We start from the raw sequence: 55,289 nt of genomic DNA, 5'->3' as shown, positions 1-55,289 counted from the left end.
CCATGCGCACGCCCGGAGCCTCAACTGGGCCAGATCCGGAAATATGGCCGGGTGGAGGGCCGGTGCGTCCTTGTGCCGACTCGTTGACCGGGACCGCACTGGCTGCCGCCATTCGCTCGGCCTGTTCCGCGCGACTGATTTTGTCAGTCAGTGCGTTGAACTCAGCTTCCAGGGCGGTGAACTGAGACAGTTGCTCGGCGGACAGCGCCTCGCCATCGGCCTCAAGTTTGGCCAGCGCTTGAAGCGTGGTGTTGATCTTGGCGCGTTCGCTACGCAGTTGAAGTACAAGGGACATGCTGCCTCCTGGGCATAAAAAAACCCGCACAAGGCGGGCATCGAAGACTGCCGCGAACGCGGTCAGATCTGGGTTTGAAAATTCAGTGCTGCGGCACGCACCGCAAGGCGGCCTTGCTGCCGGTTGCTTCGGCTCAATGCCACCGAGTTTGAGAGGTCATCAACCGCCTGTTGCGGGCTTTGCATCCGATCTGCCAGGCCTGCAGCGATACCGGCCTGGCCTCGATACAAGCCAGCTTCGGTGGCGATGACCTGCTGCACCGATAGCCCGCGATACTCCGCAATCGCGTTGACGAACAGTTGATAGCTTTCCTGCACCACGTCGTTCAGGTACTTGAGCGACTGGTCGCTCAACGGCTCGTGAGGGCTGAGGTCGTTTTTGTGGGCACCAGCAAACACAGTGGTCACCTTGACACCCATGCCCTCCTCCATCTTGGAGCGGTCCATGTGACTGGCGATGACGCCGATTGATCCGACCCCACTGGTCTGGCTCACCACCAGCTCGCTGCACGCGGCGCCGATCAAGTAGCCGCCGCTGTAGGCCATGAAGTTGACGATGCCGGTGATGGGCTTCTGCTGGGCCATGGCGCGAATGTCCGCCGCCAATTCAAACGCGCCAACAGCGGAGCCGCCTGGGCTGTCGATGTCCAACACGATGCGCTCGACCATCGGATCAGCAACAGCGTTGCTAATCTGAGCCCGTAGCGTTTCGTAGCTGGTCATGGTTTCGCACATGCTGACGTGGCTGCCACGGCTGACTAACACGCCGCTGACCGGAATCACCTCGATGCCCGTGCGTGCGATGGCCGTCCGACGCTCTTCCTCACGCAGGGCGACTCGGTCAACTTCATCGTCCGACCACAACTTCGCAGCACCCTGGCTGCCAATGTTGACGATGTTCAAGCTCATTGCCTGATTGGCCCAGCGAACGCCCAGGTCCAACATGTCAGGCGTCACCAACAGCGGCTGATTGAACAGCAGGCTGGAGGCTCGCAGGTAGTTTTTCATTGCGCGAGAATCCTCTCTAATTCAGCGTGCTGCAGTTCGAGTTGCGCTCGCACGTTGGGGTTGCTCAAGTCAGCGGCGCCCTTGCCTGCGTCCACCATGTTCAGCGGTTGCAGGTAAATATCGCCGCCCGGTACCGGGGGCATGTTCTCCAACCGGCGGATGTCGTTGACGCTGAGCCAACCCCACTGGCGCCCAATGGCGTAGGCCTCATAGCGGCTCTTTTGGTCACCGCGCAACAGGCCGGACAAGTTGAACTCAATGAAGTATTCGCGCCGGTCAGCGGGCAACAGGAAGTCGCGCATCATCGACTGCTCATGACGCTTGACCCAGGGCAACAGGGCGAACACCACGAACTGAATCATCAACTGCTCAAGGGTGTTGTAGTTCGACTTTTCCAAGTCGTTGACCATCGGCAGCGGTATCTTGTAGATCCGGGCAATGTCGGTACCGGTGGTTTTGAGGATGCCCAGCACCTCAGCATCGACGTTGTTCATAGAGACGGGCTTGAAGGTCATACCCTCTTGCAGCAGGGCAACCTTTTTGGCGTTGTCCATGCCGCCAAACTTTTGCCCCCACTGATCGACAATCTTGTCGATGCTGCCCTGATCCTTGATCGCCGGGGCTTCACGTGGCCGCTCGATCACGCCGGAAACAGTCACGCCGTTGGCAAAGCTTTTGCCGGTGTATTGGCGTACTGCCTGAGCCAGGCCCAACGATTCAGCGTGTACCTCGATGGGCGACAACCCTACGTAATGGTTGGTACTGAACCAGCGCACGTGGTGAATCATGCGCATTGGTACCGCTTCACCGCCGCTGATCCGGTAATAGGGCAGCATGTCCCCGCCCCTCAGCACCTGCACCTTGTCGTTACTCAACGGCCACAGGGCCACGACGTTTCCATCGTCCCGACGATCAATGAAGCTGTAAGCGTTGCCACGTAAGCCTGCAGCGCCTTGGGTGCACTCCAGGTATTCATACGGCGTCTGAAACCCGTTCGGCTGGTACCGCAGCACGTCATATGCAGGGTGATTTATGGCAGCTTCCCGCTGGCCCTTGTCCATTCGGCGGTACATCTCGCACGGTAGCTGGCCCATGGTTTCGGCCAGCAGCGTGATGCAGTTCTGCAGGATCGGCAGACCCAGCGCTGACTCAGGCGTGACCTTCACCCCCGAACTGTTGCGGCCACCGCCCAGAAGGCCACGCCAAAAACCGCTGTTGCCCTCTGTCAGATTCCCACGCCCCTCGCCGAGCACGCTTGAAAAGAACATGCTCAGCCTCCTTGGGGTTTGGGTTTGGTTTTCAACACAGCGGCTGCGCGATCTGCCAGGAATGCCCAGGCCATTAAGCCAACGCCTGCGACGATGCAGGCAACCGGCGAACTGATCATGGCGACGCCGCCCACCAGCAGACCGAAGCCCAGCAGACCGGCCAACCATGAAACGATGACCAATTTCATATACCTGCCCCTTCGTCGTAGATAGATTTACCCGTCGGGCCGGCAGCTTTGCTGCTGATCCCAACGGCCATGATGGAGGCGACGATGCCGTCAATCCGGCCCGTCGCCTTGGCCTTGTCGGCCTTACGGTTGTTGGCCGGGTCCGAAACGATCACCGCGTTACCGGCGCACCAGGTCATGACCGGGTTGCCGTCGTGACGCAGGGTTTCGACGGTTTCACTGTCGACGACCTCCCATTCAGAGGGGTCAAGATCGATGGCTTCCTGCTCGGGCGCCAAGCCCAGCAGGCGGCGCTCAAACTCATCCACCGCAGGCCCCATGTCCTTATAGCCTTGGCCGAAGCCCACCATTTCCGGCAGTGCAATGTCGTACTCAGACATCAGCTGCAGCAGGTCTTCAATGCGCCACCGGTCATAGGCGATGCGCTCGACATCGAAGTACGCACAGATAGTGACCAGCCGACGCAGCACATGCAGCTTGCTGATCGCCCGGCCCGGAGTGGTTTCAAGGTGCCCCTGCTTGACCCACATGGCGTAGGGCACCTTGTCGCGGTCTTCACGCCCCTGCAGGTCATCGTCTGGAATCCAGAAGTACGGCAGCAGCCGCCAGTGCGGATCGTGTGGGGCGGGCCAGAAGATCAGAACGAACGCAGTCAAGTCCGTGGTGCTGGCAAGGTCGAGCCCGCCAACACATCGCCGGTTACGCAGTAGCCGCATGGGCACGCGTTCTTCGGCCTGCTTCCAGACGCCCCAAGAAATCCACGGCGCATCGGCTTGCGTCCACTCGCAGAAGTTAAGACGGCGCACTACCGACTCCTGCGCGGGCAACCCTCGGGCCGCCTGGACCTGCTCACGCAGATACTTGCGACCGGGGATGCCATCGGTTTGCCCTTCGACGATGTAATCCAGCGAAGGATTGACCTTGGGCCAGCAGGCTTCGTCCTTGAACGGGTCGTCGCCCTCATCCAGCGAGCAGATGAACGCGAAGAAACTGTCGTCATCCTCAATGCCCGCGCAGATCCGCACACCCAGGTCGTGGTACTGACCGCAGACCGTCTTTTTGTCAGAGCCGCTGTTAGTGATCATCACCACCATGGCTTTGCGGCGGTTCTTGGTACCGGCGCGCATCATGTTTACGGTGGTGGCGGTCTTGTGTTCGTGCAGCTCATCCAGCAGGCCGATGTGCGGACGCGGGCCGGACTGGCCTTCGTCGGCACTGATCGGACGAAAGAACGAATTGGTGTTGGGGTAGAACAGGTTCCAGACTTTTTCGTCGCGGCCCGACTGAAGCAAACGCTTGGACAGCAACGGCGACATGTTCACCATCGACACCGCATCACGGAACAGGATCATGGCCTGATCGCGTTTGGTCGCAGCGGCGTACACCTCGGCGCGTTGCTCGCCATCGGAAACCAGCCCGTACAGACCGATGCCGCCCACCAGCGGACTTTTGCCGGACCCCTTGCCCGTCTCAATGTAAGCAAGACGAAAACGGCGAAAGCCGTCCTCGGTCATCCAGCCAAACAGGCTGCCCACCACAAACGCTTGCCACGGGGCCAACAGAAAGGGCTTGCCCTCATACTCGCCGCCGTTGAGGCACAGCACGTCTTCAAAAAATCCTATTGCCCGATCTGCCAACTCTTGAACCCAGATCAGGCCACGGGCCTGGCCGTGCTCCACATCCCGTAGATGTCGCTTGCAGGAGTTACGAACGTTGGGACCGGCGACAATTTCCCCAGCCAGCACCGCGTGGGCAAAGCTGGCAACCCGGTCATCAACTGAAGTATTTGTTTGCGGCGTCTCGTTGCTCATGTGGGAACAGCTCACCTTGACCTTGCGGCAACGTTTTCAGGTTGCGCCGAGCCATCGGCGATAAACCAAACTGGGCACCTGCCGCGTTAGCGCGTTTTTCGGCGTCATTCGCCAGTTGGCGCAGGACGTGCATTTGCTGCGCGCCGGTTTTGAATGTTTGAATATCGCCACCCAACTCATCATCGGATGCCGCATTGCGCTGGGCGATCAGTCGTTGGTAACGACGCCAATCCGCAAAAGCCTGGCAATACGTCGCCAGCGCCATGGAATCCAGATTTGAAACGAGGCCCAGGGCGATCAGTGCGGGAGTCAACTGCTCCCACTCAGCAATGGCTTCAGCCGACAGCACATCCGGCATCGGCGGGGCTTCAACCGGGAAACCAGGCGAAGCGACTTCAGCCAACAAGTCGCCCACGTTTTCCCGACCTCGATTGCCCTGTAAAAGTTTGAGCGCCGCTGGTTTGCCAGGGCGACCCGAGTTTCCGTTTCCGGCCATAAATACCCCTGCCTATTGATACCCCCCCTCCCTCATTTTTCCCGACTTTGCGAAGAGAGGGGGGCGAGCGGTCTAGAACGATGTCCAAAAAAAGTTTTTCACCCCCCCTGCCCCTGGGTGGTCAATTTTTTTGGCTACAGCCTTTCTCGTATTTTTGGGCTTAGAAAAATACTCGCTTAAAAAAATACTAACGGCGCTAAGCCCAACGGTCACCGGTTCCAGTGGTGACCGGGGTCGGTCGGTCGACCGTCAGCCCCGCAGCCAGGAAGCCGGCCCGTCTTCTCCATCCGTTGCTTTGTCGAGTCGTGGCAGAACTTGCACAGGCTCGCCCAGTTCTTTGGGTTCCAGAACAGCTTCCATGCTGCCTTGATGCGCACCGGATCGCCGCTGTCCTTGGCGTCCTTCAGCTTGGGTGCGACCTTGTGGTCAACGATTGTTGCTGCCACCGGGCGCAGATCACTCGAACACATCGTGCAGTACGGATTCGCCCGCAGGTGCGCATCGCGTGACTTTTGCCACTTGTACCCGTAGCCCCGTTCGGTGCTGCTGCCGCGTCGGTCATCAGATACCTTGCCCATCAACCCATCTTCCAGACACGGGCCAGATTGCCGTTGCTCTGGCACACCGACCCAACGAACACCGCCAGCACGATCACTAGCGGCCAAGAGTTCGGCGGCATGACCAACTGCCCCTTGCCGATGTACACCACTGCGGATCCCGCCGCGACCATCACCACCCAGGCAAGACAACTCATGCTCCGTCGGAACCGGGCACCGCGCCGGCGGAAAGTGAACAGGCGAACGAACAGCGCCACGCACAGCCAGAACGTAGCCTGAGTGAGTACTTGCGGCATCAGTTGACTATCCATCCTGCCTCCCTTGCTGTTCCGCAATGAGGCCGCGTCGCTTGATGACGGCCAGCGCGACGGTGACAACCACAACCGACGCACCGAACGCTGCCGGCCCGGTGTACTTGAAAGGCCTGGTGCCGAACAACTCAACCTCGGCCATGCCAGGGGCGAACATGTAACCCATCACGAAAGACACCAGCAGGAAGAGAACACGCTTCCAGACCGGCAATTCCTCAGTAGTGGTGAAGAACACCAGAGACCCAGCCAGTGCGCCGATCACCGCGAGCATGTCCACGCCCGCCAACAGACCGGTAGCCGCCAGTCCCACACCACCGGCCACGACAACAGTTGCCGGCTCGCTCATGCTGATTCTCCTTGCAGACACCCATCGGGCCGATAATAAAAACCCCGCCGAAGCGGGGTTAGGTGACCGGCTCGGGGAGAACCGGGTGAAGCTGCACAGCACGTGCTCAGTCCGCGATTCAGGCGCAAATCGCATATCGTGGTGACTTTTTACCTGTCTCCGGAAAAACCGAAAAGAGGTGATTTTCGGTAGGTCAGCAAACGACACGAATGTGACCGCGATCTGACCTCAACACGACAAAGCACGACGACGAACGGTCAGAAGGATCTAATCCTTGCCACTTGAGAAGCACGCACCAGATCAGTCGCCGGCGATCTGACGCGCCGATTGCGATCACGCATTGGCGCAGTGCGTACCGTCAATATCACCAGCACCTGCTGGTGCAGCGCATGGACCCAGTTCCTGTACGTCCGGTCGGCGTCTTCCCCGAGTCCTAGATAGGGCAACTGCGACCGAACCGACAACGAAGGCCGAGGCAGGTAGCGATTGCGCGCCAGGGTCACCAACAACGCCCCCTTTTCGGACTGGCGCTCAAGCTGGGCCAGAGCTGCCGCAACTTCCAGTGCCGCGTGATCCATGCCGCCACCTGCCGCCATCATCAAGTCGCGAGATCCCGGCGTACCCCGAGGGGCAGAACCGCCCCACTCGATGATCGTCGCCATCGGGCTGCCCAGACCGCCGCCCTCACCAACCAGGTTGAACTGATTGCCCCAGTGCTGCATGAGCTCTTCAATTTCCTCGATCATCGTTCCTTCCCCCCGAAAAACCGAACCCGACACAGAAAACCTTCAACCTGACACAAACCCAACACACCAAAATCCCTTATAAAACATTGCTTTAAAACTACTGTGTCAGGTGTGTCAGGTGTGTTGGGTTTTTCTTCACGCATGAAAAAACGAATTAAACGTTGATGAAGTGTCATTGTTTCTGCGCGTGCGCACGCCTGCACGCGGGTAAAACCTGACACACCTGACACACGGGTACGGAAACCCTCGAAAACCGTGGGCTGTAGCTGTGTCAGGTTTCGCAATTCAACCTGAAACACAGGGAACACACCTGACACACTTCTGGTCATCATGCGGCCACACTCCCCCGGTCAGCGAACTTGACGTGTTCCCAGCTATCCACGCTCCAGCCGCTGGCCTTGGCCTGCTCTCGCCATGTGGCAACCGCCGTTCCCAGCGCAGCTGCGGTCAAGGATGGGGCCGGGGAAGGCGCCCGTTCTACACCGGACCACGGAAAGAAGAACGTACCGAATGACCGGCGTGCGCCTTCCATCCAAGGCACCCGGGGCACCTTATCGACCTGGGTCGAAATGAAGCCGCTGAACTTCGTGTGGCTCAGCGTGTGTTCCTTGTTGCGATGGCACCACTCCAGAAACAACGCATAAAGGTCACTGCTCACGCACACCGTAAACGGAGCACCAAGCATTCCGTATCGCCATTCCCGCAAGAACGTCTGCCAACTCGCCATACTCAGCTCTACCAGACGCTGACGCGCTGCCGTATTCGGCGGTTTAGTGCGCTCATCGAAGTCACCGAGCGGATAGCTCAGCAGGTAGTCATAAAGCGCCTCGACACCACCATTGGCCAGCTCGTGCTTGACCTTCTTTTGTTCGGCCTCGGGTAATGGATCCTTGGGCCACATAACCAACATCCGCCGATCCTTCTCCCCGATCGGCCATGGCATAATTTCGTTCGACAAGAACACCGCGTTCATATGGTTGGCTTCCTCCCAACCATTTACGAATTTGGACTCCATCCGAACCGTCTTACCAGTGACCATGTGTTTGATCTTGCCGACCTGATTGTATCGCTGATCCCGACTGACAACCTCTTCAAACACACCGTACAACTTGTTCGACTGCCAAACCGTCCAGTTCGACTCAAGCTGTGCCTGGCCAACCGTTGCACCGCAGTTACCATAGATCCGGCCCATGATGTCACTGAATAGAAGACTCTTGCCGCTGCCTTCCTCTGTCGAGTGAAACAGCACAGCCGTATCCATTTTGGCGCCGACATTTTGCAACGGGAAGGCAAGCCACTTCGTCAACCAGTCCGCCGCGTCTCGATCACCGTTGCACAGAAAAGTGATGATCCACTGCAAGGTCTTGCACTTGTCGCGGGCGCTGTCGGGCACCAAGGGCAGCCCTTCAAAGGTGTTGATGTAGACCTCAGGGTCTTTCGTCATGCGAGGGTCGAAAACGATGTGCTCCATATCCACAGTGCGGCGGTCAGGACTGTTCAACCACATACCGTACGCATCGCCCAGCGACATCTTCAACGCGCCCTCCGGAACGCGTCGGCGCTTCTGCACATCCCACGTGTCCTTCGTCCCGTCGATATAGACATAGCGCTCAACCGGAGGCATGCCCTCCCCGCTGACCTGTTTGAACTTCGCCTCGGCCTTGGCCTTATTCGCCAGGCGCTCGGCCATATCATCGGCGATCACCTTTTTCACTGGAAGATCAAGCCATTCCTTCGCAAGCGGTTTCGTCACCAGCATTTCGAAAGCGGACTTCTTGATGATCACCCGTTTGAACGTGTCGAAGATCGCCGTCTTGCCCTCGACCAACGCAAACCGCGTGAAGATCCGTTCCGCCGTCCAGCCGTTCCCCCCGCCCCCCTCTGGAGCCGGAGCGCCGTTTTCGGCGGGCTCTTCCAGAGATGGGGAACGGGGAAGGTCTTCCAACTGAACAGGGACAGCAGAAGCAGCCGCTGCATTAAGCTGGGTGCGCACAACATCAAGCCCTTGCTCGATTTGCAAATCGTTCCAGTCCTTGGCCATCAAGCAACCTCCCCAAAATACGGGAACGCCGCAACGCCGCCGACCTCAAGGGCTGCGGCAGTCGCTTTGGTCCGTCCGGGATTACCAGGTGCAGTCGGGTCATCATCTCCTGCGATGACGATCGAAGCTTCAGGGTGCATCTCACGCAGAATCCGGGCGACGTTCACCAGGTTGCCGGAATCAACCGCCATTGCTACGGGCCATCCGCTGGCCATGTGAACACTTGCGGCCGTCGCGTATCCCTCGGCCTCACTAACCACCGTCGGCGAATCGACCGACCCCAGCACATGGAAGCACCCGGACTTGCGCCCGTACTTTGGAAACAGTTTGGTCCCCTGCCCATTGATCGATTGCAGGCTCCATAACTTGCCAGCGGCATCACGAAGCGGGATCGCAATACTGCCCGGCTTGAACACCAGAAAACTCAGGTAGTCGGGCCGGGGCTTTGGCAAGCCGTTGAAAAACTGCATGGCATTACTGCCGGCCCACACCTGACAGCGCTTGTTGCGATCATCAATAGACAGAATGACCGTAGTGCTGAAGAACCCGACACCGAATGCGCCAACCTGCTTACGGTCCAGGTACGGGCTACGCCCCTCCGACTGACAATGCTCGTTCCAGATTCGCAAACAGCCGTCCGCCACCAGCCCACGCATTTCCTCGAGTAAAGCTTCGTCAGCCTCGACCTCCGCCTGACGCTGTTTGCGCCGCAGCTCAGCTTCTGCCGCAAACCGCTTCTTTTCCTCGGCAGTCATTTCGGTTTTGTCGGGCTTCCAACCCGCATCAAGGGCCAGTTTTAACACCGTGCCCATTCCGGTGCCGGCCTTCTTGAACGACTTCCAGACGGACAAAGCCGCCTTGCCGTCATAACTCTTGCTGCTCTGGCTCCAGTTGTTCCAAGGGCCATAACCCTCCTGCCCGAACTCAGATTTCAGACCCATGCCAACCTCGACCCACGTGTCACGCTGGTCTGGCGAGATGTACTGAAGGAGGTTTGGCAGTTCGTGAACTTGGAGTGGGATTTTATCGCCGCTCATCTCCGAGCCTCCCGCAACCCCTGACAATGGACGCAGGTCACAACCCCCTCAATCGTCTGCTGACGAAGCAACGGGATAGGGTCGTCACAATCCTCGCAAAACTCTGCGCTTGGGCGGTTAGAGGCCACGCGACGGGCGCGCTGAAGCGCCATATCGAGTAAATATTGCGCCTGGTCGTTGGCACGATCGATATCATCCATTTAGATGATCCTCCATCGCTTGGCGAGCACCCGCCATGATGCCAAGAACAGCGCGGATCACATCGGCGCCATGCTTCTCAAGGCATTCAACCTCATGCGGCTCCCAAATGTTGTCAGCAGCACCTTCGTGCATGCTGGAGACAAAGAGGCCCGTGCGGTGCAACACCTTGCTGACTGCAAGCAAAGCCTCTTTAGTCGGCGCCGCCGCTTCCGGCTTGTACCAGACCATGCCAGCAGGTCGCATCAAGGCATCAAGCAATAAAGGGTTGGCCGTCAGGCGTATAACCTCTTCCAGCTCATCTGGATCAAGCCAGCGCTGCTCGAAGTCATGCTTAACTTTCTTTTGCAGGCTGTCGTAGTCCATCACCATATCGATCGCCAAAGCGGTGACACCGCCGTGGTAATCATGTGCTGCGCGATAGATCGACTTGCGAAGTGAAAGAACCGGCGCGGTGGCCGGTGATTGTTCTTTGCGATGCATAACCGTAAATACCCCTTTTACGGTCTAGCAATAGAAACGGGCACGCCCTATCCTACGACCACGACCGATGTGCATGTGCTGTGTATCGTCGTAGCCAGGCTGGACAAACCTTGTGGTGAGGGGGTCCAGCCTGGCGACTCAAGCTGCTTTGATTAGCTCTATCTCGACCGGAAATACGTCATCGAGCGTACAAACGACACCCAGAGCGTTAAGAGTCACAGCTATTGCTCGGCTATCTTTGAGGCTAGGAATCCGCCGTCCAGATTCATAGTTGCTGAGCCGGCCTTGGGACCACCCGAGCGCACCTGCTAAGGCCGTCTGCGAAATCCCGCCTTTTTCACGAAAGCTTGAAATTCTGTTCATCTAAGCAGCCTCCAGATCGTTCTCCAAACAAAATAACAACGATTTGTTTTTATTGCAACACGCTTAGTTGTCACAACCCTAAACAGATCGTGATATTTTCAGACCATGGAAACTCTAGGCACGCGCATCGCCCGCTTAAGGCGACAGAAAAAACTATCTCAACAAGGCCTGGCCGATCTTTGCGGCTGGGACAAAGGCCAAGCTCGTATCGGAAATTATGAAAGAGACATTCGCGAGCCAAACATTGCTGATTTACGCCTTCTAGCATCTGCGCTCGGCGTGTCGCTTATGAACCTAATAGAGGGCAACACCGACTCTACTTCAGGTCCATCACCTCACGAGATAATACCGAACGCCGCAGACTACGCGTTTATTCCCCAATACAGCGCCCAAGGAGCGGCAGGCAATGGCTATTGGAATGATCACGTATTCATTAAAGGAAACCTAGTTTTCAAGCGAGATTGGCTAGCACGCATGTCGTTACGAGAACAGAATCTTCATGCTATCTATGCTCGCGGACAAAGCATGGAGCCCACTATTAGCGACGGAGATGACGTTTTAGTTGATGAAAGCCAAATCGAACCCCACGACGGCCGAATCTATTTAATTAGACGTTACGAGGGCGAGCTGATAATCAAAAGAATAATTCGCGGTATTACTGGCGGCTGGATTATCCGTAGCGACAACGACGACAAGCGCACCTACCCAGACCAACCAATAAACGAAAAAGAAATCGAGAGTCTTGAAATAATCGCCAGGGTCGTATGGCATGGCGGCCCACTGTAGGAATACTTAATGACTTCAGTTAAATCCCAGCGAACATCCCTTACAAAAAAACAACTAGAGACCTCTGCAGGGATAGAACTACTTAGCATCTGCCAGTCAATTACTGCAGATGGGATTATTGAAGACGAAGAAATACACGCAATACACCTCTGGCTTGAGCAAGCCGACTGCGAACTACCAGCAGCAAAATACCTTTCAGAAACTCTAAGAGACATACCAGCTGACGGTGTGATAACTGATAGCAAGCGTAAAGACATCGCACTAGCCATAGAAAAAGTTCTCCCCCGAACCGAGAGGCACTATGCAACATCAATTAGGCGAAAACTGGAGCTAACAGAGCACAACAAAGACAAAGAACCAAGCCTTAACGCAGTAGCACTTCAAGCTCGCAAAGAGCACAAAACGAACGCACCAATAGCTAAAGCCGACTTCATGGTAGCAGGAACGCGTCGCGGAAATCGATCAAACACAATTACCGAGGACGTATTCGAAGGTGATGAAATTATTCTCGAAAGAGAGCCGAACAATACACATAGTAAATTTGCAACAAAAGTACTAACCAAGTATGGAGACTGGATTGGATATGTTCCCGAGGATGATGCTAAATATGTTGCACCATTTTTAGATAGCGGCGTTAGATACACGGCAGAAGTTAAAAAAATTCTTGAATACACTTCAGGCCCCATACCTGTAGTCATAGCAAAATTCTATGACCACCCAGCCACCAAAGAAAAATCAACCACTAAGGAATCTACAAAACTCTTCTGGAAACTTTTCGCCGTCGCTGTGATCGCGCTCATCGTAGCGAGCAACCTTTTAAAATAAAACCTTACGTGTTGACATAAAAACAACAATGCGTTTTCATTGGCTATCACTCTCCTCACCACAGAGCGCATGCCATGCAAACCACACAGCACAGCAACCCTCGATGCCCGGTCTATCTCCACCCCACAGCGACAACCAATCCCGAAGTAGTTGCACACTTCCAGCGCACCACGGGCCTTTTGGCCATAACTCATCCAGGCTGCGCAACTCCAGCTATCACAACTGCAACCGCCACTCCTGACGATAAAAAACCGTGGGGAGGCGATGCAGCGTGAAGCCTCTTCTTATTGGCCTTACAGGCCGCGCCCGCACTGGCAAGACCACCGCAGCCGAACACCTGACGGGCACATACCTGCTTGAACACTACGCCTTCGCTGATCCACTCCGCGACGGCCTCATGGCGATTTTCAACCTCGATCCCACCGACTTTGAAGGCGACCGCAAGGAACAGCCCTTGGCTTGGCTTGACCACTCGCCACGGCAACTCATGCAGTCGATGGGCACCGAATGGGCACGTAATACAGTGCATCAGGATGTCTGGGTGAAGCTCGCGGAGCAAAACCTCAACTACATGACCAAAAGCCTTGGAGCGGTGACCGGATTCGTTGTCAGCGATGTCCGCTTTGATAACGAAGCAGACTTCATCCGCCGAAGCGGCGGCACGATCATTCACATTTGGCGGGCAGATGCGCAATCCGTGAATCCGCACGCCAGCGAAAAGGGCATAGCGGGCAACGTGAATGACCTACTGGTGGACAACAACGGCACGGTTGAGGAGTTCTTGCGTGCGCTTGATGAGGTGTACCTCATGATTCGCGAACGGCCGCAACAACTCGAACAGATCCCAGCCTGAGGCCCGACCAATGAACCGCACCCTGGATCAAACCGCCGCTTTGCTCGGACTCAAGCCCCGCGCCTTTCGCACCAGGCTGCGGGAACTCGGCGTGATCAACTCATCCGGCGATCTGGCCAGCGCACATCGTGAACGAGGCTACTTGTTCTCGGACGCACGCGTGCGCTGGAACCCCACTATTGGTAAGCCCGTGCACTACGCCGTCGTGATGGTGAAGGAAACGGGCGTTGAGTGGATCGCCAAGAAGCTGAACATCACCATCACCATCACCAAGAAGGACGCCGCAGCATGAAGCAGAACGCAATCAACTCCGCTGTAGGCGCCCTAAAACTGGTGCCGATGTTCCTGAATCATCCGACGGTGATCAGCCGCGCCACACTGATTGGCGCTTCAGCCGAAGCTGTTGCGCTACTGGAGGCATTGCCCTGCGTGTCGGTCGAGCTGGCCGAAGTATTCCGCTGCGTTGACGCCGTGATCGCTGATGAACAGATCGCCTATGTGACACCCATCAATTGCCCGGAATATCCATACGGCGCCGTTGTTGCTGACGCCAACGGCAACGTATTGGCAGCCGCCAAGGGCAAAAGCAAAGAGGGGCTCGCAGAGCTCATTCGCCTCAAGTTGGTGCCCCAATCGGAGGGGTGTGGGGAGGATTCACAGTGAGCAACACCATCGATCAGTTGCGCAAAGAATGGGCAACACCATGCCCAACCCTGTCCGCCATTCGCGAACGCTACTTTTCCCACATCGCCAGTGATCGCTACCTGCTTCGCCTAATAAGCGCAAAGCGAATCGAACTGAAAGTGACTCGGCTTGGCAGCTCCGCGAAGGGAACAAAAGTTGTTTACCTGCACGACCTAGCCGCCTACCTCGATGCTCAAGCAACAAAGGAAGCGGCTTGATTCACCGGTGATCCCTGCCGCCCAGGGACTTACAACTCGCACACCAGCCCGCCGCGACCTCTCACCAGCTATTCCGGCGGCGGGCTTTACCGAGAAACACAGCACATGCAAACTCAAAACCTGATCACAGCACTTTTCAATAAAGTAGATAGTAAGAAGGTCAACTCATGACCTCATTTAAAAAACACCCCTTCGATTTCAAAACCCAATACGGCCTTGGCTTTAACCCGCAAGACGATGAGATCGTTGTCGACTTCTTCTGCGGCGGTGGCGGCGCCGGTACCGGACTGGAAATGGGCTTGGGCCGTACGGTGAGCGTGGCGAAGAACCACAGCCAGCAAGCGATCAGTATGCACACCGTGAACCACCCGGGTGCGAAGCACTTTACCACCGACGTGTTCGAAGGTGATCCAGATACCGAGTGCGGTGGCCGGGCCGTGGGTTGGTTCCATATGTCGCCGGACTGCACGCACCACAGCCAGGCGGCCGGTGGCCAGCCGCGCAAGCGCGAGATTCGCAACCTGTCGTGGATCGGCCTCAAGTGGGCAGGCATGAAGCGGCCCAGGGTGATCAGCCTGGAGAACGTGAAGCAAATCCTGCAATGGGGCCGTCTGGTCGCCAAGCGTGACAAGGCCACTGGCCGTGTGATGACGCTGGATCAGGTTCCGCATCCAACCAGCAAGGGCAAAACGGCCAATCGGGTGGCCGATCCCGGCGAACGGGTTCCGGTCGACAACCAATTCTTGGTGCCCGACCCGAAGCGGCGCGGCAGCACCTGGCGCAGATTCGTGGCCTTGCTGGAAGGCATGGGTTACGTCGTGGAATGGAAGGTGATCAAGGCCTGCGACTTCGGAGCCCCGACCAGCCGCGAGCGCCTGTTTATGATTGCCCGCTGTGATGGCCAGCCGATCGTGTGGCCTGAGCCAACGCACGCCAAGAAGCCCGGCAAAGGCCAACAGAAGTGGCGCACCGCCGCCGAGTGCATTGATTGGACGGTGCCGAGCAAAAGCATTTTTGGCCGCCCAAAGCCTCTTGCCGAAGCAACGCTGCGCCGAATCGCCAAGGGCATGATGAAGTTCGTCATCAACAATCCTGCGCCGTTCATTGTGCCGATCGCGAACTGGTCCGGGGAAACAGTGCAGTCGGCAGACGATCCGCTGCGCACCATCACCTCCTACCCGAAAGGCGGCGCGTTCTCGGTTGTTAGCCCGGTCATGGTTGCCGCGGCTCACGGCGAAGGCAGGCCGGGCGGGGTTAAGCGATGGGGGGATGGAAGTAGATCTACATGCGATCCACTTGCAACAGTCACAGCGAGTGGTGGTCACTCGATAGCGTCAGCACACTTGGTCAAATTCAGGTTTGCCGATGAAGGCAAAGCCCTGGACGAGCCCTTACCCACCATCACCAGCGGCGGCAACTATAAGCGCCCCGCCGGTGCTGCCCACGCGATGGGGGTTTCCACGGTATTCATGGCCCAGATGAATGGCGGTTTCAACACAACAGCAGCCAAAAGCATTGAAGACCCGATGACCACAGTCACTAACACCGGCAGCCAACAGCAACTGGTCACCGCCAACCTCGTGCACCTGCGCGGCAACTGCGATGCCCGTGACCTGAGTGACCCACTGCACACCATCAGTGCAGGCGGCACGCACCACGGGTTAATGACGGCATTCCTCGAGCGCCAGTTCGGCGCCAGTGTCGGCCAGGCCGTGGACGAGCCCGCGCCAACCATCACGGCGGGCGGTGGCGGCAAGAGCTCGCTGGTGGAGCTACAGCTTTCGCCCGAGGTTGAAGCCGGTGCCCTGCGCGTCGCAGCATTCCTGATCAGCTACTACGGAACAGAGAACGTTAGCGGCGCCGACGAGCCAGCCCCAACCATCACCACCCGCGACCGTCTGGCATTGGTCACCGTGACCATAAAAGGCACGCCGTATGTGATCGTCGATATCTGCCTGCGCATGCTGCAACCGGCTGAGCTGTACAAGGCCCAGGGCTTCCCGGGCGACTACATCATCAGTCACGGCGCCGACGGCAAGCCGTTCACCAAGACTCAGCAAGTGCACATGTGCGGGAACAGCGTCAGCCCACCGCCGATGGCTGCATTGGCAAAAGCAAATGACCCATGGCGCCAAGCCGATGTGCTTAGGGAGGCCGCATGACAGCCCTTCACTTGAGTGCGGCGATATGGAGATACGCCCATGGAAACTGAAATTCTCTCCGAGGAAGAGCTAGCCGAACTGACGGGCTACAAACACCGGAGCTACCAACGCCAATGGCTCAAGGATCGCAACTGGGTCTTTGTTGAAAGCCGTGGAGGTCGCCCACTGGTAGGACGAATGTTCACACGCATGATGCTGGGAGCAATTCATAACTCCCTTGAAACCCAAACCCCGCCACCAGCTCCAGCCTGGACACCAGATTTCTCTAGAGTGAATTGATATGCGCCCCCGCAAGACCGAAAACAGGGATCTGCCGCCAGGGATGGTACGGCGTAAGCGCCCGCGTAAGAACGGGACAGTTTGGATTGGTTACTACTACAGGGATGCGAACGGGAAAGAGATAGCACTGGGCGGAGATCTAGATAAAGCGCGGCTTAAGTGGGCCGAACTTGAATGTAAGGCGAAGCCAGCAGACCTGAAAATAATGAAGGGCATATTCGACAGGTACGAGCGGGATATAGTCCCAAAGAAAGCGCCGCGCACACAGAAAGATAACAAAGCCGAACTTAAACATCTGCGCAAAGGATTCGACACGGCCCCTATAGATGCAATTACACCGTCAATGGTGGCTCAGTATCGCGATGCACGAACAGCAAAGACCAGGGCGAATCGAGAGATCGCCCTTTTATCTCATGTATTCAATATGGCAAGAGAATGGGGCTTTACTGACAAAGAGAACCCTTGCGCAGGCGTACGCAAGAACAAAGAGAAGGTCCGCGACTTCTACGCCAACGATGTTGTTTGGGCTGCCGTATACGGCCAGGCCCCACAAGAGTTGAAAGACGCCATGGATCTGGCTTATCTGACAGGGCAACGACCAGCTGATGTAATCGCAATGAGCCAGGCAGACATCGAGGGCGACTACCTGACAGTTAAACAAGGAAAGACGGGGAAAAGACTCAGGATTTTGATGCAGGTCGACGGCATAAAAAACAGCCTCGGCCAACTTCTCGATGCGATAGTTACCAGAACAAAGCAGCACACTTCCAAGCGCTTTATTTTGAATACTTCCGGGCGCCAAGTGTCGCAAGAAATGCTGCGCAATCGCTGGGACGACGCTCGGGAAAAAGCCAGACTGAAAGCAATAAGCGAAGGCGCCCTGGGCGACGCTGAAAAAATCGCCCAATTCCAATTCAAGGATATCCGCCCAAAGGCAGCATCCGAAATCACTGACATTAGTGATGCCAGCCTGCTGCTTGGCCACTCAAAACAGGAGATCACGAACCGGGTTTACAGGCGCGTTGGAGCCATCGCCAAGCCCTCGAAATGAAATAGTTTCGGAACTCCACCCCCTAAAGTTTCGGAACTCCGAGCTTTAGGGGGAAAACAAAAAAGCCCCGCAGACCTTAATCTACGGGGCTTTGAATGTGGAGGCCGAAGCCGGAATCGAACCGGCGTGGGCGGATTTGCAATCCGCTGCATAACCATTTTGCTATTCGGCCATTGCGCTTGAAGCTTCTGTTTAGAAGTATCAAAAGCAAAGAAATTTGCGACTTGATCGCTACAACTCTTTTCCAACTCTTTGATTCTTCAGCTATTCAGGTAGTTGCCCCGAGCTGATGGCGCGCATTATGTACTAGAAGATCGAAGCTGGCAACCCCCTGAATTCTAATAATTTTTAGTGTCGAGTCTCACCCAGTAGTCGTTGACGAGCCTGCGAGGCTACGTCTGTAGGGTGCGGTATTCAGGCGAAGTATCTGTGGGTCAGGGTTTCGCAATTCTTCAGTTGAAGCGTGCTTTATGGGTTTACGATCGCTGCGCAATCGGACGTAGCCTCGCAGGCTCGTCAACAACTACGGTTTGCAGGAAATTATTGGGGCTGGGCGATAAATATGTACTGCTTGCGCTTGCCCCTCCGCGTGCATCCTCCCAAGCTACGCTCTACATGACTAGAGACCGCAAGAGTGTGAGGAGTATGAACATGCGCATTTTAGTCACCGGCGGTGCCGGTTTCATTGGTTCGGCTCTGATCCGTCACCTGATTAAAGACACCTCCCACGAAGTGCTCAACGTCGACAAGTTGACCTACGCCGGTAATCTGGAATCGCTGCAAAGCATCGCTACAGACACCCGTTACGAGTTCGTTCAGGCTGACATCGTTGATCAGGCGGCGATGAGCGCAGTTATTGAGCGTTTCCAGCCGCAGGCGATCATGCACTTGGCGGCCGAGTCGCACGTCGATCGCTCAATCGATGGCCCGTCGGACTTTATCCAGACCAACATTGTCGGCACTTACAGCCTGCTTGAGGCCACTCGTGCTTATTGGTCGACGCTTGAAGAGCCTGCAAAAAGCGCCTTCCGCTTCCACCATATTTCGACCGACGAAGTGTATGGCGACTTGCATGGCGTTGATGATCTGTTCACTGAAACTACGCCGTACGCGCCAAGCTCGCCGTATTCGGCCAGCAAGGCGGCGTCTGACCACTTGGTACGCGCCTGGAACCGCACTTACGGTTTGCCGGTGCTGGTGACTAACTGCTCGAATAACTATGGGCCGTTCCATTTCCCGGAAAAACTCATCCCGCTGGTCATTCTCAATGCGCTGGCCGGTAAACCGCTGCCGGTGTACGGCAATGGCCTGCAAGTGCGCGACTGGCTGTTTGTAGAGGACCACGCCCGCGCCCTGCTCAAGGTGGTGACGGACGGTGTGGTCGGCGAAACGTACAACATAGGCGGGCATAACGAGCAAAAGAACATCGACGTGGTGCGCGGCATCTGTGCCTTGCTCGAAGAGCTGGCACCTGAGCGCCCTGCCGGTGTCGCGCAATTCGCAGACTTGATCACCTTTGTTCAGGACCGCCCCGGCCATGACCAGCGTTATGCCATCGACGCCAGCAAAATCGAACGCGAGTTGGGCTGGGTGCCCGCAGAAACCTTTGAAACCGGCCTGCGCAAAACCGTGCAGTGGTACCTGGACAACCTGGAGTGGTGCAAACGTGTTCAGGACGGCAGCTACCAGGGCCAGCGCCTGGGCTTCACTGACGCCAAGGACCTGATTGCATGAACCGCACCGCCACGCCTTTAAAAATTCTTATCAGCGGCAAGACCGGCCAGGTGGCCGTTGAGTTGCAAAAGCAGCTTGGCGATGTGGCCGAGTTGATTGTGTTGGGCCGTGATGAGCTGGATTTGAGCCAGCCCGAACAGATCCGCGCACAGGTTCGCGCCCATCGCCCGGATTTGATCATTAACGCCGGTGCACACACGGCTGTGGATCAGGCAGAAAGCGAGCCGGACTTGGCGTTTGCCATCAATGGCACCGCGCCGGGCGTTTTTGCTGAAGAAGCCAAGGCGCTGGGTATTCCACTGATCCACTACTCCACCGACTACGTGTTCGATGGCAGCAAGCCCGGGCCTTACACCGAAGACGATCCAACCGGCCCACTGGGCGTCTACGGCAAAAGCAAATTGGCGGGCGAGCAAGCGATCACTGCAGTGGGCGGGCAGCATTTGATCCTGCGCACCAGTTGGGTGTACTCCACCCACGGCAAGAACTTCCTGCTGACCATGCAGCGTTTACTCCCGGAAAAAACCGAGCTGCGCGTGGTGGCTGACCAGATTGGCGCACCGACCTGGGCCGGCACCATTGCCAGGAGCACGCGCGCGTTGATCGAGCGCTGGCAAGCGGGCCAGGCCGGTGCATGGGGGGTGTACCACCTGACAGCAGCCGGTGAAACCTCCTGGTTTGGTTTTACCCAAGCCATTGCCGAGCACCTGACGGCCCAAGGCAAAACGTGCGCCACCCTTGAGCCGATACCGGCCAGCGCCTACCCGACCCCAGCGGCCCGCCCGCAAAATTCACGTCTGGACTGCAGCCGCCTGGCGCGTGAATGGCAAGTCAGCCAGCCAGACTGGCGCTCCGCGCTCGATGAGTGCGTGACCGAACAGCGCTAAAACGGGTTCAGGCTATTTCAGCATGCCGTGGGAGCGGGCTTGCTCGCGATTGCATCGACAGGGTGAAACATCCATACCGAGTCGTCTGTATCGCGAGCAAGCCCGCTCCCACGGGTCTTATATTCGCGACAAAATTTGCCTCGAGATCTTTTGATCTTTCCGTACCTCCCGCGTATTACACCCCGCCCTGCCGCGTACCTACAGTGAAGGCCCGTAAAAGTAGGAGGCAATCCAAATTCCTACCTCCAATAGGTTTTATGCCTGCGCGAGAGAGGGACTTGGCTGACTTTAATCCTAAGAGTGCTCACGTACAGTCTCGCCGCCGTTAACGAACGGACTGACAAATCTCTTGGAGCTTTACGATGAAAAAAATATGGATGCCTGTCGCATTAGTGGCAGCAGTTCTGGCCACCAGCGGTTGCATGAGCCACAACGTGAGCCAGCCAAACGCTCCAATCGCGGGTACTGTCACTGCTGACCTGAAAGCTAACATTGAAGTGGGCGGAGAGATCACCGGCCAATCGTCTTCGGATATTCTGTTCGGCGTGCTGAAAATCAGCGGCGACAGCGAGTTCGCAGACGGCGTAACCTATGGCGGCCCTGCTCCTGCTTTCAGCCTGCCAGACCCAGTGTCTGCCACTAAAGCAGCTGCTGCTTACAAAGCGGTCAAGAGCTCGGGTTCGGATTTGATCGTCGCACCTCGTTACGCAGTGTCGGTTGAAGACTACTTCATCTTCAAGAAGGTGAACGTGACCGTTACCGGCAACAAAGGCACCATCAAAAACATCCGCTAAGCAATGTGTTGCGTCAGGTCTGCTGTGTAACCGACATCGCTCGGGCTGATTCCCCAGTCAGCACATACCCTGTTCAAGCCAATTGACCTAATGATTGGCCTGGACCGCGAGCGAACGGTGTGCGGCAGCCTGGCTCGGCGGGACGTTTGTCCCGCCACCCTTCTTAAATAACCACGTTGCGGATAAAGCGAACCACTTCATCGCCGTCATTGCGGTAGGAATGCGGTTTATTGCTGGCATACATGTAGAACTCCCCTGCGCCAAACGTGAACGACTGTTCGTCAATCACCAGCGTCAAGCGCCCTTCAAATACGTATAACTGCTCGCTCCAACCATCGGCATCAGCCTGCGAGTGGTATTCGTCACCCGGCACCAGGGTCCATTCCCATAGCTCAATCTCTTTACGGGCCACCGCCTTGGCCAGCAACACCGCCTTGCTCGCAGTGCTATTGCCGGCCCACGCCAGTTCGTTGATGCGACTGGGGTCAACTGAACCCGGCGCCTGAATCAAATCACTGAACGCCACGTTCAACGCCTCTGCCACCCGATCAAGGGTGCTCAGGCTGACGTTTTTCTCGCCCGCCTCTATCGCAACCAGCATCCGGCGGCTGACACCCGACAAATCAGACAGTGCACTTTGGCTAAGGTGAGCGAGCAGCCTCAAGCGCCGAACGTTCTGACTGACGTGCTGCAATACCGAAGTACGTTGCATGAAACCTCTCTGTGACGGATCAGAATGGGGAATTTCGTTGGGCACTATATTGCTCACTCTATGGGGGTGCGCAGTATACTGCTCAGCTTTGACGCATTGTGCGTCTCTCATCTTGTGGCGTGCAAGGTTATGTCAACGTTGAAAACTTCCAAACTCGGTTCTATTACGGCCCGTTTCAGTAAAGCAGAGTGTGTGCTGATCCTGATCACCATGGTCTGGGGCGGTACCTTTTTGTTGGTACAGCATGCGTTGACCTCCAGTGGACCGATGTTTTTTGTCGGCCTGCGCTTTGCTGCCGCAGCGACGATCGTGGCGCTGTTTTCCTGGCGAAGCTTGCGCGGTTTCACACGACTTGAGCTTAAAGCCGGATTTTTCATTGGTACGGCAATCATGTTCGGTTACGGCTTGCAAACCGTAGGCCTGCAAACCATTCCCAGCAGCCAGTCGGCCTTTATCACCGCTCTTTACGTGCCTTTCGTGCCGCTGCTGCAGTGGTTAGTACTGGGCCGCAGACCCGGCCTGATGCCGAGTATCGGTATCGTGATGGCGTTTACCGGCTTGATGCTGCTGTCCGGGCTCAATGGTGCATCGCTGAACTTCAGCCAGGGTGAGATCGTGACCCTGATCAGTGCAATCGCCATCGCCGCCGAAATAATCCTGATCAGCGCCTATGCCGGCAAAGTCGATGTGCGACGGGTGACCGTGGTGCAGCTCGCCACCGCGTCTATTCTGTCCTTCTTGATGGTGGTGCCGAGCGGCGAGGCCATCCCTGACTTCTCTTGGCTGTTGCTGATCAGCGCGGTGGGCCTGGGGGCTGCTAGCGCGATTATTCAAGTGGCGATGAACTGGGCACAAAAAAGTGTTTCACCGACCCGCGCCACGCTTATTTACGCGGGTGAACCGGTATGGGCCGGGATCGTCGGGCGTATCGCCGGGGAGCGTTTACCCGGCATCGCATTGCTCGGTGCGGTATTGATTGTTGCAGCGGTGATCGTTAGTGAGTTAAAAACAAAAGGTAAAACGCCCGGCGAGTCGGATGAAAAGCAAGGTAATCAAGCCTGCGAGTGATGCCTTGGCACTACATTCACCCGGTTAAACCTCATCTCCTGGCATGACTCGCCCCCACGTATGGGGGCGACGCTCGCATCTCGCAAGCGGGTCAATAAGGAAGGCACCCGGCTCGTTGTTAAAGTTTTGCACACATTTTGTAGGATTCATCTACAGATACGTTGTTGGTGATCGTCAAGCCGCCACGTATGATCGTTCGCAAACTCCTGCAGATTAGAAGCCTATGTCCCTGATAGTTCTACTGCTTCTGCCATTTATTGGCAGCTGTCTGGCGGCTGTTTTGCCGCACAACGCACGTAACAGTGAATCACTGCTGGCCGGTTTGATTGCTCTGATCGGCTTAGTTCAAGTTGCCCTGCTCTATCCGCAAATCGCCCATGGTGGGGTGATTCGTGAAGAGTTCATGTGGCTGCCGAGTATCGGCCTCAATTTTGTCCTGCGCATGGACGGGTTTGCCTGGCTGTTCTCGATTCTGGTCCTGGGCATAGGCGCGCTGGTGTCTCTGTACGCCCGTTACTACATGTCACCCGAAGACCCGGTGCCGCGCTTCTTCTCATTTTTCCTGGCGTTTATGGGCGCGATGCTCGGCCTGGTGATTTCGGGCAACTTGATCCAGATCGTATTTTTCTGGGAACTGACCAGCCTCTTCTCGTTCCTGCTGATCGGCTATTGGCACCACCGCTCTGACGCCCGACGCGGCGCCTATATGGCGCTGATGGTCACTGGCGCCGGGGGCTTGTGCTTGCTGGCGGGGGTCATGCTGCTCGGCCATGTTGTCGGCAGCTATGATCTGGACATCGTGCTGGCCGCAGGCGACCAGATCAAAGCTCACAGCCTGTACCCCATTCTGTTGCCGCTGATCCTCATCGGCGCCCTTAGCAAAAGTGCACAATTCCCGTTTCATTTCTGGCTGCCCCATGCCATGGCGGCGCCGACTCCGGTTTCGGCTTATCTGCACTCGGCAACCATGGTCAAGGCCGGGGTGTTCTTGTTGGCGCGCCTGTGGTCGCCCCTGTCCGGCACCGAAGAATGGTTCTGGATTGTCAGCGGCGCCGGGGCCTGCACCCTGGTGCTCGGCGCGTACTGCGCGATGTTTCAAAACGATCTCAAGGGTCTGCTGGCCTATTCGACCATCAGCCACCTGGGCCTGATCACCCTGCTGCTGGGCCTTAACAGCCCGCTGGCAGCCGTGGCAGCGGTGTTCCATATCCTCAACCACGCCACCTTCAAGGCCTCGCTGTTCATGGCGGCCGGGATCATCGACCACGAAACAGGCACGCGGGATATCCGCAAGCTCAGCGGCCTGTTCAAGCTGATGCCCTACACCGCCACGCTGGCGATGGTGGCCAGTGCGTCGATGGCCGGTGTGCCGTTGCTCAACGGTTTCTTGTCGAAAGAAATGTTCTTCGCCGAAACGGTGTTCATCAACTCCACGGCCTGGGTCGAAATTGCCCTGCCGGTCATTGCCACCATTGGCGGTACGTTTAGCGTGGCCTACGCGCTGCGCTTTACCGTGGATGTGTTCTTCGGCCCGCCTGCCACCGACCTGCCGCACACCCCGCATGAGCCGCCGCGCTGGATGCGGGCGCCGGTCGAGCTGCTGGTGTTTACCTGCCTGATGGTCGGCATCTTCCCGGCCCACACTGTCGGCCCGCTGCTGGCTGCGGCCGCGCAACCGGTGGTGGGGGGCGAGCTGCCCGAATACAGCCTGGCCATCTGGCACGGCCTGAATGCCCCGATGATCATGAGCCTGATCGCCATGTCCGGCGGTATCGTGCTGTACGTGTTGTTGCGCAAGCAGCTCAAACTTGAGCGCTTCCCGCTGCCGCCGCTGATCAAGTACTTCAACGGCAAGCGTTTCTTCGAACGCAGCATGGTGGTGCTCATGCGCCGAGCGCGGCGCGTCGAGCGACATGTGAGCACCTTGCGCCTGCAAACCCAGTTGTTCCTGCTGGTGCTGGCGGCGGTGATTGCCGGGCTGATCCCGATGCTCTACAGCGGCTTGAGCTGGGGCGACCGGCCGAACATTCCGGGCTCCATTGTGTTTGTGACCTTGTGGCTGCTGGCGATTGCCTGTGCCATCGGCGCTGCCTGGCAAGCCAAGTACCACCGTCTGGCCGCTTTGACCATGGTCAGTGTGTGCGGCTTGATGACCTGCGTGACCTTCGTCTGGTTCTCGGCACCGGACCTGGCCTTGACCCAACTGGTGGTTGAGGTGGTGACCACGGTGCTCATCCTGTTGGGCCTGCGTTGGCTGCCACGGCGGATCGAAGAAGTCTCGCCGCTGCCTGGCACCCTGAACAAAGCCCGTATCCGTCGTCTGCGCGACTTGCTGTTGTCGATCGCCGTCGGCGGCGGCATGGCGGTGCTGTCGTACGCCATGTTGACCCGGCAAACCCCGAACCACATCTCTTCGTTCTTCCTAAGCCGTGCGTTGCCCGAAGGCGGCGGCACCAACGTGGTGAACGTGATGCTGGTGGACTTCCGCGGTTTCGACACCCTGGGTGAAATCACCGTACTGGCCGCCGTGGCCCTGACCGTGTTCGCCCTGCTGCGCCGGTTCCGCCCTCCCAAAGAAAGCATGCAATTGCCTGCCCAGCAGCGCTTGCTGGCCAAAGACGTGGTCACCGACCTGGTGAACCCGCGCAGCGCCAGCGACACCGCCCTGGGCTTCATGATGGTGCCTGCGGTGCTGGTGCGCTTGCTGCTGCCGATCGCCTTTATGGTCTCGATGTACCTGTTTATGCGCGGTCACAACCAGCCGGGCGGCGGTTTCGTCGCCGGCCTGGTGATGTCGGTGGCGTTCATCCTGCAATACATGGTGGCCGGCACGCAGTGGGTCGAGGCACAAATGAGCCTGCGGCCGTTGCGCTGGATGGGTACCGGGTTGCTCTGTGCAACGTTGACCGGGCTGGGCTCGCTGCTGTGGGGCTACCCGTTCCTGACTACCCATACCGCACACTTCAGCTTGCCGGTGCTGGGTGAGATTCACGTGGCCAGTGCGCTGTTTTTTGACATTGGTGTGTTTGCCGTTGTGGTCGGCGCCACGCTGCTGATTCTCACAGCGCTGGCTCACCAATCGGTACGAGCCCATCGTCCCGCCCTCCAATCCAAGACGGGAGCTGCCTGATGGAAGAAGTTATCGCTATTGCTATCGGGGTGCTTGCCGCCTCTGGTACCTGGCTGATCCTGCGCCCTCGAACCTTTCAGGTGGTGATGGGCCTGTGCTTGCTGTCGTACGGGGTCAACCTGTTTATTTTCAGCATGGGCAGCCTGTTTATCGGCAAGGAGCCTGTGATCAAAGAAGGCGTGCCCCAAGACTTGCTCAACTACACCGACCCTTTGCCGCAGGCACTGGTGTTGACCGCCATCGTCATCAGTTTTGCCATGACCGCGCTGTTTCTGGTGGTCTTGCTGGCCTCTCGCGGCCTGACCGGTACCGACCATGTGGATGGCCGGGAGCCTAAAGAATGAATTTGATGCCGCATTTGATAGTCGCGCCCATCCTGCTACCGCTGTTTACCGCTGCGTGCATGCTGTTGCTGGGCGAAAAACATCGCCCGCTCAAAGCCCGTATCAACCTCGGTTCGACCCTGCTCGGGCTGTGCATCTCAATCACCTTGCTGCTCTGGACGCAACAAAACGGCAGCCCGGCCTCGATTGGCGTGTACCTGCCGAGCAACTGGCAAGTGCCGTTCGGCATTGTGCTGGTGGTGGATCGCTTGTCGGCGCTGATGCTGGTGCTCACCGGGGTGATCGCCAGTTGCGCGCTGATGTTCGCCATGGCCCGCTGGGACCGCGCCGGTTCCAGCTTCCATGCGCTGTTCCAGATTCAGTTGATGGGGTTGTATGGCGCTTTCCTGACCGCTGACCTGTTCAACCTGTTCGTGTTTTTCGAAGTGTTGCTGGCGGCCTCTTACGGCCTGATGCTGCACGGTTCGGGCAAAGCACGGGTGTCGTCGGGCCTGCATTACATCGCGATCAACCTGCTGGCTTCGTCACTGTTCCTGATTGGTGCGGCGTTGATCTATGGCGTCACCGGCACGCTGAACATGGCCGATCTGGCGTTCAAAATCCCCTTGGTGCCCGAAGCCGATCGCGGCCTGTTGCACGCCGGTGCGGCCATTCTGGCCATCGCCTTCCTGGCAAAAGCCGGCATGTGGCCGCTGAACTTCTGGCTGGTGCCTGCCTACTCCTCGGCAAGCGCCCCGGTAGCAGCGCTGTTCGCGATCATGACCAAGGTCGGGATCTACACCGTATTGCGCCTTTGGACGCTGCTGTTCTCGGGCCAGGCCGGGGCTTCGGCCTACTTTGGCAGCGACTGGCTGATCTACGGCGGCATGGCAACCATTGTCTGCGCCGCCATTGCCATCCTCGCAGCCCAGCGCCTGGAGCGCATGGCCAGCCTGAGCATTCTGGTGTCGGCCGGCATTCTGTTGTCGGCGGTGGGTTTTGCCCAACCCAACCTGATTGCGGCGGCCCTGTTTTATCTGGTCAGTTCCACCCTGGCACTGAGTGCGTTGTTCTTGCTGGCCGAGCTGATTGAACGTTCGCGCTCATCCAGCGAGACGCTGTACGAAGAAGATGCTGAAGCATTACCTTCCATCGTTGAGCCGCCCCCGCGCGGGACCAACCTGGACGACGAGCAAAACGTCGTGGTCGGGCAGATCATTCCGTGGGCGATGGCGTTTCTGGGCTTGAGCTTTATCGCCTGTGCCCTGCTGATTATTGGCATGCCGCCGCTGTCAGGGTTTATCGGCAAGCTCAGCTTGCTCAACGCGCTGCTCAACCCGGCCGGGCTGGGCAATCAGATCAACGCCCCGGTGTCTACCGCCGCCTGGTGCTTGCTGGCTTTGCTGATCCTGTCCGGGCTGGCCTCTTTGATCGCCTTTTCGCGCATGGGCATCCAGCGCTTCTGGACCCCCCTGGAGCGGCCATCACCGATCCTGCGTCGCCTTGAATGCGTGCCTATCGTGTTGCTGCTGGCCCTGTGTGTGGTCCTGACGGTCAAGGCTGAACCGCTGTTGCGCTTTACCCAGGCCGCCGCCGAGACCTTGAGCAACCCAGAGCGTTATGTGCAGGCGGTGCTGGAGTCTCGCCCTGTACCTGGCCCCACTGCCAAAGCCGCGTTGCAGGAGGTGCAGCCATGAAGCGTTTATTCCCGGCACCGTGGTTGTCCCTCGCGTTGTGGGCACTGTGGTTGTTGCTCAACTTGTCATTGAGCGCGGGCAATCTGTTGCTCGGTGCAGCGTTGGGCTTTTTGGCGCCGATCATGTTCGCGCCCCTGCGGCCCCTGCCGATTCACATCCACCGTCCGGGTGTGATCCTCAAGTTGTTCTTTTTGGTGGGGCGTGACGTGATCATGTCCAACATCGCCGTGGCCTGGGGCGTGCTCAATGCTGGCAAGCGCCCGCCACGCTCGCGGTTCATCAAAATCCCCCTCGACCTGCGTGACGCCAACGGCCTCGCGGCCTTGTCGATGATCACCACAGTGGTGCCGGGTACGGTCTGGTCCGAACTGGCGCTGGACCGCAGTGTGCTGTTGTTGCACGTTTTTGACCTAGATGACGAAGCGCAATTTATCGAGCACTTCAAAACGGCTTACGAGCGCCCCTTGATGGAGATCTTTGAATGAGTGCCCTGCTCTCCAATGCCATTCTGATCAGCCTGTTTTTCTTTAGCCTGGCGATGGTGCTGACCGTGGTCCGCCTGTTTAAAGGCCCTTCGGCCCAGGACCGGGTTCTGGCGCTGGACTACCTGTACATCGTGGCCATGCTGATGATGCTGGTGTTGGGCATACGTTATGCCAGTGACACCTACTTCGAGGCCGCCTTGCTGATCGCCCTGTTCGGGTTTGTCGGCTCGTTTGCGCTGGCCAAGTTCCTGCTGCGTGGGGAGGTAATTGAATGAATTCCGTCAGCGAGCTGTCGCTCTGGATCGAGATACCGGTGGCCGTGCTGCTGGTGGTCAGCAGCCTGTTTGCGCTGTTTGGAGCCATCGGGATGCTGCGCCTCAAGGACTTTTTCCAGCGCATGCACCCGCCTGCACTGGCTTCTACCCTCGGCGCCTGGTGCGTGGCACTGGCCTCGATTGTGTACTTCTCGGCACTTAAATCCACGCCGGTCCTGCACGCCTGGCTGATCCCGATTTTGCTGGCGATTACCGTGCCGGTGACCACCTTGCTACTGGCCCGCACGTCCTTGTTCCGTAAACGCATGGCTGGCGAAGATGTACCCGCCGAAGTCAGCAGCGGCGGGCGCAGCGAGGGTGGTAGCTAAATCCTCCTGTAGGAGCGAGCTTGCCTCGCGATCTTTTAACGATCAAAAGATCGCGAGACAAGCTCGCTCCTACAGATGGTGTTACATCCAGCCCAACCAGCTCCAGTACGTCGCGCCAAACAGCAACATCAGCAGGTAACCCACCACGGTGACTATCAAGCCGACCTTGGCAAATTGCTTGGCGGTGAAGGTTTGTGTGCCCAGGCACACCATGTTTTGTGGGGCGTTGATGGGCAGGATAAAGCCGTAGCTCACCACAAAGCCCAGCAACATGGTCATGCCCAAGCGGCTGAATTCACCCGGCAAGGTCTGCAAGACCGCAATCAGAATGGGCAGCAAGGCCGATGTCAGCGCCGTCGCACTGGCAAAGCCCAAGTGAATCAAAATCAGAAACGCCCCCAGAATCGCAAAAATCCCCAGCGGCCCGACCTGATCCAGCCCGGTGTTATGCACCACCTGCCCGCCCAGCCATTGCCCCGCCTGGGTGGTCAGCAATGCCGTGCCCAGGCTGATGCCCACACCGAACACAATCACCGTGCCCCACGGGATACGCGACTGCACATCCTTCCAGGTCATTACCCCGTAACGCGGCAGCAACAGAATCACCAGCCCGGCGTAGGTGATGGAGGTGGTGTCAAAACTGTGCAACTTGCCTTCCGTGGCCCAGCCCAGCAACAGCGCAACGGAAACCGCCATCAGGCGTTTCTGCGGCCCGGTCATGGGGCCCAGTTCGGCCAATGATTTTTCCACGGCTTCTTTACCGCCCGGGATGCTGTCGCTTTCCGGCGGGAGCATTTTCAGCACCACAAACAACAACACCGCCGACATGATGATGGCCCACGGTGCACCGGCGATCAGCCAGTCGAGCCAATTGACCCGCTCGCCGAGCATCTTGTCCATAAAGCCGACCGTCAGCAGGTTTTGCGCGGCGGCGGTTTGAATGCCGACGTTCCAGATACTGGTGCCCTGCGCCACCACAATCATGATCCCGGCGGCGATGTTGGAGCGCTTGTCGACGCCAAACGCCAGAATCACCCCCATCATGATCGGCACCACACATGCACTGCGCGCGGTGGCGCTGGGCACCACCAGGCTGAGCAGAATGGTCACCGCAATCGCCCCGATCAAAATGCGCCGGGTGCTGGTGCCGATGCGTGACAGAGTCACCAACGCGATGCGCCGGTCCAGCCCGGTGTGGGTCATGGCCGCCGCAATAAACAACGCCCCGGCCACCAGCGCCAGTGCGGCATTGGAAAACCCGGTGAGGGCCATGGTGATCCCGGCGTTGGTGCCGTAGATTTTCGACGGGTCAGCCAGGGTGGGTGCCATGCCAATCAAAAACGCCATCAGCGACGTGATCATGATGGCGCTGGCTTCGTATGACACCGCTTCGGTGATCCACACCACCACGGCAAACACCAGAATCGCCAACATCCGATGCCCGGCGACCGGCAAGTCGGCGGGCAACGGCATCATCAAAACGCCCACCATCGCCACAATGGCGATGACCAGACCTATGGGTAACTTAACTTTTGCCGTTGCCGGCGGCGGGGTCGTAGCGGGCGCGTTCACGGCCATCTCCTTGTGCTTGAAAACGCATGCAGCATAGGTCAAGGACGCGGGTTTCGCGTTGATGCTTGTCAGGTATTTATTGAAGCTCACACCAAAAACTGTGGGAGCGGGCTTGCTCGCGATGGTCGTTAACGATGACGCTTCTTTGCCGGGCAAATGAGGCGCACTGAAGAGCAAAGCGAGCAAGCCCGCTCCCACCCTTGAGCCGTGTTGCTCTTGGATGAGTCAGCGGATTTTATAGTGAAACGTATTACGCACCCCCGGCACTGTCACTGCCTGGCCGTCGACGATGCGCGGCTGGTAGCGAAACGTGGCTGCCGCCACCAATGACGGGCGAATAAACGCCGGGTGGCAGTCACCGATCACTTTGGGGCTTTCAACCTTGCCCTGCGGTGTCACCGAATACTCAACCGTGCAATCGCCCTCAATGCCTTTGTCCAGCGCACGCTGCGGGTAGTCCGGGGCCTGTTTGCTGATCGGCAAGTATTGCCGCACATCCGCCGCCGCGGCCGCCTGTTGCGCACGCCTGGCGTTATCCGCTGCCACCCGGGCTTGCTGCGCAGCCGCTTCAGCCGCCGCTTGCTGACGTTGCATCTCGGCCTGTTCGGCGCGTTGCTGCGCCATTTTTTGCTGCGCTTCTTGGAGCTGCTTTTGCTCCTCTACCCGCTTGCGCGCCAACGCCGCCTGTTCCAGTTTGCGTGCCTGTATCTGCGGGTCCGGCTTGACCACTTCGGGTTTGGTTTCGACCACCGGCGGCGGTACCACCACCGGTTGTGGTGCCGGTTCAGGCGGCGCCACCAGCGGCTCGGCGGGCATCATCACCAAGCGGGTTTTCAAGGTACTCGGCGCGGGCGCGGCCATTTCGTGCTCCATGCTCCAGCCCAGCACTAAAAACGCAATCACCGCACTGTGCAGCGCAACCGTGACCGCCACCGCCTGGCTGTTGTGCCAGAGCCGGGTCCACGGTAGCGGCCGGGCCTCAACGTGCCCGGCACTCATCAACGCGGCACTCATTGCGGAGCCTCTGTGACCAGCCCCAGGTTGGTCACGCCGCCTTGTTGCAAGGCCGCCATGGCCTTGACCACGCTGCCGTAACCGGCGTCGTTGTCGGCACGAATATACACCTGGGTGTCGCCGTCTTGCGCCACCACCTGGCCGATTTTGGCTTGCAATTCTTCAAGGCTGACGGCGCTGTCGGTCTGGTTTTTGGTGTCAAGTTCGTTGCCCAGGTTCCAGTAGTAGCCGCCATCGGCCTTGACCGACAAGGTGAGGATTTTCTGCTGGGTGTCATTGGCCAACGCTTCACTGGCGACTTTGGGCAGGTCAATTTTGACGCCCTGGGTCAACATCGGCGCAGTCACCATAAAAATCACCAGCAGCACCAGCATCACGTCGATGTAGGGCACTACGTTCATTTCGGCCTTGGGCCCGTGTTTGCGCTGTGGTCGAGCAAGCATCTTCAAACTCCCTGTTAAGCAGCAGCGGCCATGTTCCGTGAACCCGCGTGAAAGCCACGGTACAAGCGCATTTGCAGTTCATTGCCGAGGCTGTAATAGCGGGTCAGCAGGGTTTGCCCACGGGACGAGAAACGGTTGTAGGCGATGACCGCCGGGATCGCGGCAAACAAGCCAATCGCGGTGGCGATCAAGGCTTCGGCAATGCCCGGTGCCACGGTCGACAACGTGGCCTGTTGCACCTGAGACAAACCGATAAAGGAATTCATGATCCCCCACACGGTGCCAAACAGGCCGATATACGGGCTGACCGAGCCAACGGTGGCCAGAAACTGCAGGCCTTTTTCGAGGCGGATTTCCTGCTCGGTAATGGCCACATACAGCGAGCGTTCAATGCCTTGCATCAGCCCGTCAGCATCAATGCCCGGCTGCTGGCGAAGCTGCGCGTATTCGCTGTAGGCCGCGACAAACACCTGCTCGGCACCGGCGTCCGGGTTGCTGGCGTCGCGGCTTTCACGGTACAGCGCGCCCAGGTCACCCGGCGCCCGCAAGCGTTGGGTAAAGCTTTCAATGTCGCGCTCGCTGCGGCGCAGGATGGCGCTACGGCGCACAATCAAGAACCAGCTCAATACCGAGGCCGCGAGCAGTATCAACATCACGCCTTTCACCAGCAGGCTGGCATCGTTGATCAGACCCCAAATGGTCATGTGTTCCATGGTTGCTTGCATGTTGTAACTCCTGATGACTGTTGATTTAAATACACCCCCCGTGTGACCGGGTTATGGCAGGCGCAGAGCCTTGGCCACGTCGCTCCATGGGATGTACTTGAAGTTCTGGGCCTGCTCGGGCATGCGCTTGCGGCCGTCCTGCACCACCAGCATGCCTTTACTCCAAGGCCCGCCGAGGTTGGCTGAGGTCACGTCGAGGCCATCGGTTTCGGAGGTGCCGTCAATCCCGGCTTCGGCGTTCACGCCTACCCGGAAGGCACCGCGCAGGGCAAACGGCGGCTCGGCATCGACCACCACGTAGCTGTCATTGCCCTGGCTTGAGATCACCAGGTAGTTGTCTTTTTCGGTCTGGTACAGCGCCAGCCCTTCGATGTCGTCATGCACCTGCTCACCGACCTGGATCACGCTGGTCAACGTGGCGGGCTGATCCGGGCGCGCATCCACGGCCCACACCGCCACATCTTCTTCGCCCAAAAACAGACGTTGGCGCTGGTCGTCGGCGACGCAACCTTCAGGCTGGGTCGGCACCTTGAACTGGCGTACCAGCTCGCCTTGCACCTGGTCACCCTTGGCAAACAGACGGTGCTGCACAAAGGTCCCGTCCTTGTCGTTGGCGAAGCTGTAGATCTCGCCCGACGGCGCCTTGAACAGGCACAGCCCGTAGATGTCTTTGACCGGCGTGGCGATCTCGCCCACGGCTTTCAACTCGCCAGACTCACGATCAATGCTGAACACATTCAAGCTGTTGTGATCACGATTAGTGGCGACCGCCAGGTCAACTGTGTGCGAACCCAAGGTGAACCCCGGACGCACATCGACGTTGTTCAGACGCCCTACCGGCAAGTGCTGCACGCGCTTGCCTTGCAAGTCGTACACCTCAAGCCCTTGCTGTTTGTTGGTGCCCAGCACGCGGCTCTGCGCCGGATTTTTGGGGTTGACCCAAATCGCCGGGTCGTCGGCGGCATCGCCCTGGCTCATCACCACGTCGGTTTGCACCACCGGCTTGACCACCGACAGCACGGGCGGCAGAGCCACCGGTGTGGCTTTCCAGTTGAGCGAGCCTTGGAACAGACGATTGGTCGCGCCGTCCTGCACCAGTACATCCAGCCCTTTGGCGGTTTCACGCAGGGCCAGATGCTCAGGCTCGGTCACACCGTCAAGTGCCAGGCTGGCCACCGGCGACCAGCGCTTGCCTTGCTGTTGATAGAGGTTCAATTGCGCGGCTTCGGGGTCCAGCCCGAGCAGGCCACCGGGCACCACCGCCATGGCCCCGGCGGCCTTTTTGACGTTGCCGAAGGGCTCGACGATGGCCACCGGCAAGCGCTCAACGTCAGACTCGGCATGGGCCGGGTAAGCCCACCAGCCGACGTTCTCTTCGTTGACGAACAGTTGCTGCGCCGCATCCTCCACCTGGCAGAACTTGGCTTGCGGCGGCATTGGCAGGCTGCGCACCAACAAGGGTGCGGCCAGTTGTTTGCTGTCCGCCGCCACCAGCCATTGCTCACCCTTGCCCTCTTCACCCACGGTAAACAGGTACAGATTGCTCGCCTGATCGCGGTACAGGCACACGCCATTTACCGCGTAGTCGCGTTTGGGCAGGTAGGTCGGTGTCTGCCACTCGCGGGTTTTCGGGTCCAGGCTGAACAACGCGACTTGCTGCCTGGCCTTGTCCTGGCTGGCCACCAGTACGTTGTCGCCCAGGGGGCGGCTGTCGAGCCCGGCGAACGAGCCAGCGACCTGGCTCAGGGTTTTGCCTTGCGCATCGAGCAGCCGCAGACCGTCGCGCTTGCTCACGGCCAGGCGATCATCGCCTGTGGGCAGGTAACTCAGCGCCTGGGCTTTGCCCCAGGGTTGCAGGGTGGGCGCGGTGATTGGCGCCGCCTGTGCGCTGCCTGCGGCCAGGCATACCAGCAAAGGTAAAAGCCGCGGTGGGTGTTTGAACAAAAGAAACATGGATATACCGTCCGTTGAAGCCGTATCTGTAGCCGCTGCCGCAGGCTGCGATGGGTTGCGTAGCGACCCCGCTCTTGCTCGAAAGCGAAGGTCCTGCGGCCCTTATCGCAGCCTTCGGCAGCGGCTACAGAAAACGTCCAATGCTTTAGAAATGGGTGAAGGTCAGGCCTACAGAGTAGGTGGGGCCGTACTCTTCGTACTGGTTGTTGTAGCGGCTGTTGCCGCTGTAGACGAAGTACGGCTGGTCGGTCAGGTTCTGCGCGTCAAAGCTCACTTGCAGGTTTTTGGTCAGCGAGTAACGCGCGCTGAAGTCCACAAAGGTCTGCGCGGCCACATGGGTGTCGTGGGCTTTGTCGTTGACCCCGGCCAGTTCATAGAGGTAGGCCGATTTGTAGTTGGCTGACAGGCGCACGCTGAGCTTGTCGTCCTCCCAGCCGAGCATCAGGTTGCCGACGGTGTTGGACTGACTCGGCAAGTCGATGTCGCGTTTAAGGGTTTGCCCGGACGCGGCGTCGTAGCCTTTAATGCTGGCGTTGGAGCGGCTGAAAGTGGTGTTCGCCCCCACAATCACGCCGCTCCAGGGCGCAGGCAGCCAGTCGAATTTCTGCGAGTAGGCCAGTTCCAGGCCGTACAGCTTGGCGTTGTCACCGTTGGCATAGGAATGCGCCTCGGTAAAGTCGCGCCACGCGCCCGTACCGGCCAGATCATTGTTGTAGACGAAGTTTTTGATGTCTTTGTAAAACAGGAACGCCGACACCGTACCGGCCTGCCCCATGAAGTGCTCAATGCCCAGGTCGAAGTTGCTCGACTCCAGCGGTTTGAGGTTCGGGTTGCCGAATTCAGCCTTGTCATCCTCGATCACAAAGCCCGGTGCCAGTTGGCCAAAGGTCGGGCGCACCACCGCGTTGGTCCAGGCGGCTCGCACCTGGGTGTTTTTCGCCAACTGGTAACGCGCATGCAGGCCCGGCAACCAGTGGTGGTAGTCGCGCTTGGTGTCCTGGGCTTCATACACGCCGTTGCGGATGCCCGTGCCCTTGGCATCGAACTCGGTGCCTTCGTAGCGCAGGCCGGCGATAAAGCGCCAGTCATCGATGTCTACGGTGTTCATCAGGTACGCCGAGTTGATATCTTCGTGCATGGTGAAGTCATTCACCCGCGACCCCTGCTCGTTGTAGAACTTGTCGCGGTTCAGCCCGCCGATCAGGTCTTTGATCGCGCCAGCGCTGATGCCCGGCCCATAACGACCGAGGGAATAATCCAGCTCGCCCTTGCTGAAGCGGTCGAGGTTCAACTGATCATCGCTGAAGCCCAACTTAGAGAAGTTTTTGTAGGTCCAGGCTTCGGTGTCGTTGTCTTTGCTGCGACGGCTGACCTTGCCGCCGAACTTGAACTGCGAGGCGTATCCGTCCACGTCGTAATCGCGCGCCAGGTCGAGGCGGATGTTCTTTTCTTTGTCTTTGGTGATTTCTTTCTTCACGTCGACTTTGTCGAGGATGAAGTTGGCCGGGTCATAAAAACCCGCGCCGATGATCGGCCGGGGCTTTTCCGAGTCGTACCAGCCGCTGTCGGGGAAGCTTGAAATGCTTTTGAAAGTCGCCCCGGCAATGCCCGCCGGGCTGTCTTCGCTGGACTCGCTGTAACCGGCCTGCCCGCTCAAAGTCCACAGGCCCATGCTGCGCTCGCCGCCGAACACGTAAGACTGGATTTCCTGAGTCTCGTCGCGCTGCTTGAGTTTGCGCTTGGCTTTGGCCTTGCCCAATTCGCCTTCGGCTTGCGGGTTGGCGTATTCAATTGAGTCCGAGTTGCGGATCTCGCTGTCTTTGAAGCGGCTGTACAGCGTGCGCAGGTAGAGTTTGGTGTCGTCGTCGGGCTTGTAGTCGAAGTTCAGACCGCCGCCTGAGCGCTCGCGACTGATGTCGTACACCCGCTGCTCGAAGCTGTTGAGTTTGGCACCGTCGGTAAAGTCCCAGGCACCGGCCGTTTCGACGTTGTCCGAGCCAAAATCGCGCTTGTTCCAGCTCAGGGCTGCCGCCACACCGAAGTTGTCGATGCCGTCGCCGAGGCTGAAACGATCACTGATGGCGCCCGACACTTTGGGGCTGGTTTGGTGAGTGTTCTTGTTGTAACCGGCCTGGGTGGTGGCGGTGTAGAACAGGCCGTCGTGGTCAAAGGCCGACAAGCTTTGCACGTCGACCGTGCCGCCCAGCGAGTTGGCGTCCATGTCCGGGGTCAGGGTTTTGATCACCGACAGCGACTGCACCAACTCAGAGGGCAACACGTCGAGGGCAACGGCGCGGCGTTTGCTTTCAGGGGACGGCACCAACGTGCCGTTGATGGTCACACTGTTCAGGTCCGGGCCCAGGCCGCGCACGCTGACGAAACGACCTTCGCCCTGATCGCGCTCGATACTGATGCCCGGCAGGCGCTGTACCGCTTCGGCGACGTTGGCGTCCGGCAACTGCGCGACGCCATCGGCGTGCACCACGCTTTGGATTGTGTCCGAATTGCGTTGCTGCTTGAGCGCCTTGTCCAGGCTCACGGCCTGCCCGACCACTTCAACGTGTTCAGTGGCACCGGCGACCGAAGCCTCGGCGGCGCTCAAGCGTTCGCTGGCAATGGCCATGGCCAATGCACTGAACGTAAAGCCTACCCATTGCGTCTTGCTGCGACCCTTGTACATGTTTGCACTCCCCCAATTCGCGCTTAAGGCCAGGCAAATGGCCCGACAACTTGGGAGCGAACGCTAGGGGTGCTCAATGACAGTGCCGTGACAGTGCTAAGCACACACCCCGGAAATAGAGGCTTTTAGGGGGGTAATCCGCGCCGGATGAGCTGATTTGACCTGAATCGGACCACCGCACTGTAGGAGCGAGCTTGCTCGCGAGCTTTTAAAGATCAAAAGATCGCGAGCAAGCTCGCTCCTACACAGTGGGTATCCCACGATTTTGGACAGGACCCTTGAGCTGATTCGACCCTCACACCTCGTAACATCACTGTCACAGAGCTCTGTTCTGCTGGCCTGCATTACGTTTGGGTAGACCCGTCATGACTTGGCTCAACATCCTTAAGCACCATCGCTGGAAACTCGGGCTGCTGGTTCTGGCCGCCAATATCGGCGTGCTGCTGAACCTGGCGTTCGGCACGCCCAAGGCCTTTCACGAATGGCAGTGGCTGGACATCATCGGCGAAGGTGGCACCGCGTTGTTTGTGCTGCTGTGGCTGGTGCTGGTGCTTAAAAGCCGCCCCACTGGGCGGGTCACCAATTACCTGTCGATCGGCCTTTGCTGCATCTTCTTTTCCTGGTGGATGGACGTTCTCGACGAATTTATCCGCCTGCCCAAACACCTTGGCTGGAACCACTGGCTGGAATCCGGGCCGATGCCAGTCGGGATGGTTCTGCTAACCATCGGCCTGTACCACTGGCACCGTGAACAGCAAGCCATCAACCAGCAGATGGAAAAGCGCGAACGCATTTTTCGCGAGCATCGCCTGTTCGACAAACTCACCCCACTGGGCGGTGCCGATTACTTCAAGCGTCAGGTCAGCGACTGCATGGCGCAGAGCCTTGAGCAGCAACAACCGCTGTCGTTGCTGGCACTGGATATCGACGATTTCGCCTCGCTCAATCAGCACTATGGCCACGCGGAGGGCGACGCGGTGCTGCAAGCTTTGAGCCAGCTGTTGCTGCTCAATCTACGGCGCCACGACCTGCTCTGCCGCCTGGCCGGCGATCGCTTTGTGGTGCTGCTACCAAACACCGGCGAAAGCCAGGCGCGGTTACTGGCTCTGGAGCTGCAACAGGCCGTGCAGAGCCTGGCGCACAAAACCCGCCAGCATGGCGAGCGGGTCTATTTGTCGGCCAGCACGGCGGTGGTCATGGCCTTCAACGAGGCCCCCGATGAATTGCTCAAACGCTTGAACCTCGCCCTGGCGCGAGCCAAACCGGTACGGAGCAAACGGGCATGAGCCTCGACAGCCGCTGGTATGAAGCCGACACACGCTTCATACCCGGACACTACCAACCCGCAACCCTGATTGACCTGGCGTTGTCCCGCGACATCGACAGCCATCGGCTGCTGCGCGGCACCGGCTTGTTCTATGACGACATCGTCGGCGGCAATACGCGCCTGAGCCCACAACAGTTCTTCGGCCTGATCGCTAATGCCCAGCGCTTGTTAGGGGCCGATGACAGCAGTTTTCTGTTCGGTCAACGCTTGTTGCCGGGGCACTACGGCCCGGCCAGCCATGCCCTGCAACAGGCGCAAAACCTGCATCAGGCGCTGGAAACCGTCATCCACCACCGGGCGCTGCTCAGCCCTTTGCTGACGCCACGGCTGTTGCTGGATGAGCGCTATGCGTATGTGTATTGGCTTGACAGTTGCGGCGCCCAAGATCAATTGCGCTTTGTCCAGGAAGCCAGCATGACCGCTTTCAAATCCATGAGCCAATGGCTCAGCGGCGAGCGCTTGCCGTGGGAATGCAGCTTCAGCTACCCCGAGCCGCGCTACGTGGAGCAGTACTGGGTGCACTTGGGCGAAAACACCCAGTTCGGGGGCCAGCTCGACCTGATGCGCCTGCCCCGCGAATACCTGACCCAACCGTGGCCAAACACCTCGGCGATTGCCCGGCAAGTCGCACACCAGCAAGCACAAAGCCAATTGCACGAGCTTGGCTTCAGCGCAAGCTTGCTTGACCGGTTGTACGTGCACCTGCGCGATCAGGCGCAACGCGCCCCGGGGCTGGAAGAAGTGGCCCAGCATTTTGCGATGAGCCAGGCCACCCTCAAGCGCAAACTGAACAAACACGGCACGCACTTTCAGGCCCAGCAAGATCAGGCACGCAAACACGTGGCGCTGTACCTGTATCAGATCAAGGGGTTCAGCAACGAGGCGGTGGCCGAGTACCTGAACTTCAACGACCCGGCCAACTTCCGCCGGGCGTTGAAACGCTGGACCGGCTGCACACCGAATTTGATCCGAAAATTCATGACCTTGTAAAAACCCTGTGGGAGCGGGCTTGCTCGCGATTGGGGCGACTCGGTTAGTCTGATAAACCCGGTCGATCCCATCGCGAGCAAGCCCGCTCCCACGGTTTTAATGCATCGGGGTTATTCAGCCAATGCGCGCAGTTTGGCCAACTCTTCTACGCCCAATGGGATACCCGCCTCCAGGGATTTGGCGCGTTCGATAAAGCGTCGGTCACCCGGCATGCGCTCAAGGCCCACGGCGTGCATCTGCTGTACCAGTTCGGCACTGCGCTGGGCGAAGCTGTTACCACCGGATTTGCTCGGGTCAATGACGATCAGCAACTGGCCGGTCCACGGGGTTTGCGCACCCGGATGTTTTTTCCAGTCGAATTCAAACGAGAAGTTGCCACCCGTCAACGCCGCCGCCAGCAACTCGACCATCATCGACAGCGCCGAGCCTTTGTGCCCACCAAACGGCAGCAAGGCTCCGCCGTCGAGGATGGCTTTCGGGTCTTCAGTTGGCTCGCCCTGCTTGTCAACGCCCATGCCCGCTGGCAACAGGTGACCTTTGCGTGCAGCGATCTGTACGTCGCCGTGGGCAATGGCGCTGGTGGCCAGGTCGAAAACGATAGGGCTGGCGCCTTCACGGGGCGCAGCGAAGGCGATCGGGTTGGTGCCAAACAACGGTTTTTGCGCACCGTGCGGCACTACGCAGGTCATGCTGTTGACCACGCTCAAGGCCACCAGGCCTTCTTCGGCAAACGGCTCAACATCGGGCCACAGCGCCGCGAAGTGGTGCGAGTTGCGAATCGCCAGCACGGCGATCCCGGCGCTGCGGGCCTTTTCGACCAGCAGCTCGCGGGCCGCCGCCAGGGCCGGTTGCGCAAAGCCATTGGCGGCGTCCACGCGGATAAAACCGGAGGCTACGTCTTCAACCTTGGGGACGGCCTGGCCATCGACCCAGTTGCTCGCCAGCGACGCCAGATACCCCGGAATGCGAAACACCCCGTGGCTGTAAGAACCGTCGCGCTGAGCCCGGGCACAGTTGTCGGCCAGTACCTGCGCTACGGCGCGGGAGGTGCCATGACGCTCAAAAATCTGTTGCAGCAAAGCGGTCAGTTCGCTCAGGGAAAGCGACTCGGTGGCCGATGTGGCGGTGACGGACTGGGACATTAGGGGGCTCCGATCTCGTTGTTATTGTCGAGTTGTGACGGTAAAGCCACTATCCTGCGATGACAGTTCTCTGTCAATTCTTGACTTAATGACAGAAAACATTCACTTTCTGCAACGCGCTGAAACAAGAACAGGAAGCAGCCGTGAGTCAGTCCATTAAACAACGCCTTGAAAGCAGTCTGTCTACCGCCGCGCCTTCGGGCCGGGCGATTGCCAGTTATATGCTGGCGAACCTCTACGAACTGCCGTTTCAGACCGCCGCCGACATTGCCGCCAAGCTGGGTGTCAGCGAGTCCAGCGTTGGGCGTTTCTGCCGTGCGCTGGGTTACAGCCATTTCAAAGAACTGAAAAACGATCTCAAGGACGACCTCGGCGATGGCCCGTGGCTGGTCGGAGATCGCCTGCAAGAATTCCGCCAGCAATCGAGCCAAAGCCCGCAGGCATTGCCGCGCAGCTTTGAGCTGGAAGTCGCAGCCCTGGTCAAGGTTTACGAATACAGCCTGACCCCCGCCTGGCAGACCGTCAGCCAGCGCCTGGCGACCCGGCGCAAAGTGTTTGTCGCGGGGTTCCAGACCGAGCGCGGCATCGCCGCCTCCATGGTGCACTTGCTGCAATACCTGCGTGATGACGTGCAGTTGGTCGATGGCGCTGCAGGGCATTACGCCGACGTGCTGCTGTGCCCTGCCGACGATTGCGCGCTGGTGGTGTTTGAAGCTCGCCGTTATTCGCGCCACGCCCAGCAACTGTGCCGCAAAGCGCGCGAAGCGGGCATCCCGGTCACGCTGGTAACCGATACCTTCTGCGACTGGGCCGACGCCTGCGCCGATGAAGTGTTTCGCGTACCGACCGAATTCAATCTGTTCTGGGAATCCACCGCAGCCATGCTGTCGCTGGTGCACCTGCTCATCAATGAAGTGTGCAAACAACTGGGGCCTGACGTTGAGAAGCGTCTTGAGGCAACCGCGGCCTTACACAATGAGTTCGTGGGTTACACATCCTCACCCGGATCAAAACAATAAAACGAGGTGCTAGATGAACAACGTCCTTCGCTTTGCCAGTGCTTGTGCAATGGTCTTCGCGGTCGCGGCCAACGCCCAGGCCGATAAACTGATCATCGCCACAGAAGGCGCTTACCCACCGTTCAACTACGTTGATTCGGACAACAAACTGCACGGCTTTGACGTCGATATCACCGAAGAACTGTGCAAGCGCATGGACGCCCAGTGCACCATCGTCGCCCAGGACTGGGACGGCATCATTGCCGGTTTGATGGCCAAGAAGTACGACGCCATTGTCGCCTCGATGATCGTCAACGAAGAGCGCAAAAAGAAAATTGCGTTCACCAACCACTACTACCGCACCCCGCTGGCCATCGCCGTGGCCAAAGACTCGGACATCACCGATGCCCAGTCTGACTTCGCCGGCAAGACCGTGGGCGCACAAAGCGCCGCCACGCAAAGCCTGTACGCCGAGTCCCACTACAAAAAAGCCGACATCAAGCTATACCCGACCCTGGACGAAGCCAACAGCGAACTGGCCAACGAGCGGGTTGATGTGGTGATCGCCGACAAATTCCCGCTGCTGGAGTGGGTCAATAAAACCGGCAAGGACTGCTGCAAAATCATTGGCGACGTTGACGGCACCATGGACGACGCCGCCATTGCCGTGCGCAAAAACGATGACGCTCTGCGTGAACGCTTCAACAAGGCGCTGGATGAAATCGTCGCCGACGGCACCTATAAAAAGATCTCCAGCAAGTACTTCGACTTCGACATCTACTAAGTCTTTCGCCCTAGGCTGAGGGCCTCCCTGCCGATGACCCTGCCCTGCGCGCCCATGGTGCGCAGTGGCTGAACTTCGCCTTTTTTTGACCGGGGACTCGAGCATGCTCGAAAAACTTTCACTTCTTTCATTTGCCAGTGGCGGCTGGGGTTCAGCGCTGCTGGCCGGCTCGCTGGTGACCATTGCTCTGGCCTTGAGCTGCCTGCCGATCGGTTTGCCGCTGGGGCTGCTGGTGGCCGTCGCCGCACGCTCGAAAAACCGCTGGGTACGTGCCTGGGCCACGACCTTTTCCACGGTGTTTCGGGGTTTGCCGGAACTGCTGACGCTGCTGATCATTTACTACGGCTGCCAGATCGCCGCGCAAAAGATCCTTGAGGCTATGGGGTATGACGTGCAGTTCACGATCAATACCTTTGTTGCCGCCATGATTGCTTTCAGCCTGGTGTTTGCCGCGTTCTCCAGCGAGATCTGGCTGGGTGCGTTCAAGACCATCCCTAAAGGGCAATACGAAGCCGCCTCGGCGCTGGGCCTGTCGAAGTTCACTACCTTTCGCAAAGTAGTGCTGCCGCAACTGGCGCGCATCGCCCTGCCCGGCCTGTCGAACAACTGGCTGTCGCTGCTCAAGGACACCTCGCTGGTCTCAACCATCGCCCTGGTCGACCTGATGCGCCAAACCAACCTGGCGGTCAGCGTGACCAAAGACCCGATGCTGTTCTACACCGTTGCGTGCTTTATCTACCTGTTTTTCTCGGCGATTTCCGGGCGTCTGTTCGCCTTTATGGAACGCTACTTCAACCGCCACATACGGAGCGTGCAGTCATGAGCCTGGCGGATCTGCAAAACATGATTCTCGACCCCGAATTGCTCGAACGCTACGCGCCGCGCTTTATTGACGGGCTGCTGGTGACCGCCAAACTGGTGGCGATTTCATTCACCCTCGGTGCGTTGCTGGGCTTGCTGATTGCGCTGGGGCGTTTGTCCAGCAATCGCCTGCTGCGCAATTTCACCGGCGCCTACGTGTACTTCTTCCGTGGCTCGCCGCTGCTGGCGCAGTTGTTTTTGTTGTATTACGGCCTCGGCTCGTTCAAGAGCTTTTGGCAAGACATCGGCCTGTGGTGGTTCTTCCGCGATGCCTGGCTGTGCACCCTGCTGGCCTTTACCTTGAACACGGCGGCGTATCAGGCCGAGATTCTGCGCGGCAGCATCATGTCAGTCGCCCAAGGCCAGCGCGAAGCGTGCAAGGCACTGAACCTGTCGCGCTGGACGACGTTTCGCAAGGTCATCCTGCCGCAGTCGCTGCTGGTGGCCATCGGCCCGCTGGGCAACGAGCTGATTTTGATGATCAAGGCCAGCGCCATCGCCTCTCTGGTAACCATCTATGACCTGATGGGCGTGACCAAAATGGTCTTCGCTCGCACATTCGATTTCCAGGTGTACCTGTGGGCCGCCGTGCTGTACCTGCTGATCGTCGAGATCGTGCGCCGTACCCTCAAATTTATCGAAGGCCGCCTCAGCCGCCATCTGCAGTAAGCCCATTGTTCGGGCTGCACACACGGCCCCTGTTTTAAGGATTTGTTTATGCATTGCGACACTCTCGTTCTGGGAGCCGGCATTGTCGGCGTCAGTACCGCGTTGCAACTCCAGGCCCGCGGACGCAACGTTGTCTTGCTCGACCGCGACCAACCGGGCAGCGGCACCAGCCACGGCAATGCCGGGCTGATCGAGCGCGCCAGCGTGATCCCGTATTCGTTCCCGCGTGAGTTTTCCCGTTTGCTGCGTTACGGGCTCAATCAACAGCCCGATGTGCGCTACAGCCTCAAGCACCTGCCCAAAGCCGGGTCGTGGCTGATGCAGTATTGGCAGCAGTCCGGCAGCAAAGGCCTGGCCAAAGCCACTGAAGCAATGCTGCCGCTGATTGAAAAGTGCGTGAGTGAACACGATCTGCTGGCAGAACCTGCGGGCATGACCGGGCTGATTCAGGACAGCGGCTGGGTCGAGGTGTACCGCACCCCGGCAGATTTCGACAAAGCCCAGCGTGACGCGGCGGCCTTGGGCCGGTTCAAGCTCAACTACCGCGTACTCGACAAGCAACAAGTGCATGCCCTTGAACCGGGCCTGCACAGCGACGTGCTGGGCGGCATTCACTGGCTCGACCCCAAGACTGTCAGCGACCCCGGCGGCTTGACCCGCGGTTACGCCGAACTGTTTGTCCAGCGCGGCGGCCGCTTTGTGATCGGCGACGCCAACAGCTTGCGGGCGACCGCCGGACAATGGCAGGTCGACAGCCAAAAAGGCCTGATCGTGGCCAATGAAGTGGTGGTTGCACTGGGCCCGCAGGCCCGAGGGATTTTCGAGCCGCTGGGCTATCGCATCCCCTTGGCGATCAAGCGTGGCTACCACATGCACTACGCCGCCAAAGACGGCCACACCATGCAGCACCCAATCCTCGATTCAATCGGCGGTTACGTGTTGGCGCCCATGGTTGGTGGTATTCGCCTGACCACCGGCATCGAATTTGCCGACAGCGATGACCCGATCAATGAAATCCAGCTGCGCCGCTGTGAAGAACGCGCCCAACGCCTGTATCCGCTCGGCCCGCGTGTCGATGCCGAGCCGTGGCTGGGGCGCCGCCCGTGCCTGCCGGACATGTGCCCGGTGATCGGCCCGGCCAGTCGGCACAAAGGCTTGTGGTTCAACTTTGGACATGCCCACCACGGCCTCACCCTGGGCCCGGTCAGCGGGCGCCTGCTGGCAGAAATGATGACCGGCGAAACGCCTTTTACCGACCCGACTCCCTACAGCGCCGAGCGCTTTAACTGATCGTTGGAGACACACTATGCAAGCTCATTCTGCTTACGTTCATAACCCCGTGTCGCCATCGACTGACACCCGCAAGGTGGTGGTGGATATCTCGGGCCTGAACAAGTACTACAGCGCGTTCCATGTACTCAAAGGCATCGACCTGAAAGTGCACGAAGGCGAGCGTATCGTCCTGTGCGGCCCGTCCGGGTCAGGCAAATCGACCTTGATCCGCTGCATCAACCGCCTCGAAATCGCTGAAAAAGGCCAAATCCTGGTCAACAGCACCGACCTGTCACAGCCCAGCCGTGAAGCGGCCAAAGTGCGCAGCGAAATCGGCATGGTGTTCCAGCACTTCAACCTGTTCCCGCACATGAGCGTGCTCGACAACTGCATTCTGGCGCCGATGTCGGTACGCGGACTGCCGCGCAAAAAAGCCGTGGAACTGGCCCAGCACTTTCTGGAAAAAGTCGGCATTGCCAGCCAGGCCGACAAATACCCGAGCCAGCTCTCCGGTGGCCAGCAACAGCGCGTGGCGATTGCCCGGGCGCTGTGTATGGAGCCCAAGATCATGTTGTTTGATGAACCGACCTCGGCCCTGGACCCGGAAATGGTCAGCGAAGTGCTGGACGTGATGGTCAAACTGGCAGGTAGCGGCATGACCATGTTGTGCGTGACCCACGAAATGGGCTTTGCCCGGCAAGTGGCCGAGCGGGTGTTGTTTCTCGATAGCGGCATGATCATCGAAGACTCCCCGCCCGAAGACTTCTTCAACGCCCCAAAAAGCCCGAGGGCCAAAGCCTTCCTTGCGCAGATCGTGCATTGATCCTCTGTAGTCGCTGCCGCAGGCTGCGATGAAGTCCGCGAGGACTTCAAGGAAACGGAGTGCTTCGCACTCCTTCGCAGCCTGCGGCAGCGACTACGGGGCTTTCGCGCAAAAACCACAGGATCAGCAGGGCAACTGCCACGGTCAGGGCCGCCAGCCCGTAAAGCAGCACCTGGAACGCTTGCAGGTAGGTCGCGCCCAGCACGGCCTGTTCCAGCCCTTGGGCCACACCCGCGGCCTGGCTCAAGTCGCCCGTTGCCAGGTACTGCGCCGCTCCTGCGCTTTGGCTGGGCAAATGGCGTTGAATCAATACCGCCAGCAGCGCACTGACAATCGCCAGCGAGATCCCCTCGCCCGCAACACGGGTGGTGCCGAAGATACCTGTCGCCATGCCCGCACGTTCCTTAGGCACCACGCTCACCGACAACCCGTCCATCAAACCCCACGGCAACCCCGTACCGATGCCGATCACCAGCAGCGGGACAACCCACTCGAAGGTCGGCTGATTGATCCCCACCCGGCTCAGCAGCAACAACCCGGCCGCCGCGATCAACAAACCCGCTGCCGACAACACCCGCGCCGAGGCCCAGTGGGTCAACACGCCTGCCAGATAGGGCACGATCAGCATCGGCGCCGACAAGGCAATCATCAGCAACCCGGTGTCGGTTGCACTGCGCCCTTCGATGCCAATCAAACGGACGGGCAGCAACACCAGCAGCACCACAAAACAAAAACAGGTGGCCACTGGGAGCAATTGCACGCCGACAAAACGCGGGTAGCGGAACAGTGACAGGTCGAGCATGGGCCGCGCCACTCGGCGTTCAATCCGCACAAACGCCAATACGCACACCAGCGCCCCAAGCAACATGCCGATCACCGGCGTGCTGTTCCAGCCGGTGCTCGGCACCAGCAATATGCCCCAGGTAAACAGCACCAGTGCGGCGGTAAAACTCACGGTGCCTTTACCGTCCAGCTTGCTGGCGTGCGGGTCTTTGGACTCGTGCATCATCGGGATCGCCATCAGCAATGCCAGCCCGCCGATTAACGCGCCTGAGACAAACACCGCGCGCCAGCCGATATGCTCGATCAGCACCCCGGCCAGAATCGGCCCCAGCGCCAGGCCGACGCCAAAGCTGGTGCCCAGCAGGCTGAATGCCTTGGTCTGACTACGTCCTTCGAAGGTATTGGCCAAGGCCGCACTGCCGCCCGCCAAGGCAGCGGCGGCGCCTACACCTTGTAACGCGCGCAGCCCGTCCAGCCAGACAATGTTCGGCGCCAAGCCCAGGGCCAACGACGCCAGGACAAACACGCCAACGCCCGAGACAAACATGCGTTTGCGCCCATAGCGGTCCGCCAGGGTGCCGGCGGCCATCAACAGGCTGCCAAAACTCAACATAAAGGCGTTGGTGATCCAGGTCAGCGCCAGCGGCCCGGCGCCCAGATCGAGGCCAATGGCCGGGGTGGCCAGCGCACCACCGGAAAAACTCAGCGGCAGAATCAGCGCCGCCGTGCAGACGGCGAGCAAGGTCCAGCCAGCGGACACGCTGGATGTGCGATCAAGACTCATGGGTAACGCTCCGGCCAGACGGCCCAGCAAAAGAAGGTTCAACGAGGATAAAAGCGATCCAATCGGAGAAAAACAGGCTATAAATCCGCTCTAACCCAACCAAAACTCCTTAATAAAGGCAGCACATGGAAAGCTTGAGTGGTCTGAATGCGTTCGTGATTGCCGCCAGACTGGGCAGTTACGTGGCCGCAGCTGAGCGGCTGGGGATTTCGGCTTCAGCCGTTGGCAAGAGCGTGGCGCGCCTGGAAGACGGGCTCGGCGTGCGCCTGTTCAATCGCAGCACCCGGCGCTTGAGCCTGACCGAAGGCGGCACGCTGTTCTTTGAGCGTTGCAGCAAGATCCTCGATGAACTGGAAGAAGCCGAGGCCGAACTGCACTCATCGCGGGATGCGCCACGCGGTCGCTTGCGCGTGAGCCTGCCCGCGATTGGCTACCGCATGTTGCTGCCAATACTCGGCGAATTCACCCGGCGCTACCCCGAGATCGAGCTGGACATGGACTTCAGCGACCGCATGGTCGATGTGATTGGCGAAGGCATGGACGCGGTGATCCGCAGCGGCGACTTTGCCGACTCGCGGCTCAAGAGCAAGCCGCTGGGCACCTTCCACTTTGTGCTGGTCGGCGCACCGGACTATTTTGCCCGCCAGGGCGTACCGCAGACGCCCCACGACTTGAAGCAGCACGTGTGCCTGCGCTACCGGTTCCCCAGCAATGGCCAGTTGCAGGAATGGGCCTTCACCGGCGACGAGGACGACAGCCTGTGGAAGCGCTCAACCCCGCTGGTGTTCAACAATCTGGAAGCATTGATCAGCGCCGCTACGGGCGGTTTTGGCCTGGCTTACGTGCCCGACTTTGCCGTACGTCAGGCGTTGCAGAGCCAGCAGTTGGTCGCCGTGCTGGCCGATCACATCAGCGCACACGGGCGATTTTCGGTGCTGTGGCCCAGCAGCCGCCATTTGCTGCCGAAGTTGCGCGTTTTCGTCGATTTTCTGGCCGAACACATGACCCTGGACGCACGCCCCAAGCACCCGTAGGAGCGAGCTTGCCTCGCGATCTTTTGATCATGAACATCAAAATGATCGCGAGGCTAAGAGGGGTTTACAGCTGTGCCGCCAGCCGCGAGCCCTGGTTGATCGCGCGTTTGGCATCCAGCTCGGCGGCCACGTCGGCGCCACCGATCAAGTGCACGCTCTGCCCGGCAGCCAGCAGGCCATCCTGCAGTTCGCGCAAAGGGTCTTGCCCGGCGCAAATCACAATGTTGTCGACGGGCAGCACCTGCGACTCGCCTTCACCAATACGGATGTGCAGACCATCGTTGTCGATGCTCAGGTACTCCACGCTGTTGAGCATTTGCACGTGTTTGTTCTTCAACCCGGCACGGTGGATCCAGCCCGTGGTTTTGCCCAGGCCGTCGCCCACTTTGCTGGCTTTGCGCTGCAACAGGTACACCTGACGCGCCGGGGCATGTACCCCGGGTTTGATCCCGGCCACACCGCCGCGTGCCTCAAGACGGCTATCAATGCCCCACTCGCGCCAGAACGCTTCACGGTTCTGGCTGGTGGCCTCGCCCTCTTGCACCAGGAACTCGGACACGTCAAAGCCAATACCGCCCGCACCGATCACTGCGACGCTGGCACCCACCGGCTTGCGCTGCAGAATCACGTCCAGGTAGCTGAGCACTTTAGGGTGGTCGATCCCGGGAATCGCCGGGGTACGCGGGGCAATGCCGGTGGCCAGGATGACTTCGTCAAATTCGCCCGCCACCAGTTGCTGCACATCCACGCGGGTATTGAGCCGCAGCTCAACGCCGGTGGTGCGCAGTTTGTGCGAGAAGTAACGCAGGGTTTCGTAGAACTCCTCTTTGCCCGGCACACGTTTGGCCACATTGAACTGGCCACCGATTTCACTGGCCGAGTCAAACAGCGTGACCTGATGGCCGCGTTCAGCGGCTACGGTGGCCGCCGAGAGCCCCGCAGGCCCGGCACCGACCACGGCGATTTTCTTCACGGCAATGGCCGGCAGGTAGTTGAGTTCGGTTTCGTGGCAGGCCCGCGGGTTGACCAGGCAACTGGTCAGCTTGCCGCCGAAGGTGTGGTCCAGACACGCCTGATTACAGCCAATGCAGGTGTTGATTTCGTCGCTGCGACCGGCGGCGGCTTTGTTGACGAACTCCGGGTCGGCCAGAAACGGGCGCGCCATGGAGACCATGTCGGCATCCCCTTCGGCGAGGATCTGCTCGGCGATTTCGGGCGTGTTGATGCGGTTGGTGGTGATCAGCGGCACGCTGACCGAACCCCGCAGCTTGGCGGTGACTTTGCTGAACGCGCCGCGCGGCACTTTGGTGGCGATGGTCGGAATGCGCGCTTCGTGCCAGCCGATCCCGGTGTTGATCAGGGTCACGCCAGCCTGCTCCACGGCCTTGGCCAGTTGCACGATTTCTTCCCAATCGCTGCCACCGGCCACCAGATCGAGCATCGACAGGCGATAAATGATGATGAAGTTCGGCCCTACCGCTTCACGGGTGCGGCGCACGATTTCAAGCGCCAGGCGCATGCGGTTTTCGTAGCTGCCGCCCCAGCGGTCGGTGCGATGGTTGGTCTGGGCGGCGAGGAACTGGTTAATCAAATAACCTTCGGAGCCCATGATCTCAACGCCGTCATACCCGGCACTTTGCGCCAGTTGGGCGCAGGTCACGAAATCGCTGATTTGCTTCTCGATGCCCGCTTCATCCAGCTCTTTGGGCGTAAACGGGTTGATCGGCGCCTGAATGGCGCTCGGCGCAACTTGTCGCGGGCTATAGGCGTAGCGCCCGGCGTGAAGGATCTGCAGGCAGATCTTGCCGCCTTCGGCGTGCACAGCCTGGGTCACGACCACATGTTTCTCAGCTTCTTCAGCCGTGCTCAGCTTGGCCGCCCCACTGTACACCCCGCCCTCATCGTTGGGCGCAATACCGCCGGTGACCATCAGGCCGACGCCCCCTTTGGCCCGCTCGGCAAAATAGGCGGCCATGCGCTCAAACCCGCCCGGCTGCTCTTCAAGGCCGGTGTGCATCGAGCCCATCAGGGTGCGGTTACGCAAGGTGGTAAAGCCCAGATCAAGCGGGGCGAGCAAATGGGGGTAGTGGGAGGCGGTCATCAGGGATGCTCCGTTACAGGCTAAATCACGGAAAGCGAGGTGCTCTTTGGCCCTCGTCGGTTGTGTCTGGCACAGTAAAGACACTCCCGGGCCCGCTCAATGACCCAAAATGACAAACTCCTAACCTTAATGCGCAGCCCCCCTTGGCAAGCCGGGCTGAGCGACCTACCCTAGTCGACGAATTCTGCACACGGTTACCGCTTTCGTTCTCATGCGTAAATTATTTACTTGTACCTTATTGACCGCCCTGGTCGCCGCTGGCGCAGGCTACGGATACTGGACCGGACAGCGCCCGGCCAGTCATTACTTGTCTGATCTGCGGGTAGAGTTGGCCATCAACGAGGGCGTTGATCAGGGCCGTGGCAATTTGCTGGGCATCGAGCCCGACCTGTCACCGCGCGACTTTCAAAGCCTGGACCTGGTGCGCTTGAAGCTCGCGGCGTACTTGAACAGCGCGCGCAATGACGGGCTGCTCAACGATAAAACCGTGGTGGTGCTGCCTGAGCACATCGGCAGTTGGCTGGTGTTTGAGGGTGAGAAGAACGAGCTGTACCAGGCCGCCAATTTGAATGAAGCCATGCACATGCTGGTGCTCAGCCACCCGTTGGCCTTTGCCAATGCCTGGCTGCGCGCAGATGGCGACAGCCGGACCAACGATGCGCATCTGCGCATGAAGGCCCGTTCGATGGCGCGCGATTACCAGAGCCTGTTTGGCGGCCTGGCCAAAGAATTTGGCGTGACACTGGTGGCTGGCAGCATCGCCCTGCCCGACCCGCGCATTGAGGACGGCAAGCTGGTGCCGGGCAATGGCCCGCTGTACAACAGCAGCGTGGTGTTTGGCCGTGATGGCGCGCCGCTGGGGACACCGCAGCGTCAGTTGCTGCCGACCTACGAAGAGCAGAGCTATATCCAGCCAAGCCCCGATCATCAGTTGAATGTGGTCGACACTCCCGCCGGGCGCCTGGGTATTTTGATCGGCAGTGACAGCTGGTACCCCGAGCACTACCGAACCCTGAACGAGCACGGCGCGCAAATGATCGCCGTGCCGGCGTTCATCATGGGTAAAAACACGTGGGAACAACCGTGGGGCGGCTACAAAAGTGTGTTGACCCCTAGCGAGATCAGCCTCAAGCCCGGTGAAGTGTCCGAAGGTGAAGCCTGGCATCGCCTGACGCTAATCAGCAGCGTGCCCAGCAGCACGGCCGAAGCGGGCGTTACGGTGTTTCTGCGCGGCAAATTCTGGGACAAGCGCAGCTCCGGGCACGGCTTTATCAGCCGCGAGGGTCAGACCAGCGCCAATAACACCGGCGATGGTGCCCGCTTGTTGAACGTGTGGCTGTAAGACCATGAAACCGCTGCCGATGCGTTTGGGTGACCTTTCTGTCGGTTTTGTCGATTCTTTGGCCGAGGCCATTCGCAGCCACGGGCATGACCCGCAGCCGCTGCTGGATCAATACGGGCTCGACCCGGCCCGATTGGCGCAGCCTTCGGCGCGCTTGTCGATCCCGCGTTACATGCGTCTGGGGCATGCCGCGATCGCACTCACCGGCGACCCGGCACTGGGCTTGCGCATGGGCCAATTGAGCCGCTTACCCCAAGCCGGGCTGGCCGGGGTCACTGCGGCCCAGGCCCCGACGGTGCGTGAAGCGGCCCGTACCCTCACCCGTTTTGAGCCGTTGTACGGCTCCAACTATCGCGGCCAGTCGAGCCTGCACGAAGATGCTCAGGGCGCCTGGCTGCGGTTTTACTCCATCAGCCCGTACAACGCCTATAACCGCTTTGTGGTGGACTCGATCATCGCGGGCTGGCTGCAACAGTTGTCGTCGGTGGCCAATCAAGCTTTGCGCTGCGAGCAGGTTGATATTGAGTTCAGCGAGCCGGAATACGCCGAGCACTACCGCTCATTGAGCGAGGCAACGGTGAACTTTCGTGCCGAGACCAATCAGATCCGCCTGAGCCACGCGACCCTGGATCTTCGCAACCCCGTGCACTGCCCGAGCACCTGGGCAAGCCTGTTGCAGGTGTGTGAGCGCGAACTGGAACACCTGACCCGCACCCGCAGCCTGCGCGAACGCATCACGCAATTGTTGGGGCCTTTGCTCAATGGTGGCCGGGAACCGGATCTGGAAGAAGTGGCAGCACGTTTGAAGCTACCGACCTGGACCTTACGTCGCAAGCTGGCAGAAGAAGGCACGCAATTTCGCGCGATTTTGAATGACACGCGGCGGGATCTGGCGATGACCTATATCCGTGACACGGAACTGGCCTTTGGCGAGATTGCCTATTTGTTGGGGTTTGCCTCAGCCGAGGCGTTTCAGAGGGCTTTCAAGCGCTGGAACGCGGAGACTCCAGGAGAGTTCCGTCGTCGCCAGCGTCAATTGGCCTGATTCAAAGCTCAGTCGCGTCGTCAGCAGACTCTGGGGAGTCCAACTCCGAGGCCTGGTACTCGAGCAGTTCTTCTTGATAGTCGTCCATGGTTGCATCCTCTTTAAAGCCTGTTGGTTCACGTCATGCCTGAGTGGCGCTGGTTGAGCTTAAGGCGCGCGCATGAAGGTTAAATGACACCTTCGCGGGCCTGTCCAGCACTGACTTTAAACGTAGCAGACCTCAGAAATTTTGTGCAACCCTTTATTCTGCCGACGCAGGCTCTAGCACGGCGGGTACAGCAGGCTTTGCCGACTCGGCTGGCGGCGTAACCGGGGACGTTGACGCCGGGGCAGCCGGTTCAGCGGTTTTCTCTGAAGGTGTTTCAACAGATTTCTCTGCGGCTGGCGGAGTTGCCGCTGCCGGGGCCGCAGGCGTTATTGGAGCCACAGGCGCCGGAGTGACTGGCGTTTCAATCGGCACGATCGGCTGCAAGTCTGCTGGCGGCGCCACGGGCTTGGAGCTTGTGGCTTCTACCGCAGGCTCGGCAACGGGCGTTGGCGCAGGCTCAGGGGCCGCAGGCGTGGCAGAAGCTGTCGGAGCCACTGCCGGTGCCACAGGTGCCACTGGCACGGCCTGCGGCTTTACAGCGGCTTCAGGCACACCCAGCTCAGCCTTGGGTTTGTCATCGGTTGGCGTCACTTTTTTCGCATCCTTGGGCAAGAACGCTTCAACCAACGAGAAATAGCGGTCATAGAAATCCGGGGACGACACGGTTTCACTGGCCACCTTGACCATTGAGTCGTCGGACGAGCCGATCGGCATCGACACAGACCCCAGCACACCCACCCCGAGGCTGGCCGAGTTATTCACCTTTTTCAGGGCATAGCGGTCGAGCAAGGCGTTGGCGAACATGGTCGCGTGGTGCGCCGAGCCACCGTCGTCAGCACACACCACGTTAAAGCTGATTTCCAGATGGCTTTCGCCACTTTGCTGGAAGCTCTTGTGGCCGCTGATCATTTTCGGATCGTTGCTGGTGATGATATAGCCCTGGCTCAGCAATGCACGGCGCGCGGCTTCGCAAGAGACCTTGTCACTCACCGGGTAATTGCGCGAGAACGTGCCTGAGTCATCGAAGCTTTCATGATCGTAAATCGTCGGCTTATTCGATGAACAACCTGCGAGGCCGGCCAGACACAAGGCAACTACCGCGGTACGCAAGGAGAAGGACATGGGCATTAACGATCCTGAGGAAAACGGTACGGGGCGTATTGTGCATCAGATCGCGTTTTTCGCGCGCGGTTTGATTGCGGGTAGTCGCTGACGAGGTACAGGTGCGAAGGAATCGCAGGCATAAAAAAAGCGACCCTAAGGTCGCTTTCTTTGTAGCTTCAGAGAGTTCAAGGGCTCTGAGGCGAATATGGCGCAGCGGACGGGACTCGAACCCGCGACCCCCGGCGTGACAGGCCGGTATTCTAACCGACTGAACTAC

General features: G+C 59.0%; 55 protein-coding genes, 1 tRNA gene and 1 pseudogene (1 of these 57 running past the window's edge). 30 read left to right on the top strand and 27 right to left on the bottom strand.

Annotated features, from left to right (window positions below; all coding sequences use genetic code 11):
- From AAEZ03_RS11580 to AAEZ03_RS11510, 15 genes and pseudogenes are all read right to left on the bottom strand, one after another.
- Positions 1-295, bottom strand: the 5' end (the start) of a protein-coding gene (locus AAEZ03_RS11580; RefSeq protein WP_350578661.1) for a phage major capsid protein. It extends 1,025 nt beyond the left edge of the window; only the first 295 of its 1,320 coding nucleotides appear in the window; its start codon is at positions 293-295; the stop codon falls past the left edge of the window.
- A 62-nt stretch (positions 296-357) separates the two neighbouring features.
- On the bottom strand, positions 358-1,302 hold the full coding sequence (locus tag AAEZ03_RS11575; RefSeq protein ID WP_350578658.1) for a S49 family peptidase: 945 nt from the start codon (positions 1,300-1,302) through the stop codon (positions 358-360).
- Complete coding sequence (locus AAEZ03_RS11570; protein WP_350578655.1) at positions 1,299-2,570, bottom strand: phage portal protein; 1,272 nt, start codon at positions 2,568-2,570, stop codon at positions 1,299-1,301. Before AAEZ03_RS11570 ends, AAEZ03_RS11575 begins: the two co-directional genes overlap by 4 nt.
- 2 nt (positions 2,571-2,572) lie before the next feature.
- Positions 2,573-2,758 carry a hypothetical protein gene (locus AAEZ03_RS11565; RefSeq protein WP_048391591.1) on the bottom strand — a complete coding sequence of 62 codons (186 nt, stop codon included), beginning with the start codon at positions 2,756-2,758 and terminating at the stop codon, positions 2,573-2,575.
- Positions 2,755-4,569 carry a terminase large subunit gene (locus AAEZ03_RS11560; RefSeq protein ID WP_350578652.1) on the bottom strand — a complete coding sequence of 605 codons (1,815 nt, stop codon included), beginning with the start codon at positions 4,567-4,569 and terminating at the stop codon, positions 2,755-2,757. Before AAEZ03_RS11560 ends, AAEZ03_RS11565 begins: the two co-directional genes overlap by 4 nt.
- Positions 4,532-5,065: a phage terminase small subunit P27 family gene (locus tag AAEZ03_RS11555; RefSeq protein ID WP_350578649.1), complete on the bottom strand. Its 534-nt coding sequence runs from the start codon at positions 5,063-5,065 to the stop codon at positions 4,532-4,534. Before AAEZ03_RS11555 ends, AAEZ03_RS11560 begins: the two co-directional genes overlap by 38 nt.
- Before the next feature lie 209 nt (positions 5,066-5,274).
- On the bottom strand, positions 5,275-5,643 hold the full coding sequence (locus AAEZ03_RS11550) for an HNH endonuclease (RefSeq protein ID WP_350578646.1): 369 nt from the start codon (positions 5,641-5,643) through the stop codon (positions 5,275-5,277).
- Positions 5,643-5,918 (bottom strand): phage holin family protein, encoded by a 276-nt coding sequence (locus tag AAEZ03_RS11545; RefSeq protein WP_350578719.1) that lies wholly within the window; start codon positions 5,916-5,918, stop codon positions 5,643-5,645. Before AAEZ03_RS11545 ends, AAEZ03_RS11550 begins: the two co-directional genes overlap by 1 nt.
- A gap of 7 nt (positions 5,919-5,925) precedes the next feature.
- Positions 5,926-6,279 (bottom strand): putative holin, encoded by a 354-nt coding sequence (locus AAEZ03_RS11540; RefSeq protein ID WP_350578643.1) that lies wholly within the window; start codon positions 6,277-6,279, stop codon positions 5,926-5,928.
- Between the two features lie 257 nt (positions 6,280-6,536).
- Positions 6,537-7,025, bottom strand: a complete 489-nt coding sequence (locus tag AAEZ03_RS11535; RefSeq protein WP_350578640.1) for a hypothetical protein — start codon at positions 7,023-7,025, stop codon at positions 6,537-6,539.
- A gap of 328 nt (positions 7,026-7,353) precedes the next feature.
- A pseudogene (locus AAEZ03_RS11530) lies at positions 7,354-9,027 on the bottom strand (DUF5906 domain-containing protein); the annotation flags it as partial.
- 38 nt (positions 9,028-9,065) lie between these two features.
- Positions 9,066-10,103, bottom strand: coding sequence for a PriCT-2 domain-containing protein (locus AAEZ03_RS11525; RefSeq protein WP_350578637.1), 1,038 nt, complete (start codon positions 10,101-10,103; stop codon positions 9,066-9,068).
- Positions 10,100-10,303, bottom strand: a complete 204-nt coding sequence (locus AAEZ03_RS11520) for a TraR/DksA C4-type zinc finger protein (RefSeq protein WP_350578634.1) — start codon at positions 10,301-10,303, stop codon at positions 10,100-10,102. The genes AAEZ03_RS11525 and AAEZ03_RS11520 overlap by 4 nt, the downstream gene beginning before the upstream one ends.
- On the bottom strand, positions 10,296-10,784 hold the full coding sequence (locus AAEZ03_RS11515) for a phage regulatory CII family protein (protein WP_350578631.1): 489 nt from the start codon (positions 10,782-10,784) through the stop codon (positions 10,296-10,298). The genes AAEZ03_RS11520 and AAEZ03_RS11515 overlap by 8 nt, the downstream gene beginning before the upstream one ends.
- A gap of 138 nt (positions 10,785-10,922) precedes the next feature.
- Positions 10,923-11,147 (bottom strand): helix-turn-helix transcriptional regulator, encoded by a 225-nt coding sequence (locus AAEZ03_RS11510; RefSeq protein WP_350578628.1) that lies wholly within the window; start codon positions 11,145-11,147, stop codon positions 10,923-10,925.
- Positions 11,148-11,252: 105 nt separating this feature from the next.
- Between AAEZ03_RS11510 and AAEZ03_RS11505 the strand changes: the two genes are divergently transcribed.
- The 9 genes from AAEZ03_RS11505 (at position 11,253) to AAEZ03_RS11465 (ending at position 18,005) form a co-directional block, all read left to right on the top strand.
- Positions 11,253-11,933: an XRE family transcriptional regulator gene (locus AAEZ03_RS11505; RefSeq protein WP_350578625.1), complete on the top strand. Its 681-nt coding sequence runs from the start codon at positions 11,253-11,255 to the stop codon at positions 11,931-11,933.
- Positions 11,934-11,942: 9 nt separating this feature from the next.
- The gene (locus tag AAEZ03_RS11500; protein WP_350578622.1) at positions 11,943-12,758 is read left to right on the top strand and encodes an HIRAN domain-containing protein; all 816 of its coding nucleotides are present in this window, start codon (positions 11,943-11,945) and stop codon (positions 12,756-12,758) included.
- 271 nt (positions 12,759-13,029) lie between these two features.
- Positions 13,030-13,611: a deoxynucleotide monophosphate kinase family protein gene (locus AAEZ03_RS11495; protein WP_350578619.1), complete on the top strand. Its 582-nt coding sequence runs from the start codon at positions 13,030-13,032 to the stop codon at positions 13,609-13,611.
- 10 nt (positions 13,612-13,621) lie between these two features.
- A complete protein-coding gene (locus tag AAEZ03_RS11490; protein WP_350578616.1) occupies positions 13,622-13,903 on the top strand; it encodes a hypothetical protein in 282 nt (93 codons plus the stop codon).
- Positions 13,900-14,274 carry a hypothetical protein gene (locus AAEZ03_RS11485; RefSeq protein WP_350578613.1) on the top strand — a complete coding sequence of 125 codons (375 nt, stop codon included), beginning with the start codon at positions 13,900-13,902 and terminating at the stop codon, positions 14,272-14,274. Before AAEZ03_RS11490 ends, AAEZ03_RS11485 begins: the two co-directional genes overlap by 4 nt.
- A complete protein-coding gene (locus AAEZ03_RS11480; protein WP_350578610.1) occupies positions 14,271-14,513 on the top strand; it encodes a pyocin activator PrtN family protein in 243 nt (80 codons plus the stop codon). Before AAEZ03_RS11485 ends, AAEZ03_RS11480 begins: the two co-directional genes overlap by 4 nt.
- Before the next feature lie 167 nt (positions 14,514-14,680).
- Positions 14,681-16,675 carry a DNA cytosine methyltransferase gene (locus tag AAEZ03_RS11475; RefSeq protein ID WP_350578607.1) on the top strand — a complete coding sequence of 665 codons (1,995 nt, stop codon included), beginning with the start codon at positions 14,681-14,683 and terminating at the stop codon, positions 16,673-16,675.
- 39 nt (positions 16,676-16,714) lie between these two features.
- Complete coding sequence (locus tag AAEZ03_RS11470; RefSeq protein WP_350578604.1) at positions 16,715-16,954, top strand: DUF4224 domain-containing protein; 240 nt, start codon at positions 16,715-16,717, stop codon at positions 16,952-16,954.
- Between the two features lies 1 nt (position 16,955).
- Positions 16,956-18,005, top strand: a complete 1,050-nt coding sequence (locus tag AAEZ03_RS11465; RefSeq protein WP_350578601.1) for a phage integrase — start codon at positions 16,956-16,958, stop codon at positions 18,003-18,005.
- Between the two features lie 98 nt (positions 18,006-18,103).
- On the opposite strand, the gene AAEZ03_RS11460 is transcribed toward AAEZ03_RS11465, so the two are convergent.
- Positions 18,104-18,177 (bottom strand) — tRNA-Cys (locus AAEZ03_RS11460).
- Between the two features lie 479 nt (positions 18,178-18,656).
- Between AAEZ03_RS11460 and rfbB the strand changes: the two genes are divergently transcribed.
- The 3 genes from rfbB (at position 18,657) to AAEZ03_RS11445 (ending at position 21,420) form a co-directional block, all read left to right on the top strand.
- Entirely contained in the window at positions 18,657-19,739 is a 1,083-nt protein-coding gene (gene rfbB / locus AAEZ03_RS11455) for a dTDP-glucose 4,6-dehydratase (RefSeq protein ID WP_153336400.1), read from the top strand.
- The gene (rfbD, locus tag AAEZ03_RS11450) at positions 19,736-20,626 is read left to right on the top strand and encodes a dTDP-4-dehydrorhamnose reductase (protein WP_350578599.1); all 891 of its coding nucleotides are present in this window, start codon (positions 19,736-19,738) and stop codon (positions 20,624-20,626) included. Before rfbB ends, rfbD begins: the two co-directional genes overlap by 4 nt.
- 362 nt (positions 20,627-20,988) lie before the next feature.
- The gene (locus tag AAEZ03_RS11445) at positions 20,989-21,420 is read left to right on the top strand and encodes a hypothetical protein (RefSeq protein ID WP_123748734.1); all 432 of its coding nucleotides are present in this window, start codon (positions 20,989-20,991) and stop codon (positions 21,418-21,420) included.
- Between the two features lie 163 nt (positions 21,421-21,583).
- Here AAEZ03_RS11445 and AAEZ03_RS11440 read toward each other — a convergent pair whose 3' ends face one another.
- The gene (locus AAEZ03_RS11440) at positions 21,584-22,132 is read right to left on the bottom strand and encodes a helix-turn-helix domain-containing protein (protein ID WP_350578597.1); all 549 of its coding nucleotides are present in this window, start codon (positions 22,130-22,132) and stop codon (positions 21,584-21,586) included.
- A gap of 129 nt (positions 22,133-22,261) precedes the next feature.
- On the opposite strand from AAEZ03_RS11440, the gene AAEZ03_RS11435 reads away from it, so the two are divergent.
- The 7 genes from AAEZ03_RS11435 (at position 22,262) to AAEZ03_RS11405 (ending at position 29,478) form a co-directional block, all read left to right on the top strand.
- On the top strand, positions 22,262-23,200 hold the full coding sequence (locus tag AAEZ03_RS11435) for a DMT family transporter (protein WP_502947920.1): 939 nt from the start codon (positions 22,262-22,264) through the stop codon (positions 23,198-23,200).
- A 223-nt stretch (positions 23,201-23,423) separates the two neighbouring features.
- Positions 23,424-26,330 (top strand): monovalent cation/H+ antiporter subunit A, encoded by a 2,907-nt coding sequence (locus AAEZ03_RS11430; RefSeq protein ID WP_350578591.1) that lies wholly within the window; start codon positions 23,424-23,426, stop codon positions 26,328-26,330.
- Complete coding sequence (locus AAEZ03_RS11425; protein ID WP_048369049.1) at positions 26,330-26,674, top strand: Na+/H+ antiporter subunit C; 345 nt, start codon at positions 26,330-26,332, stop codon at positions 26,672-26,674. The genes AAEZ03_RS11430 and AAEZ03_RS11425 overlap by 1 nt, the downstream gene beginning before the upstream one ends.
- Positions 26,671-28,350, top strand: coding sequence for a monovalent cation/H+ antiporter subunit D (locus AAEZ03_RS11420; protein ID WP_350578587.1), 1,680 nt, complete (start codon positions 26,671-26,673; stop codon positions 28,348-28,350). The genes AAEZ03_RS11425 and AAEZ03_RS11420 overlap by 4 nt, the downstream gene beginning before the upstream one ends.
- A complete protein-coding gene (locus tag AAEZ03_RS11415) occupies positions 28,347-28,835 on the top strand; it encodes a Na+/H+ antiporter subunit E (protein ID WP_048369047.1) in 489 nt (162 codons plus the stop codon). The genes AAEZ03_RS11420 and AAEZ03_RS11415 overlap by 4 nt, the downstream gene beginning before the upstream one ends.
- A complete protein-coding gene (locus AAEZ03_RS11410) occupies positions 28,832-29,110 on the top strand; it encodes a K+/H+ antiporter subunit F (protein ID WP_048369046.1) in 279 nt (92 codons plus the stop codon). The genes AAEZ03_RS11415 and AAEZ03_RS11410 overlap by 4 nt, the downstream gene beginning before the upstream one ends.
- Entirely contained in the window at positions 29,107-29,478 is a 372-nt protein-coding gene (locus AAEZ03_RS11405) for a Na+/H+ antiporter subunit G (RefSeq protein WP_048369045.1), read from the top strand. The genes AAEZ03_RS11410 and AAEZ03_RS11405 overlap by 4 nt, the downstream gene beginning before the upstream one ends.
- A gap of 81 nt (positions 29,479-29,559) precedes the next feature.
- Here AAEZ03_RS11405 and AAEZ03_RS11400 read toward each other — a convergent pair whose 3' ends face one another.
- The 6 genes from AAEZ03_RS11400 to AAEZ03_RS11375 all read right to left on the bottom strand — a co-directional run bounded on the left by AAEZ03_RS11400 (position 29,560) and on the right by AAEZ03_RS11375 (position 37,865).
- Positions 29,560-31,050 carry a DASS family sodium-coupled anion symporter gene (locus AAEZ03_RS11400; protein WP_323368861.1) on the bottom strand — a complete coding sequence of 497 codons (1,491 nt, stop codon included), beginning with the start codon at positions 31,048-31,050 and terminating at the stop codon, positions 29,560-29,562.
- Positions 31,051-31,275: 225 nt separating this feature from the next.
- Complete coding sequence (locus tag AAEZ03_RS11395) at positions 31,276-32,064, bottom strand: TonB family protein (RefSeq protein WP_153338176.1); 789 nt, start codon at positions 32,062-32,064, stop codon at positions 31,276-31,278.
- Positions 32,061-32,507, bottom strand: a complete 447-nt coding sequence (gene tolR, locus AAEZ03_RS11390) for a protein TolR (RefSeq protein WP_123748728.1) — start codon at positions 32,505-32,507, stop codon at positions 32,061-32,063. The genes AAEZ03_RS11395 and tolR overlap by 4 nt, the downstream gene beginning before the upstream one ends.
- Positions 32,508-32,521: 14 nt before the next feature.
- Positions 32,522-33,232 (bottom strand): protein TolQ, encoded by a 711-nt coding sequence (gene tolQ / locus AAEZ03_RS11385; protein ID WP_048369042.1) that lies wholly within the window; start codon positions 33,230-33,232, stop codon positions 32,522-32,524.
- Between the two features lie 51 nt (positions 33,233-33,283).
- The gene (locus AAEZ03_RS11380) at positions 33,284-35,185 is read right to left on the bottom strand and encodes a phytase (protein ID WP_350578581.1); all 1,902 of its coding nucleotides are present in this window, start codon (positions 35,183-35,185) and stop codon (positions 33,284-33,286) included.
- Between the two features lie 145 nt (positions 35,186-35,330).
- Positions 35,331-37,865, bottom strand: coding sequence for a TonB-dependent receptor (locus tag AAEZ03_RS11375; protein WP_350578578.1), 2,535 nt, complete (start codon positions 37,863-37,865; stop codon positions 35,331-35,333).
- 365 nt (positions 37,866-38,230) lie between these two features.
- Here AAEZ03_RS11375 and AAEZ03_RS11370 point away from each other — a divergent pair, with 365 nt between their 5' ends.
- Together AAEZ03_RS11370 and AAEZ03_RS11365 are read left to right on the top strand one after the other, a co-directional pair.
- A complete protein-coding gene (locus tag AAEZ03_RS11370) occupies positions 38,231-39,151 on the top strand; it encodes a GGDEF domain-containing protein (protein ID WP_350578575.1) in 921 nt (306 codons plus the stop codon).
- Positions 39,148-40,182 carry an AraC family transcriptional regulator gene (locus AAEZ03_RS11365; RefSeq protein WP_350578572.1) on the top strand — a complete coding sequence of 345 codons (1,035 nt, stop codon included), beginning with the start codon at positions 39,148-39,150 and terminating at the stop codon, positions 40,180-40,182. The genes AAEZ03_RS11370 and AAEZ03_RS11365 overlap by 4 nt, the downstream gene beginning before the upstream one ends.
- A gap of 110 nt (positions 40,183-40,292) precedes the next feature.
- Here the strand turns inward: AAEZ03_RS11365 and AAEZ03_RS11360 are convergent, their stop codons facing one another.
- The gene (locus AAEZ03_RS11360) at positions 40,293-41,324 is read right to left on the bottom strand and encodes an Ldh family oxidoreductase (protein ID WP_278940757.1); all 1,032 of its coding nucleotides are present in this window, start codon (positions 41,322-41,324) and stop codon (positions 40,293-40,295) included.
- A 143-nt stretch (positions 41,325-41,467) separates the two neighbouring features.
- Here AAEZ03_RS11360 and AAEZ03_RS11355 point away from each other — a divergent pair, with 143 nt between their 5' ends.
- From AAEZ03_RS11355 to AAEZ03_RS11330, 6 genes are all read left to right on the top strand, one after another.
- The gene (locus AAEZ03_RS11355) at positions 41,468-42,343 is read left to right on the top strand and encodes a MurR/RpiR family transcriptional regulator (RefSeq protein ID WP_123748722.1); all 876 of its coding nucleotides are present in this window, start codon (positions 41,468-41,470) and stop codon (positions 42,341-42,343) included.
- A gap of 13 nt (positions 42,344-42,356) precedes the next feature.
- Complete coding sequence (locus AAEZ03_RS11350; RefSeq protein WP_278940756.1) at positions 42,357-43,106, top strand: transporter substrate-binding domain-containing protein; 750 nt, start codon at positions 42,357-42,359, stop codon at positions 43,104-43,106.
- A 103-nt stretch (positions 43,107-43,209) separates the two neighbouring features.
- A complete protein-coding gene (locus tag AAEZ03_RS11345; RefSeq protein WP_350578568.1) occupies positions 43,210-43,929 on the top strand; it encodes an ABC transporter permease in 720 nt (239 codons plus the stop codon).
- On the top strand, positions 43,926-44,636 hold the full coding sequence (locus tag AAEZ03_RS11340; protein ID WP_048388642.1) for an ABC transporter permease: 711 nt from the start codon (positions 43,926-43,928) through the stop codon (positions 44,634-44,636). The genes AAEZ03_RS11345 and AAEZ03_RS11340 overlap by 4 nt, the downstream gene beginning before the upstream one ends.
- 48 nt (positions 44,637-44,684) lie before the next feature.
- On the top strand, positions 44,685-45,926 hold the full coding sequence (locus AAEZ03_RS11335) for an NAD(P)/FAD-dependent oxidoreductase (RefSeq protein ID WP_350578565.1): 1,242 nt from the start codon (positions 44,685-44,687) through the stop codon (positions 45,924-45,926).
- Positions 45,927-46,005: 79 nt separating this feature from the next.
- Positions 46,006-46,731 carry an amino acid ABC transporter ATP-binding protein gene (locus AAEZ03_RS11330; RefSeq protein ID WP_502947921.1) on the top strand — a complete coding sequence of 242 codons (726 nt, stop codon included), beginning with the start codon at positions 46,006-46,008 and terminating at the stop codon, positions 46,729-46,731.
- Between the two features lie 46 nt (positions 46,732-46,777).
- Here the strand turns inward: AAEZ03_RS11330 and AAEZ03_RS11325 are convergent, their stop codons facing one another.
- Positions 46,778-48,298, bottom strand: a complete 1,521-nt coding sequence (locus AAEZ03_RS11325; protein ID WP_350578559.1) for an MFS transporter — start codon at positions 48,296-48,298, stop codon at positions 46,778-46,780.
- Positions 48,299-48,423: 125 nt separating this feature from the next.
- On the opposite strand from AAEZ03_RS11325, the gene AAEZ03_RS11320 reads away from it, so the two are divergent.
- Positions 48,424-49,332 (top strand): LysR family transcriptional regulator, encoded by a 909-nt coding sequence (locus tag AAEZ03_RS11320; RefSeq protein WP_350578556.1) that lies wholly within the window; start codon positions 48,424-48,426, stop codon positions 49,330-49,332.
- A gap of 64 nt (positions 49,333-49,396) precedes the next feature.
- Here AAEZ03_RS11320 and AAEZ03_RS11315 read toward each other — a convergent pair whose 3' ends face one another.
- Positions 49,397-51,433: an oxidoreductase gene (locus AAEZ03_RS11315; RefSeq protein ID WP_350578553.1), complete on the bottom strand. Its 2,037-nt coding sequence runs from the start codon at positions 51,431-51,433 to the stop codon at positions 49,397-49,399.
- Positions 51,434-51,644: 211 nt separating this feature from the next.
- On the opposite strand from AAEZ03_RS11315, the gene AAEZ03_RS11310 reads away from it, so the two are divergent.
- A complete protein-coding gene (locus AAEZ03_RS11310; RefSeq protein WP_153375140.1) occupies positions 51,645-52,775 on the top strand; it encodes a carbon-nitrogen hydrolase family protein in 1,131 nt (376 codons plus the stop codon).
- A 4-nt stretch (positions 52,776-52,779) separates the two neighbouring features.
- Positions 52,780-53,820: an AraC family transcriptional regulator gene (locus tag AAEZ03_RS11305; RefSeq protein ID WP_123748714.1), complete on the top strand. Its 1,041-nt coding sequence runs from the start codon at positions 52,780-52,782 to the stop codon at positions 53,818-53,820.
- 241 nt (positions 53,821-54,061) lie between these two features.
- On the opposite strand, the gene AAEZ03_RS11300 is transcribed toward AAEZ03_RS11305, so the two are convergent.
- Positions 54,062-55,036: a DUF2242 domain-containing protein gene (locus AAEZ03_RS11300; RefSeq protein WP_350578550.1), complete on the bottom strand. Its 975-nt coding sequence runs from the start codon at positions 55,034-55,036 to the stop codon at positions 54,062-54,064.
- Positions 55,037-55,289: the final 253 nt, after the last annotated feature.

The organism is Pseudomonas sp. HY2-MNA-CIBAN-0224, assembly GCF_040310285.1.
GTDB classification, from domain to species: Bacteria; Pseudomonadota; Gammaproteobacteria; order Pseudomonadales; family Pseudomonadaceae; genus Aquipseudomonas; species Aquipseudomonas helleri.
The sequence above is the reverse complement of the archived record's forward strand: the minus strand, read 5'-3'. Positions and strand labels throughout refer to the sequence as shown.

Excerpts from the sequence above, each read along its gene's own strand:
- AAEZ03_RS11575 (WP_350578658.1), bottom strand. The coding sequence starts at position 1,302 with ATGAAAAACTACCTGCGAGCCTCCAGCCTGCTGTTCAATCAGCCGCTG.
- AAEZ03_RS11570 (WP_350578655.1), bottom strand. The coding sequence starts at position 2,570 with ATGTTCTTTTCAAGCGTGCTCGGCGAGGGGCGTGGGAATCTGACAGAG.
- AAEZ03_RS11565 (WP_048391591.1), bottom strand. The coding sequence starts at position 2,758 with ATGAAATTGGTCATCGTTTCATGGTTGGCCGGTCTGCTGGGCTTCGGT.
- AAEZ03_RS11560 (WP_350578652.1), bottom strand. The coding sequence starts at position 4,569 with ATGAGCAACGAGACGCCGCAAACAAATACTTCAGTTGATGACCGGGTT.
- AAEZ03_RS11555 (WP_350578649.1), bottom strand. The coding sequence starts at position 5,065 with ATGGCCGGAAACGGAAACTCGGGTCGCCCTGGCAAACCAGCGGCGCTC.
- AAEZ03_RS11550 (WP_350578646.1), bottom strand. The coding sequence starts at position 5,643 with ATGGGCAAGGTATCTGATGACCGACGCGGCAGCAGCACCGAACGGGGC.
- AAEZ03_RS11545 (WP_350578719.1), bottom strand. The coding sequence starts at position 5,918 with ATGCCGCAAGTACTCACTCAGGCTACGTTCTGGCTGTGCGTGGCGCTG.
- AAEZ03_RS11540 (WP_350578643.1), bottom strand. The coding sequence starts at position 6,279 with ATGAGCGAGCCGGCAACTGTTGTCGTGGCCGGTGGTGTGGGACTGGCG.
- AAEZ03_RS11535 (WP_350578640.1), bottom strand. The coding sequence starts at position 7,025 with ATGATCGAGGAAATTGAAGAGCTCATGCAGCACTGGGGCAATCAGTTC.
- AAEZ03_RS11525 (WP_350578637.1), bottom strand. The coding sequence starts at position 10,103 with ATGAGCGGCGATAAAATCCCACTCCAAGTTCACGAACTGCCAAACCTC.
- AAEZ03_RS11520 (WP_350578634.1), bottom strand. The coding sequence starts at position 10,303 with ATGGATGATATCGATCGTGCCAACGACCAGGCGCAATATTTACTCGAT.
- AAEZ03_RS11515 (WP_350578631.1), bottom strand. The coding sequence starts at position 10,784 with ATGCATCGCAAAGAACAATCACCGGCCACCGCGCCGGTTCTTTCACTT.
- AAEZ03_RS11510 (WP_350578628.1), bottom strand. The coding sequence starts at position 11,147 with ATGAACAGAATTTCAAGCTTTCGTGAAAAAGGCGGGATTTCGCAGACG.
- AAEZ03_RS11505 (WP_350578625.1), top strand. The coding sequence starts at position 11,253 with ATGGAAACTCTAGGCACGCGCATCGCCCGCTTAAGGCGACAGAAAAAA.
- AAEZ03_RS11500 (WP_350578622.1), top strand. The coding sequence starts at position 11,943 with ATGACTTCAGTTAAATCCCAGCGAACATCCCTTACAAAAAAACAACTA.
- AAEZ03_RS11490 (WP_350578616.1), top strand. The coding sequence starts at position 13,622 with ATGAACCGCACCCTGGATCAAACCGCCGCTTTGCTCGGACTCAAGCCC.
- AAEZ03_RS11485 (WP_350578613.1), top strand. The coding sequence starts at position 13,900 with ATGAAGCAGAACGCAATCAACTCCGCTGTAGGCGCCCTAAAACTGGTG.
- AAEZ03_RS11475 (WP_350578607.1), top strand. The coding sequence starts at position 14,681 with ATGACCTCATTTAAAAAACACCCCTTCGATTTCAAAACCCAATACGGC.
- AAEZ03_RS11470 (WP_350578604.1), top strand. The coding sequence starts at position 16,715 with ATGGAAACTGAAATTCTCTCCGAGGAAGAGCTAGCCGAACTGACGGGC.
- AAEZ03_RS11465 (WP_350578601.1), top strand. The coding sequence starts at position 16,956 with ATGCGCCCCCGCAAGACCGAAAACAGGGATCTGCCGCCAGGGATGGTA.
- rfbB (WP_153336400.1), top strand. The coding sequence starts at position 18,657 with ATGCGCATTTTAGTCACCGGCGGTGCCGGTTTCATTGGTTCGGCTCTG.
- rfbD (WP_350578599.1), top strand. The coding sequence starts at position 19,736 with ATGAACCGCACCGCCACGCCTTTAAAAATTCTTATCAGCGGCAAGACC.
- AAEZ03_RS11445 (WP_123748734.1), top strand. The coding sequence starts at position 20,989 with ATGAAAAAAATATGGATGCCTGTCGCATTAGTGGCAGCAGTTCTGGCC.
- AAEZ03_RS11440 (WP_350578597.1), bottom strand. The coding sequence starts at position 22,132 with ATGCAACGTACTTCGGTATTGCAGCACGTCAGTCAGAACGTTCGGCGC.
- AAEZ03_RS11435 (WP_502947920.1), top strand. The coding sequence starts at position 22,262 with ATGTCAACGTTGAAAACTTCCAAACTCGGTTCTATTACGGCCCGTTTC.
- AAEZ03_RS11430 (WP_350578591.1), top strand. The coding sequence starts at position 23,424 with ATGTCCCTGATAGTTCTACTGCTTCTGCCATTTATTGGCAGCTGTCTG.
- AAEZ03_RS11425 (WP_048369049.1), top strand. The coding sequence starts at position 26,330 with ATGGAAGAAGTTATCGCTATTGCTATCGGGGTGCTTGCCGCCTCTGGT.
- AAEZ03_RS11420 (WP_350578587.1), top strand. The coding sequence starts at position 26,671 with ATGAATTTGATGCCGCATTTGATAGTCGCGCCCATCCTGCTACCGCTG.
- AAEZ03_RS11415 (WP_048369047.1), top strand. The coding sequence starts at position 28,347 with ATGAAGCGTTTATTCCCGGCACCGTGGTTGTCCCTCGCGTTGTGGGCA.
- AAEZ03_RS11410 (WP_048369046.1), top strand. The coding sequence starts at position 28,832 with ATGAGTGCCCTGCTCTCCAATGCCATTCTGATCAGCCTGTTTTTCTTT.
- AAEZ03_RS11405 (WP_048369045.1), top strand. The coding sequence starts at position 29,107 with ATGAATTCCGTCAGCGAGCTGTCGCTCTGGATCGAGATACCGGTGGCC.
- AAEZ03_RS11395 (WP_153338176.1), bottom strand. The coding sequence starts at position 32,064 with ATGAGTGCCGCGTTGATGAGTGCCGGGCACGTTGAGGCCCGGCCGCTA.
- tolR (WP_123748728.1), bottom strand. The coding sequence starts at position 32,507 with ATGCTTGCTCGACCACAGCGCAAACACGGGCCCAAGGCCGAAATGAAC.
- tolQ (WP_048369042.1), bottom strand. The coding sequence starts at position 33,232 with ATGCAAGCAACCATGGAACACATGACCATTTGGGGTCTGATCAACGAT.
- AAEZ03_RS11380 (WP_350578581.1), bottom strand. The coding sequence starts at position 35,185 with ATGTTTCTTTTGTTCAAACACCCACCGCGGCTTTTACCTTTGCTGGTA.
- AAEZ03_RS11375 (WP_350578578.1), bottom strand. The coding sequence starts at position 37,865 with ATGTACAAGGGTCGCAGCAAGACGCAATGGGTAGGCTTTACGTTCAGT.
- AAEZ03_RS11370 (WP_350578575.1), top strand. The coding sequence starts at position 38,231 with ATGACTTGGCTCAACATCCTTAAGCACCATCGCTGGAAACTCGGGCTG.
- AAEZ03_RS11365 (WP_350578572.1), top strand. The coding sequence starts at position 39,148 with ATGAGCCTCGACAGCCGCTGGTATGAAGCCGACACACGCTTCATACCC.
- AAEZ03_RS11360 (WP_278940757.1), bottom strand. The coding sequence starts at position 41,324 with ATGTCCCAGTCCGTCACCGCCACATCGGCCACCGAGTCGCTTTCCCTG.
- AAEZ03_RS11350 (WP_278940756.1), top strand. The coding sequence starts at position 42,357 with ATGAACAACGTCCTTCGCTTTGCCAGTGCTTGTGCAATGGTCTTCGCG.
- AAEZ03_RS11345 (WP_350578568.1), top strand. The coding sequence starts at position 43,210 with ATGCTCGAAAAACTTTCACTTCTTTCATTTGCCAGTGGCGGCTGGGGT.
- AAEZ03_RS11340 (WP_048388642.1), top strand. The coding sequence starts at position 43,926 with ATGAGCCTGGCGGATCTGCAAAACATGATTCTCGACCCCGAATTGCTC.
- AAEZ03_RS11335 (WP_350578565.1), top strand. The coding sequence starts at position 44,685 with ATGCATTGCGACACTCTCGTTCTGGGAGCCGGCATTGTCGGCGTCAGT.
- AAEZ03_RS11325 (WP_350578559.1), bottom strand. The coding sequence starts at position 48,298 with ATGAGTCTTGATCGCACATCCAGCGTGTCCGCTGGCTGGACCTTGCTC.
- AAEZ03_RS11320 (WP_350578556.1), top strand. The coding sequence starts at position 48,424 with ATGGAAAGCTTGAGTGGTCTGAATGCGTTCGTGATTGCCGCCAGACTG.
- AAEZ03_RS11315 (WP_350578553.1), bottom strand. The coding sequence starts at position 51,433 with ATGACCGCCTCCCACTACCCCCATTTGCTCGCCCCGCTTGATCTGGGC.
- AAEZ03_RS11310 (WP_153375140.1), top strand. The coding sequence starts at position 51,645 with ATGCGTAAATTATTTACTTGTACCTTATTGACCGCCCTGGTCGCCGCT.
- AAEZ03_RS11305 (WP_123748714.1), top strand. The coding sequence starts at position 52,780 with ATGAAACCGCTGCCGATGCGTTTGGGTGACCTTTCTGTCGGTTTTGTC.
- AAEZ03_RS11300 (WP_350578550.1), bottom strand. The coding sequence starts at position 55,036 with ATGCCCATGTCCTTCTCCTTGCGTACCGCGGTAGTTGCCTTGTGTCTG.